Origin of the sequence: Bifidobacterium sp. RTP21102st3_E2_RTP21102_210122, assembly GCF_040916945.1 — a bacterium.
Taxonomy (GTDB): domain Bacteria; phylum Actinomycetota; class Actinomycetes; order Actinomycetales; family Bifidobacteriaceae; genus Bifidobacterium; species Bifidobacterium longum.
Map to the genome: position 1 here is coordinate 115,344 of NZ_JBCPAN010000006.1, position 57,671 is coordinate 173,014.

At 57.6% G+C, this 57,671-nt stretch carries 38 protein-coding genes, 1 tRNA gene and 1 pseudogene (1 of these 40 only partly in view); 16 read left to right on the plus strand and 24 right to left on the minus strand.

The window, feature by feature from the left end; translation table 11 throughout:
- Both AB5287_RS08175 and AB5287_RS08180 read right to left on the minus strand, forming a co-directional pair.
- Positions 1-636, minus strand: partial view of an AraC family transcriptional regulator gene (locus AB5287_RS08175; RefSeq protein ID WP_050496022.1) — the 5' portion only. It extends 330 nt beyond the left edge of the window; 636 of the gene's 966 nt are visible here — the first part of the coding sequence; it begins with the start codon at positions 634-636; its stop codon lies beyond the left edge, outside the window.
- 27 nt (positions 637-663) lie between these two features.
- Positions 664-2,892 carry a glycoside hydrolase family 127 protein gene (locus AB5287_RS08180; protein ID WP_368221020.1) on the minus strand — a complete coding sequence of 743 codons (2,229 nt, stop codon included), beginning with the start codon at positions 2,890-2,892 and terminating at the stop codon, positions 664-666.
- Between the two features lie 224 nt (positions 2,893-3,116).
- Here AB5287_RS08180 and AB5287_RS08185 point away from each other — a divergent pair, with 224 nt between their 5' ends.
- Together AB5287_RS08185 and AB5287_RS08190 are read left to right on the plus strand one after the other, a co-directional pair.
- Positions 3,117-4,643 (plus strand): C1 family peptidase, encoded by a 1,527-nt coding sequence (locus AB5287_RS08185; RefSeq protein ID WP_013410552.1) that lies wholly within the window; start codon positions 3,117-3,119, stop codon positions 4,641-4,643.
- Between the two features lie 177 nt (positions 4,644-4,820).
- The gene (locus AB5287_RS08190) at positions 4,821-5,897 is read left to right on the plus strand and encodes a hypothetical protein (protein WP_116464022.1); all 1,077 of its coding nucleotides are present in this window, start codon (positions 4,821-4,823) and stop codon (positions 5,895-5,897) included.
- A gap of 1,022 nt (positions 5,898-6,919) precedes the next feature.
- Here AB5287_RS08190 and metG read toward each other — a convergent pair.
- Positions 6,920-8,785, minus strand: a complete 1,866-nt coding sequence (gene metG, locus AB5287_RS08195; RefSeq protein ID WP_368221022.1) for a methionine--tRNA ligase — start codon at positions 8,783-8,785, stop codon at positions 6,920-6,922.
- A 316-nt stretch (positions 8,786-9,101) separates the two neighbouring features.
- On the opposite strand from metG, the gene AB5287_RS08200 reads away from it, so the two are divergent.
- Both AB5287_RS08200 and AB5287_RS08205 read left to right on the plus strand, forming a co-directional pair.
- Complete coding sequence (locus tag AB5287_RS08200) at positions 9,102-9,749, plus strand: hypothetical protein (protein ID WP_007052934.1); 648 nt, start codon at positions 9,102-9,104, stop codon at positions 9,747-9,749.
- The gene (locus AB5287_RS08205; protein ID WP_007052935.1) at positions 9,740-10,117 is read left to right on the plus strand and encodes a hypothetical protein; all 378 of its coding nucleotides are present in this window, start codon (positions 9,740-9,742) and stop codon (positions 10,115-10,117) included. The genes AB5287_RS08200 and AB5287_RS08205 overlap by 10 nt, the downstream gene beginning before the upstream one ends.
- Before the next feature lie 26 nt (positions 10,118-10,143).
- On the opposite strand, the gene rsmI is transcribed toward AB5287_RS08205, so the two are convergent.
- On the minus strand, positions 10,144-11,154 hold the full coding sequence (gene rsmI / locus AB5287_RS08210) for a 16S rRNA (cytidine(1402)-2'-O)-methyltransferase (RefSeq protein ID WP_008783206.1): 1,011 nt from the start codon (positions 11,152-11,154) through the stop codon (positions 10,144-10,146).
- Between the two features lie 487 nt (positions 11,155-11,641).
- Here rsmI and AB5287_RS08215 point away from each other — a divergent pair, with 487 nt between their 5' ends.
- The 3 genes from AB5287_RS08215 (at position 11,642) to AB5287_RS08225 (ending at position 14,550) form a co-directional block, all read left to right on the plus strand.
- The gene (locus AB5287_RS08215) at positions 11,642-12,130 is read left to right on the plus strand and encodes a hypothetical protein (RefSeq protein ID WP_174768952.1); all 489 of its coding nucleotides are present in this window, start codon (positions 11,642-11,644) and stop codon (positions 12,128-12,130) included.
- Positions 12,131-12,217: 87 nt separating this feature from the next.
- A complete protein-coding gene (locus tag AB5287_RS08220; protein WP_174768951.1) occupies positions 12,218-13,621 on the plus strand; it encodes an Eco57I restriction-modification methylase domain-containing protein in 1,404 nt (467 codons plus the stop codon).
- On the plus strand, positions 13,603-14,550 hold the full coding sequence (locus AB5287_RS08225) for a BsuBI/PstI family type II restriction endonuclease (RefSeq protein ID WP_174768950.1): 948 nt from the start codon (positions 13,603-13,605) through the stop codon (positions 14,548-14,550). The genes AB5287_RS08220 and AB5287_RS08225 overlap by 19 nt, the downstream gene beginning before the upstream one ends.
- Positions 14,551-14,593: 43 nt before the next feature.
- On the opposite strand, the gene AB5287_RS08230 is transcribed toward AB5287_RS08225, so the two are convergent.
- Positions 14,594-15,541: a hypothetical protein gene (locus AB5287_RS08230; protein ID WP_174768949.1), complete on the minus strand. Its 948-nt coding sequence runs from the start codon at positions 15,539-15,541 to the stop codon at positions 14,594-14,596.
- Positions 15,542-15,745: 204 nt separating this feature from the next.
- Here AB5287_RS08230 and AB5287_RS08235 point away from each other — a divergent pair, with 204 nt between their 5' ends.
- From AB5287_RS08235 to AB5287_RS08250, 4 genes are all read left to right on the plus strand, one after another.
- A complete protein-coding gene (locus AB5287_RS08235; protein WP_174768948.1) occupies positions 15,746-16,012 on the plus strand; it encodes a hypothetical protein in 267 nt (88 codons plus the stop codon).
- A 462-nt stretch (positions 16,013-16,474) separates the two neighbouring features.
- The gene (locus tag AB5287_RS08240) at positions 16,475-17,176 is read left to right on the plus strand and encodes an FtsK/SpoIIIE domain-containing protein (RefSeq protein WP_174768946.1); all 702 of its coding nucleotides are present in this window, start codon (positions 16,475-16,477) and stop codon (positions 17,174-17,176) included.
- A gap of 91 nt (positions 17,177-17,267) precedes the next feature.
- Positions 17,268-18,194: a hypothetical protein gene (locus AB5287_RS08245; protein WP_174768945.1), complete on the plus strand. Its 927-nt coding sequence runs from the start codon at positions 17,268-17,270 to the stop codon at positions 18,192-18,194.
- Between the two features lie 22 nt (positions 18,195-18,216).
- Complete coding sequence (locus AB5287_RS08250) at positions 18,217-18,342, plus strand: excisionase family DNA-binding protein (RefSeq protein WP_367646273.1); 126 nt, start codon at positions 18,217-18,219, stop codon at positions 18,340-18,342.
- Here the strand turns inward: AB5287_RS08250 and AB5287_RS08255 are convergent.
- The 3 genes from AB5287_RS08255 to AB5287_RS08265 form a co-directional block, all read right to left on the minus strand.
- Positions 18,305-19,582, minus strand: a complete 1,278-nt coding sequence (locus AB5287_RS08255) for a tyrosine-type recombinase/integrase (RefSeq protein ID WP_368221026.1) — start codon at positions 19,580-19,582, stop codon at positions 18,305-18,307. The two genes, AB5287_RS08250 and AB5287_RS08255, sit on opposite strands and share 38 nt — an antisense overlap.
- Before the next feature lie 166 nt (positions 19,583-19,748).
- A tRNA-Ala gene (locus AB5287_RS08260) sits at positions 19,749-19,821 on the minus strand.
- A 295-nt stretch (positions 19,822-20,116) separates the two neighbouring features.
- Positions 20,117-21,535 (minus strand): MFS transporter, encoded by a 1,419-nt coding sequence (locus AB5287_RS08265; RefSeq protein WP_011068650.1) that lies wholly within the window; start codon positions 21,533-21,535, stop codon positions 20,117-20,119.
- An 81-nt stretch (positions 21,536-21,616) separates the two neighbouring features.
- On the opposite strand from AB5287_RS08265, the gene AB5287_RS08270 reads away from it, so the two are divergent.
- Entirely contained in the window at positions 21,617-22,663 is a 1,047-nt protein-coding gene (locus AB5287_RS08270) for an FAD:protein FMN transferase (protein WP_347010196.1), read from the plus strand.
- Positions 22,664-22,814: 151 nt separating this feature from the next.
- On the opposite strand, the gene AB5287_RS08275 is transcribed toward AB5287_RS08270, so the two are convergent.
- The 3 genes from AB5287_RS08275 to AB5287_RS08285 all read right to left on the minus strand — a co-directional run bounded on the left by AB5287_RS08275 (position 22,815) and on the right by AB5287_RS08285 (position 27,448).
- A complete protein-coding gene (locus tag AB5287_RS08275) occupies positions 22,815-24,653 on the minus strand; it encodes an ABC transporter ATP-binding protein (RefSeq protein ID WP_077387415.1) in 1,839 nt (612 codons plus the stop codon).
- A 215-nt stretch (positions 24,654-24,868) separates the two neighbouring features.
- Positions 24,869-26,740, minus strand: coding sequence for an ABC transporter ATP-binding protein (locus tag AB5287_RS08280; protein ID WP_100970039.1), 1,872 nt, complete (start codon positions 26,738-26,740; stop codon positions 24,869-24,871).
- A 186-nt stretch (positions 26,741-26,926) separates the two neighbouring features.
- A complete protein-coding gene (locus AB5287_RS08285) occupies positions 26,927-27,448 on the minus strand; it encodes a MarR family winged helix-turn-helix transcriptional regulator (RefSeq protein WP_032737608.1) in 522 nt (173 codons plus the stop codon).
- A gap of 361 nt (positions 27,449-27,809) precedes the next feature.
- On the opposite strand from AB5287_RS08285, the gene AB5287_RS08290 reads away from it, so the two are divergent.
- Positions 27,810-28,373: a BRO family protein gene (locus AB5287_RS08290; protein ID WP_021975086.1), complete on the plus strand. Its 564-nt coding sequence runs from the start codon at positions 27,810-27,812 to the stop codon at positions 28,371-28,373.
- A gap of 495 nt (positions 28,374-28,868) precedes the next feature.
- Here the strand turns inward: AB5287_RS08290 and AB5287_RS08295 are convergent, their stop codons facing one another.
- The 7 genes from AB5287_RS08295 to AB5287_RS08325 all read right to left on the minus strand — a co-directional run bounded on the left by AB5287_RS08295 (position 28,869) and on the right by AB5287_RS08325 (position 45,806).
- On the minus strand, positions 28,869-31,973 hold the full coding sequence (locus tag AB5287_RS08295; protein ID WP_368221045.1) for a bacterial Ig-like domain-containing protein: 3,105 nt from the start codon (positions 31,971-31,973) through the stop codon (positions 28,869-28,871).
- Positions 31,974-32,277: 304 nt separating this feature from the next.
- Positions 32,278-32,343 (minus strand): hypothetical protein, encoded by a 66-nt coding sequence (locus AB5287_RS08300; protein WP_349816200.1) that lies wholly within the window; start codon positions 32,341-32,343, stop codon positions 32,278-32,280.
- A gap of 573 nt (positions 32,344-32,916) precedes the next feature.
- The gene (locus AB5287_RS08305) at positions 32,917-37,458 is read right to left on the minus strand and encodes an exo-beta-1,6-galactobiohydrolase (protein ID WP_368221029.1); all 4,542 of its coding nucleotides are present in this window, start codon (positions 37,456-37,458) and stop codon (positions 32,917-32,919) included.
- A 303-nt stretch (positions 37,459-37,761) separates the two neighbouring features.
- Positions 37,762-39,258 carry an RNA-binding domain-containing protein gene (locus tag AB5287_RS08310; RefSeq protein WP_347013501.1) on the minus strand — a complete coding sequence of 499 codons (1,497 nt, stop codon included), beginning with the start codon at positions 39,256-39,258 and terminating at the stop codon, positions 37,762-37,764.
- Between the two features lie 339 nt (positions 39,259-39,597).
- On the minus strand, positions 39,598-41,121 hold the full coding sequence (locus AB5287_RS08315) for an amino acid permease (RefSeq protein ID WP_115768798.1): 1,524 nt from the start codon (positions 41,119-41,121) through the stop codon (positions 39,598-39,600).
- 187 nt (positions 41,122-41,308) lie between these two features.
- The gene (locus AB5287_RS08320) at positions 41,309-45,016 is read right to left on the minus strand and encodes an FtsX-like permease family protein (protein WP_368221031.1); all 3,708 of its coding nucleotides are present in this window, start codon (positions 45,014-45,016) and stop codon (positions 41,309-41,311) included.
- A gap of 88 nt (positions 45,017-45,104) precedes the next feature.
- Positions 45,105-45,806: an ABC transporter ATP-binding protein gene (locus AB5287_RS08325; protein WP_077389474.1), complete on the minus strand. Its 702-nt coding sequence runs from the start codon at positions 45,804-45,806 to the stop codon at positions 45,105-45,107.
- Between the two features lie 143 nt (positions 45,807-45,949).
- Here AB5287_RS08325 and AB5287_RS08330 point away from each other — a divergent pair, with 143 nt between their 5' ends.
- Complete coding sequence (locus AB5287_RS08330) at positions 45,950-46,519, plus strand: TetR/AcrR family transcriptional regulator (protein WP_032734948.1); 570 nt, start codon at positions 45,950-45,952, stop codon at positions 46,517-46,519.
- Positions 46,520-46,741: 222 nt separating this feature from the next.
- Positions 46,742-48,223, plus strand: coding sequence for an amino acid permease (locus tag AB5287_RS08335; protein WP_347013503.1), 1,482 nt, complete (start codon positions 46,742-46,744; stop codon positions 48,221-48,223).
- Positions 48,224-48,285: 62 nt separating this feature from the next.
- Here the strand turns inward: AB5287_RS08335 and AB5287_RS08340 are convergent, their stop codons facing one another.
- Both AB5287_RS08340 and AB5287_RS08345 read right to left on the minus strand, forming a co-directional pair.
- On the minus strand, positions 48,286-49,698 hold the full coding sequence (locus tag AB5287_RS08340) for an ATP-binding protein (protein ID WP_008783193.1): 1,413 nt from the start codon (positions 49,696-49,698) through the stop codon (positions 48,286-48,288).
- 141 nt (positions 49,699-49,839) lie between these two features.
- A pseudogene (locus AB5287_RS08345) lies at positions 49,840-50,115 on the minus strand (transposase); the annotation flags it as partial.
- Here AB5287_RS08345 and AB5287_RS08350 point away from each other — a divergent pair.
- Complete coding sequence (locus AB5287_RS08350; RefSeq protein ID WP_368221046.1) at positions 50,096-51,157, plus strand: ISL3 family transposase; 1,062 nt, start codon at positions 50,096-50,098, stop codon at positions 51,155-51,157. The pseudogene AB5287_RS08345 and the gene AB5287_RS08350 sit on opposite strands and share 20 nt — an antisense overlap.
- A 125-nt stretch (positions 51,158-51,282) precedes the next feature.
- Here AB5287_RS08350 and AB5287_RS08355 read toward each other — a convergent pair whose 3' ends face one another.
- From AB5287_RS08355 to AB5287_RS08370, 4 genes are all read right to left on the minus strand, one after another.
- A complete protein-coding gene (locus tag AB5287_RS08355) occupies positions 51,283-54,480 on the minus strand; it encodes an alpha-L-arabinofuranosidase (protein WP_065438706.1) in 3,198 nt (1,065 codons plus the stop codon).
- 336 nt (positions 54,481-54,816) lie between these two features.
- Positions 54,817-55,422, minus strand: a complete 606-nt coding sequence (locus AB5287_RS08360; RefSeq protein ID WP_368221035.1) for a DUF624 domain-containing protein — start codon at positions 55,420-55,422, stop codon at positions 54,817-54,819.
- A 205-nt stretch (positions 55,423-55,627) separates the two neighbouring features.
- Complete coding sequence (locus tag AB5287_RS08365) at positions 55,628-56,470, minus strand: carbohydrate ABC transporter permease (RefSeq protein ID WP_195554189.1); 843 nt, start codon at positions 56,468-56,470, stop codon at positions 55,628-55,630.
- The gene (locus AB5287_RS08370) at positions 56,470-57,324 is read right to left on the minus strand and encodes a carbohydrate ABC transporter permease (RefSeq protein ID WP_007052964.1); all 855 of its coding nucleotides are present in this window, start codon (positions 57,322-57,324) and stop codon (positions 56,470-56,472) included. The genes AB5287_RS08365 and AB5287_RS08370 overlap by 1 nt, the downstream gene beginning before the upstream one ends.
- Between the last annotated feature and the right edge of the window lie 347 nt (positions 57,325-57,671).

The following is a 57,671-nucleotide window of genomic DNA, read 5'->3' on the forward strand; positions in this document are numbered from 1 at the left end:
CGGCGCCAGGCCGGACGAATCGCCAGCGGCACCGGCCGAATCGACATGCATGGCCCATTCCTGTTGCTGCCGGACGCGGTCGGCACTGGTGATGGGCTTGCCGTCGCCCCGGTAGCCGGCGAGCGTACGATGGGTGGCGAAGTCCGCCTTCAGCCGCTCCTGCGCGCTGACCTCCAGCAGCAGGCCGGTGGCGAAGTAATCGCAGTAAGCGTTGGAATACGGGCCGAATCGCGCATAGATGTCGATGAGCTGCCCACACATCACCGCCAGCCGGTCGGGGTCGGGCAGGGTGCGTTCATCGGGCAGCAGCAGGCAATGGTCGTCCTGCGGCAGACCCGCGTCATCGGGGAGCATGCGCGCATCCGGCAATTTGAAATGCATCCAGTAGAAGTCCACGTCGGACGTGATGATGTCGGCGCCCGCATGCTCCACATTCGGCGGCAAGAGTGCGATTTGGCCGGCCTCGATATGCAGGGTCTGCTCCCCCACCCGCATCGGCAGGACGCCCCGACGCACGAACATCAGCTCGAAGGTGTCGATGGTGCGCCGCAGATGGCGCCAGCCCGGTCCGGACACAAACTGCCCGACCGAGTAAAAGTCCACCGGCCCTTCGAGCCGACATGTCGTGATGCCCATGGCTACCAGAGTAGCCGAGAGCAAATATCAGCCGCGCAGCCAGACGGTCATTTCGTTTTCGCCGCGGTTGGCCCAGGCGAAGTACGGGATGAGCGTGGCGGTGGCGGGCTCGCGCTTGACCGGCGCGTACACGGCGTAGAGCGGTGCGAACGCCGGAACCTCGGCCGCGCCCTCACCCGCGGCGGCCACAGCAGCCGGCAACGGCTCGCGCCAAGCCGGCACCTCAAGCTTCACCATGCGGCGGGTCACGTCTTCCACCTCGCCCTGGCCCTTGTCGTCGATGCCCTTGGCGCCGGCGTGGAAGTCGAACTCCTCGACCTTGGCCGCGCTCGGGTCGGCCAGCAGTGCCTCCACATCCGCGTGCAGCAGGTGCAGGTTGGCGCCGTTGTCTTTTTCCTCGGCGCAGAAGGTGATCGGGCCGCGCACGAACGCCACCTTGCCGGCGTCCTCGCGCACCAGCGGGTTGGCGGCCAGCATACGCACCGGCATCGGGAAGTCGAACGTCACGGTGTCGCCGTCGCGCCATTCGCCGGTCAGATACAGGTAGCCGTCGCGGATTTCGCGGGTCACGCGGGAACTATCGGCCCCAGACTCAGACTCGCCCGTGGCCGTAATCGCGGCGGCAGCAGCGGACTCATCGCCCACCCAACCGGGCAGACGGAAGGCCAGCGTAAAGCGAGCAGGAGCCTGAGCCGAGGTGCCAGCAGCGTCACCGCCCAAGCGCACGACCGCCTTGCCATCGCCTTGCCACGGCAGGTTCGCCGTAACATCCAGCTCCACAGCCGTACCATTCAACTCAGCTTTGGCCACGCCGCCCATATACAAGTGCGTGAACAGCGTACCGCCATCCTCGGCAACCGTGTAGGCATATTCCTGCACCGACTCAACGATGCGGGCGATGTTCGGCGGGCAGCATGCGCAGCCGAACCACTTCTGACGCACCGGCTTGACGTGGCGCAGGCGGCTGTCTTTATGGCAGGCATACGGATTGACTTCCAGCGGGTTCACGTAGAAGAAGCTCTTGCCGTCCAGCGCCATGCCGGCCAGCGTGGTGTTGTACAGCGCCGACTCCATAACGTCCGCGTACTCGGCCTTTGGCGCGAGCTCGAGCATGCGACGGGCGAAGAACGCCAGCGAAATCGCGGCGCAGGTCTCGGAGTAGGCGGAGTCGTTGGGCAGGTCGTAGTTGTAGGAGAATGCCTCGCCGTCCACCGTGCCGCCGATGCCGCCGGTAACGTACAGTTTCTTATCGACGATATTGCGCCAGAGCCGCTCGGCCGCATCGGCGAGGTCCTGATCGTCGGTCAGTCGGGCCACGTCCGCCAGACCGGAGTAGAAGTAGCCGGCGCGCACGGCATGGCCTACGGCTTCGTCTTGTTCGGTGGCCGGCTTGTTCGCCTGGTGGTAGGCGTACCGGTTGGGGTCCGTGTTGGGTTTGTAGTTGGCGTCGGCGTCGCGCTTTGCGTTCTCGTCTGCCTGAATATCGAAGATGTACGGCTGCCGGCCTCGCTCGGTCACGAAATATTCGGCCAGATCAAGGTACCGCTGTTCGCCGGTGACCTCGTACAGCCTCACCAAAGCCATCTCGGCAATCTCGTGACCGGGGTAACCACGCAGCTGGCCCGGCTTGCGACCGAAGCGCTCGTCTACGTAATCGGCGAAACGGCAGGCGGCCTTGAGCAACTTGTCTTTGCCGGTGCCCTGGTAGTAGGCCACCGCACCTTCAACGAGGTGGCCGAGGCAGTACAGTTCGTGATGGTCACGCAGATTGGTGAACGCGCGATCCATGTCGTTCAGAATGTAGCAGGTGTCCAGATAGCCGTTGTCGAGTTGGGCGGCACACACGACGTCGATGGCTTGGTCGGTGGTCTGTTCCAGTGCGGGGTCCGGGTAATGGGCGAGGGAATAGCCGACTGCCTCCACCCACTTGGAGAAGTCGGTGTCTTGGAACACGAAGCCGTAGAACTTGTCTGGGTCGGGATTGGCCGGGTCTTCGGGGAGCGCCTCAAATCCGCGGAACGTGTACTTCGGCGGCACGAACGCCTTGCCCTGGGTATCCTTACGCTTGTTTTGCGCGGCAGCGGCCTTGAAGTTGTGCATGCAGTAGCTGGGGGCCGCGCCGGGGACGTTATCGTTCAGGGCGTTCCACTGATAGGGAATCACAGCCGTGCGCACGAGTTCCTGCTCGGTGCGCCAGAACGAATCGGTGACGGTGACGTTTTTCAGGGCCAGCGGCTTGCTATGCAGCGAAGTCATGACGTACTCCTTTGGACTATGCGACATTCGTCAACAATATGTATCGGTACATATGATACGTGCGCCCGCGCGAGCAGCAAGGTGGACAAATCGTTGGCGGGGTGGAATCGCCGGCGCATATCCGCCCGTACGATTTCGCCCGGTGAATCGCCCGACGAATACACGGCGACTTATACTACCGACGGACCACAAACGTCGCCTACATGAATGGAAGATCAATCATCATGACAGCAAACGCCAGCGCACGGGCCATCAAACCCGAACTTCTGCGTACGTACACCGAAGACTTCAACAAAGACCGCGCCAACCTGATCGCGGCGGACGCGGCGGTTTCGGCCGGCGTGCTCAAGGCGGCCACCGACTATCGCGGCGTACGTGCGCTGCCGCGCGACTTCTCCATCGAACTCAAGCAGGGTTCGATCACCAATCAGGAGCGTTCCGGCCGTTGCTGGATGTTCGCCTCCCTGAACACGCTGCGTTACGAACTCATGCATCGCTGGAATCTTGAGGATTTCGAGTTCTCCGAGACCTACCTGTTCTTCTGGGACGCGATGGAGAAGTCGAACACTTATCTGGAGAACGTGCTGCGCACGCTCGACGAGGCGACCGATTCGCGTCTGTTCGAGGCCATCAATGAGTCGCCTGCAGACGATGGTGGCTGGTGGCAGATGTTCGCCGCACTGGTGAACAAGTACGGCCTAGTGCCCAAGAGCGCCTATCCGGAGTCCGAGAACTCCCGCAATTCCGACGATTTCAAGCAGTACCTCAACTCCAAGCTGCGCGAGTTCGCGGCCGAGCTGCGCCGCCGTTCGGCTGCCGGGGCGTCTGAGGACGAGCTGCGTGCGTTGAAGGACGAGTACATGGGCACCGTGTACCGCATCTGCGCCGTGGCGCTCGGCGAACCGCCGGAGAAGTTCGACTTCTTCGCGCGCCCCAAGGATGATGATGAGGATAAGAAGGGCGAGGCTCGCAAGTGCAAGGCCGAGGCCGACGCAGACGGCAAGGCCGAATCCTGCAAGTGCGGCGAATCCTGCAAGTGCGAGGGCAAATCCGACGCCAAGGCCTGCAAGTGCGATAAGGACAAGTCCGACAAGCCGAAAACCGGCAAGGACGAGCGCCCGCAGATTCGCGAGATCGGCATCACCCCGCTTGAGTTCTACAAGAAGTACGTGCCGGTGGACGTCAACGATTTCGTGACGCTGGCCAACGCCCCGCTCAAGAACCGCCCGTTCAACCAGCGCTACCGCATCCGCTTCAGCGCGAACGTGGCCGAGGCTGGCGATATGGAATTCGTCAACGTGCCGCTGGACGTGTTCAAGAAGGCCGCGCTTGACCAGCTCACCGCCGGCCACCCGATCTGGTTCGCCTGCGACTGCACGCAGTTCGCCCTGCGCAAGGACGGTTTCTTCGACCAGTCCGTGGTGCGCGTCGACCAGCTGTTCGGCACCGAATTCACCGGCGACAAGGCCCACGGCCTCGAATACGGCGACAGCCCGAGCAACCACGCTATGACCTTCACCGGCGTGAACCTCGGCGAGGACGGCAAGCCGAACCGCTGGAAGGTGGAGAACAGCTGGGGCAAGGACGCCGGCAAGGACGGCTACTACGTCATGTCCGACGCCTGGTTCGACCGCTACGTTACCGAGCTCATCATCCGCAAGGAATACCTCGACGACGCCACCCGCGCCCTGCTCACCACCGAACCAGTCGAGCTCGATCCCTGGCAGCCCCTCACCCGTCGCTGCCGCTGACATATTCCGCCCATTGGCCGCGGCTGAAGTGCTCCTATGTTTTGCCGACTTCTCACAGAGTGAGCAAAACATAGGAGCACTTTAGTTATCCACAGAGTTATCCACATCCTCAGCAAGCTAGAACCACATACCCCGTTTTTCATGGCGAACAAGCGACCGCTACGCTACGGTGGCGTTATGAACAGCGGATTTCCCACCCCGCCACCCGGCGTATTCGACGATGAACCACCCGGCTGGACCAACAATGCCGCGGCACCGAGTGCTGCGTCCACGCACGCCGTCAAGCCCGAGCCATACTCACCACCGCGTATGGCAACCCCCACTGCGCCCGCTATGAGCGAAACCCTCACCCAACGTAAGCGGGAAATTCTTAAACGATGCACGGACGCCGCGCAACAGCTCGGAAAGCCTGTGCTCTTCGGCATGACCACATCGCTGATACTGCAATCCGTGCCACTTCCCAAGGATTGCGATCTCAATGCCACCGAGCTCCATACCGTCTCCGACTCGCATCGCACCCGGATACGCGCCGTCGTTCCGCCAACAACACCGCACATCTGGAAACCGCTAAGCGCCGCGCACAATGCACGTATCAACAAGCATGTGCACGCGCTGGATCTGGTACATACTTGGGCGCAGCTCGCCGCTCACATGTCATTGGAATCATTGGTCATACTTGGCGACGCAACCCTTACGGCAATAGCGCGCAAGCCGAGCCTATCGGGCGGCCGCACCGCCGACGAAATTTATCAGGACTTTGTGCGGCAGGTCAGCGAACTTCCGAAATTCAACGCGAAAGCCACATGCATGATCGCACTTGAATTTATTGCACCGCGCGTGGATTCTCCGATGGAATCAGAGACCCGTATCACAACCACGCAATACGGGCTTCCACGAGCCGTGACAAATTACACAGTGCCCGGCGCGACGTTCAGCAATGGTGCGCCGATAACACTCGATCTCGCTTGGCCCGAATTCCGCGTCGCCATCGAATATGACGGCGATCATCATCGCACAGACAAGGCCCAGTGGCGGCGAGACAACGACAAGCGCGAACTGTTACGGCATCATCATTGGATCGTCCTCATCGCCACCGCCGCGAATATGGCTGATGAACCGTCTCAAGCCGAACTCGCCTACCGAGCCGGGCGACAGCTGGCGTTGCGAGGCGCCATATTCGATTTCACCTTGACAGCGACGCCGCTCAATGAACTTGCCCGGCGGAAACGACGGAAATCCACCGGGGCGCACTGAGCTGACATCGATACGATTGCGCGCGCTTGCTGCAACGCATATGCCATTCATCGCACCCCATTTGGTCGCGTGGCCCCGACCGCATGGCACTGTTGTGTGTCACACGCCATGTTACGTCCGGCGAATCCGCACATCATCTGCGTTGCGTACTGCCATATTATGCGGTTCGCGATATACGTCACGGTGTCCGATGTCCTGGTAACGACGTCAATCGATTTATGTGTGTACCGGGCCAGATTTCGTTGTCCCGGTTCTCCATTTCGCCTCTTTTTGAGCAACCGGGACAGAAACACCCTCGAAAAATCGCCAATTCGGCCCTACCGCACAATATCCGCCATCACACATCGGCGGAATTCCGGGCTTCTGGATTTGCATACATTGAGCGCTCGCGGGATGGTCTGTCCCGGTTCCCAAAAGGAGGCCAAAATCACGAACCGGGACAACGAAATCTGGCCCGGTTCGCACGTCAATCGGTTGCCGTCACCACCGGGACACCGACTGCGCATAGATAAGATGCTTCAATGCTTAACAGGCATGCGACCATACCGCGATAGCAACGTTTCGCTGGAAGTAGAGGAATCAAGCAGCACCCCCCAAACCGGAAGCAATGCTCCGAATCACCGCGCCCCGTGCTTGGTGTGGCGGATCACGGCTTCGAGCGGCGTGGATGTAGCTGGACAGCAGCGTAACTTGCGTTGCATGATGCGGCCCAAAACGAAGAAACCCGGCGGAGGGGGCCGCCGGGTGAGAGAGAAGAGAGAAGAAGGGTTCAGTTATGGGGTTCGGAAGAACCTCGCCACCGGTATGAACTTCATTCCGTTGACATCTTCTATATAACCGTCTCTTTCTTGGGGATTCGATGTGCTTGTCTGAGAAAAGTCTTGGCAAACTGTGACGGGTTTGTAACGCCGCCCGACAACCGGCCTCGCATTGTCGGGGCTAGGCCGCACATACGGCAACGGGCCACCTCGCAACACTTCATGTGCGAGGTGGCCCGTCAGCTACGAGCTAGCAATGCCGAATCACTCGGCGGCGAGTTTGGCCTTCTCGGCGGCCAGACGCTCGGCTTCGGCGGCACGGCGAGCAGCCAGCGCTTCATCGAAGCGAGCCAGCTCCTCTTCCACGGCCTCGGTCGGAATCTTGGCGAAGATCGGTGCGGGCTTAGGCACCACGGCGCCGACCTCGATTGCCTCGCTCTTCCACGGGTGCACGTTCACACCGAGCTCGTAATCGCCGGTGATAATCGGATACGTGAAGCCGGGCTTGTCGAGATCCTCGACTTCCTTGAGCTCAGGCAGCGGCGAGAAGGTGCCGGTGCCGCCGAGCGCCTCCCACACCTTCTGTGCGGAGTGCGGCAGGAACGGCGCGAGCAGGTGGTTCGCGTCAGACACGGCCTGAGCGGCCACGTGCAGCACGGTGCCGAGACGAGCCTGGTCGTCCTTAATCTTCCACGGTTCGGTGGCGGAAATGTACTTGTTGATGTCGCCGACCACACGCATCGCCTCGGACAGGGCGTGCTTCTGGTGGTGGGTTTCGATGGAGGAGCCGACCACGTCGAACGCGGCGGAAGCCTCTTCCAGAAGGCCACGGTCTTCGTTGGTCATCGAATCCTCGTCCAGCGGCGGAATCTCGCCGAAGTTCTTGTTGATGAGGTTGGTCACGCGGTTCACCAGGTTGCCCCACGAGGAGGCGAGCTCCTCGTTGTTGTGGCGCACGAACTCGGCCCACGTGAAGTCGGAATCCGAGGATTCGGGGCCGGCCACGGAAATGTAGTAGCGCACGGCATCCACGGGGTAGCGGGCGAGGATGTCCTTGACGTAGATCACGATGCCGCGGGAGGAGCTGAACTTCTTGCCTTCCATGGTCATGAACTCGCTGGCCACCACCTGCTCAGGCAGGTTGAGCGGACCCATCGGGCCGGTTTCGCCGCCCTTGGAGCCCTTGCCGTTGTACGCCAGCATTTCGGACGGCCAGATCTGGGAGTGGAAGGTGATGTTGTCCTTTCCCATGAAGTAGTAGGCCGGGCAGCTCGGGTCGTTCCACCATTCGCGCCACTTCTCCGGGTCGCCCTGACGGCGGGCCCATTCGATGGAAGCCGACAGGTAGCCGATCACGGCGTCGAACCACACGTACAGCTTCTTGTTCGGGTTGTCAATCCAGTCCTTCACCGGCACCGGGATACCCCAGTCGATGTCACGGGTGATGGCGCGCGGCTTAACTTCCTTGAACAGGCCGAGCGAGAAGTTGATGACGTTGGTACGCCAGCCCTTGCGGGTCTCCAGCCACGCCTTGTTGGCTTCGGCGAGCGCCGGCAGGTCGAGGAAGTAGTGCTCGGTCTGCTCGAAGCGCGGGGTTTCGCCGTTAATCTTGGAGACGGGGTTGATGAGCTCGTCCGGGTCGAGCTCGTTGCCGCAGGCGTCGCACTGGTCGCCACGCGCACCTTCGGCGTGGCAAATCGGGCACTCGCCCTCGATGTAGCGGTCGGGCAGAGTGCGGCCGGTGGACGGGCTAATCGCCACCTGCTGGGTGCCCTTGTAGATGTAGCCGTTCTCCAAGCACTGCTTGAACATCTCCTGCACCACGTGCTCGTGGTTACCGGTGGTGGTGCGGGTGAACAGGTCGTAGCTCAGGCCGAGGTCGCACAGATCCTTGGCGATCACGCGGTTGTAACGGTTGGCCAGTTCCTGGGCAGTGAGACCTTCCTTCTCCGCCTCGACGAGAATCGGGGTGCCGTGCTCGTCGGTGCCGGACACCATGAGCACATCATTGCCCTTCATGCGCTCGTAGCGCGCGTAGACGTCGGAGGGCACACCAAATCCCGCGACGTGGCCGATATGACGGGGGCCGTTTGCATACGGCCAAGCAACATTCACCAAAACATGACTCATAAGGCTTGATTATCCGGCGCGGCGGGGACACGCCCGGATAGCTGCCGCGCCGCCATCCTCATCCCACTCACCTATCCACCCGCAACTTCCCCACATACTTATCTGTACACCTCTTGCGCGCTTATCCACATACGCATTCGCACACGTATCCGCGCACCCATCCGTACGCACGCCCACGCACATCCGCACACACTTCCGCCTGCCAATATCCACCGAGTTATCCACATCATTTGCGTACCTAGTAAAGTTATGCACTTATCCACCGTTTTCGCCTATCCGGTGGCGCGCAAGCCGCATTTCTGCATATTGTTCGGTCATGGATATCACAGCAGGTCCGATGACGGACATCACAACAGTCGCCTCGCCGGCAACCGCGCAACCTGCGGTGCCGCCGATACTGTTTACCAAGGATCTGCCGGGACCGCTCAGCCTTAACCGTCTGGCCGCCTTCGGCACGTTACATAAGCTCGACGATTCCGCCGGCTACTGGATCGAGCATTCGGGCACACTGTATGGTCGCGCGAAAATCGTCGCGGAGGTCGCCCCGTTTGGCACTGTGGTGTGTTCGATGACCGCCGCTTGGGTATGGCTGGGAGGCCCCGACTTTCCGAGTACCATAGACGTGATTTCCACATCGCACTTCCGCTCGGCATCCGTCAGCCGCCGTATCCGCGTATTCAAAAGATTGACGTTGCCGGAGCAAATCATCAAGCTCGGCGGGCTGCCTGTCACCACGCCAGCCCGTACGGCTTGCGACCTGGTGATGAGTCCTGAAGACATCCCCGATCCTTCCACCGTCAACGCACTGGTGTGCCAGCTGATGTCCGCGTACCAGTTTCGGCCAAACGACTGTCTGCAAATCGTCAAGGAGCATCGGCATCACAAGTACGCCGGACGCGCACGCATGTTTTTTGAATCGGTGCAGCAGGAGATGGACGAACCGGCTTTGGAGCAATGCGCATGACGAGGGGGTTCATTGTCAGAGGCCATCGCAGAGGCCGCCATGCCGCTCACCGTTTACGGCATTTGCGGCAGGCGCAACGGTTGCCTCGCCACGCGGCGGCGGCACACTCATCCGAATCCGCATCGCGCGCAATCTCGGATATGACCGCGCCGCCTGAACCGCCCATCAGACTTACGCCCGCGGTGGCATGTTCGCCCGATACGGATGTTGCCGTGCTCTGGCACATCGCATATCACGTGCCCGAACTGCGTAAATGGCTGGTTGCCAATCCCAAAGCCGACGCGCCTTTGCTGGAATTGGTCTCGCAGCGTGGTGGGCCCGGGGTCCGGCAGGCGTTGGAAATATTGTTCGAGTCGATGGAAGCGTAACGGGGAGATAATCGCCGGCTGCTGCGCTATCCCTTGATTTTCAGCACAGCCGCATACACCTGCTTGCGATTGGCCAACGATCCGTCAGCCAGTGGATGCTCCTGCACCACTTGCGCGATGGCGTCCTTGATACGCAGGCCGTCCTCCAAAGCACGGTCGATGGAGAGCACGGCCATGTCATCCACGCTCAACGTGCTGGGCGCGGCCGCTTCGGCCTCCTCGTTGGACGCGCCGCCGATGACCAGCACCATCTCGCCACGGGGCGGATCATCAATCACACTTTGGCGAATCTCGTCAATCGGGCCGCGACGAATCTGCTCATAATCCTTGGTGAGTTCGCGGCACAGGGCCATCGGGCGATTCGGGCCGAACGCGTCCAGCAGATCGTCCATCGAATCGGCAATGCGATGAGGCGTCTCGTAGAACACGATGGTGCGGCGTTCGGGCAACAGCGTGCGCAGATACTGCACGCGCTCGGAATGCTTTCGCGGTAGGAAGCCTTCGTAGCAGAAGCGGTCGGTGGGCAGGCCGGAGAGGGCGAGCGCGTCGAGCACAGCGGAGGGGCCGGGCGCGCAGGTGACGGGCAGACCGCGTTCGATGGCACGGCGCACGATGGCCAAGCCGGGGTCGTTGATGGTGGGCATGCCGGCATCGGACACGACGAGCACGGTGGCGCCGGTTTCGACCTGGTCGAGCAGGCCGTCGGCCTTGTCGCGCTCGTTGTGGTCGTGATAGGCGATGACGCGACCGTTCACATAGACGCCGAGGCGACGGGCGAGATCGTAGAGGCGGCGCGTGTCTTCGGCGGCCACGATATCGGCCCGTTCCAAGAGGGCCACCAGACGGGCTGAAGCGTCGCCGACATTGCCGATCGGGGTGGCGGCGAGCACCACGGTGCCGGCGGGGATGGTCACGGCCGATTCGCGGGATTGGGCGACGGCGGATTCGCCGGCATGAACTTCATCATTGCGTTCAGGCACTTGCGTCACGCTACCGTCAGCGTCATACTGCTCATTCAACTCATCTGCGCTTGTCATACTCCCAGTATTGCCCATGCCACAGAGCAATCCACGACAATCCATGGCGAAATCGAGGCATTCTCCCTTTGCAGGGGCTGATTTCACATGTTCCGGAGGTCTACTTCCGTTTCAAGGGGCTCCTCATCCGGTGAAGCACCAGTACAAACGGCTTTGACGCAACGCTATTCCGCCATTTTGGCGGCGTATCTACTTGACCATCAGCCCCTCGAAACGCAAGTAGACCTCCGGCAAACCCCAAATCAGCCCCTTGAAACGCGAGATGGCAGAATTTCAACGAAAACAAAATGAAAAGACCCTCTGCGGTGGAATGAATGCAGAGGGTCTCGTGGAGCTGACGGTAGTCGAAATAAAGACTGATATTTCACCATTATTTTACACTTTTACTATCTGTGTACTTAAATGTGTACTCAATTTACAGCCCGTTGAAAATATGTGACGCCCAACTGTATACTTATAGAACAAATGTTCGAACGAAAGGATTTGATTGAATAAAGAACATCAACTGCTTGAGGTGGTCCAATTTTCCGCGTTGAGCTGTCTGTCCGTCGGATTAATCGCTTGCACGTCAGATGCAACCGCCTTTGATCTCGCATTCATAAAAGCATTTCGCGAATGCAGCCTGACCGAAGATTACCCCCTCAGCAAATTGACATTGACACCTAGCAAACCCGGGGAGCGCTCCCCTAGCAACGTGATTGAGCGCGCCGCCAATGGCCGTGCTTACACTTATGCACGGCCATCCTGGGGATACACAAGGGTCAAGAACGGCCGCATTTGGCTTACACCCACTGAATTCCATGATGATGATTGGCTGAAGAGCTATATGCAATCCAACGATAGCCGGCTTTGGGTGGAAGAATGGATCTCCTCTGGCTCCAACGGAAACGAGTTAGAAACCTTTTACCGATGGCAAAGCTTCGGGACCTGCTTCAGCAACTACCTTGACGAGGAAGATCGAATAAGGCGAAGCTGACTCCGCTACTAAACTTCGTACATGGATAAGGGCGCTCACAGAATCACTAGTGGAATCTGTTCGCAGCGCCCGACTATCCTAATGACTATGACAAAGACCATCGCGGAAATTCGCAACGAGGCTGCGGCGTCGCTTTCGCCGGAGCGGCAGCAGCAGTGGGAACAGTTTTTGACTCCCATGCCCGTTGCCGAGCAAGCAATGAGTCTGTTTACTTCGACTGATAAGCCGGTGCGGATTCTTGATCTTGGTTCCGGCTCAGGCATTCTGAGCGCGGTAACGGCCAAGCAGTCCGCACGTGGCAGCAGCGTTGTCGCCATCGAACAGGATGCCGATCTTGCTCGGGCTTCTGAGGCGTCGTTACGTCAGGTTTGTGACAACGTTGAGGTCATCAACAAGTCAGTCTTTGACGTGCTGCTGGATGCCCAGTTTGATCGCGTGATTCTTAACCCGCCGTATAAGAAGATCAGCCCGACCGTGATCGCCACAAGCAGCGGCGGCGTGAAAGTCACGAACCTGTACACGGCGTTTCTGGCGACGGCCATTCAAGCATTGGATGAGGGCGGCGAATGCGTTGCCATCATCCCGCGCTCGTGGATGAACGGCGACTATTTCAAGGACTTCCGCAAGTGGATGCTCAACGAGTGCAGTCTTGACGCGCTGGCCGTGTACGGGTCGCGGCAGGAACATTTCAAAGACATGAACATTCTGCAGGAAATCATGCTGGTGAAGGTGTCCAAGCGTTCGCAAGTCAAAAAGGTCACAGTGTATGCTGATGCCTCGCCGGTTGAGCCGCTGGAACAGCAGCCGCATGAATCGGTGGCGCTTAAGGCGCTGCTGATGGGGCGTGACCGTATCGTGCGTATTCAGCAGCAGGACCCACGTTTGTCGGGCTTTAAGACGATGGCCGATCAGGGGTTGTGGGTGTCCACTGGCAAGCTGGTGTGGTTCCGCAATCGTGACGTGCTGTCAAACGTCGAGAAGCCGGACGGACACCCGTTGTACTGGTCTGACAACCAGAACGGTATGGTGACGGTGCACCCGGTCAAGTGCGACCGTGAACAATGGGTGATCGATAAGGCCGACACACGTAATGTTGTGCTCCCGGCTGGCAGTTACTGCTTGGTGAACCGTTTCTCTGCTAAAGAGCAGCATCACCGTATCTACGCGTCGTACCTGCATAGTGGTGTGGAATTTGTAGCCGACAACAAACTGAACTATGTTCATCAAGGAACATCGCGGCAAACGATACCTTTGGACGATAAAGCTGCACGTGGTCTAACGCTGTGGTTGTCGTCTTCGATCGTTGATGAATGGTACCGGCAGGTGTCCGGCAGTACGCAGGTCAACGCGACCGATTTGCGACAGATGCCATGCCCGTCCAAAACCCAGCTGAGCGCGTTGGCTGATAGTCTGCCTGTGAGCAACGACGTGAGCCAGAGCCGCATTGATGAGACTATTGGAAGGCTATTTTCATGGGTGCAAGCAAGCTGATTGATGAAGCGCTTGAAGCGCTGCGTGATTTCGAGGTCGGCAAAGATCAATTGAACGAGCGCAGCGCCATGATCTTGTTGGCTTTGCTGCAGCTCAAAGATGGCGATTCATGGGAACAGGCCACGAACCCGATGCTGGGCACCCGCGCCATCATGGACTGGATTCGTGACCAGTTTGACGTGCCTTATAAGCCAAACACACGTGAGACGATTCGTCGATTTTCGTTACATCAATTTATCATTGCTGGATTTGTCGAAGAAAATGCAGATAAGCCAGACCGCGCAACCAATTCCCCGAAATGGAATTATCGCGTTACAAATGAAGCTCTTAAAGTATTCCAAAATCGCGGAAAATCCGTTTTTGAACCCTTATTGGAAAAGTTCTTGCGCAAGCATCCCTCTTATGCCTCTTTGAGCGAAGAACGTAGGAATATGCCCAAAACTCCGGTCACATTGCCATCAGGCGTAGCTCTTAATTTATCGCCCAGTGGTCAATCTGTGCTTATTAAAGCAATGGTCGAAGAAATGCTGCCACGGTTTGCACCAGGCTGTCAGGTTGCTTATATCGATGACACCGACCATAAGCACGGCACGATAGATGCCGAGCTTATGAACAAACTTGGCATTAGTCTTAAAGCCCGTGAGAAGGCTCCCGACGTGATTGCATGGGACGCAAGGCGCGGCTGGCTGTTCCTCATGGAAGCAGCCAGCACCCACGGCCCGGTTGATGTAACTCGCAAAGTTGAATTGCATGACCTATTTACTGATCAGTGGGACAAAGTCGTGCTTGTCTCCTGCTTCCCAGACCGTAAAACCATGCAGAAGTATCTTGCCCTGCTCGCGTGGGAAACGGAAGCATGGTGTGCCGATACTCCCGACCACATGATGCACTTCAACGGCTCCCGCTTCATGGGGCCATACGATAGTTGATGTGTGAGGTACAAGTTCTATTGGAATTTCTATTTCAATAAGTTTAAGAGTTGTCTGAGCGTTCCGGTTCTAGTAAAAGTGACTTATCCCATTTATTTTCAATAATCATTAAATTGATTGTTTCTTCATCAACTCCTATATTCCATAGGTACTGCACTTGTTTTTCTTGAAGTTCTATCTCTAGATAATGTGCTGTTTGTTTTGAAAAATCGTCTTCTCGTTTTGAGAATATTGCTATTGCTTGTTGCAAATCTTCACAGTCGATTTCAAAAGCTTTTTCTTCTTCGTTTTCACGTTGCTTTTCTTTATTGTCTTTTATGAACCAAGGCTCGGTTTCAAGATCATCGCCCAAAATAAAGTCTATATCAACTCCGGCGGTGGCGAGGATCTCTTTGGCTTCCGCGTAATATGCGTAGGTTTTGGGGCTTGCAGTAAGCCCGTCTGCTGATAAAGACATTATTTCTGAATAGAGATGAGGCCAGAATCTTGCGTTAATGAAGTTATTGCGCGTTAGGTCTTCTTTGATTTTTTCTTGAGATAATTTGGCGAGTTTTTTACAATGTCGGACAAATTTACGAGCTTGTTTTTCGGCTTTTCTAACTTCATTAAATCCTCTGAATTCTTGTGTTGCAGTTCCTTCGTATTGTGCTATTTCAAAAATAGTTTTTGAAGAATCAAACGGTGAGGTGGCATGTGGGGTGTCGTAGTCCATGATTAACGCTAAAAGGGGGACTTCTAAAACTTCCGCGATTTGATAGAGCTCTACCGCAGTGGGTTCGGTGTGATGGCTCCCTTGAGATTCAAGATTTTTGAATGTTTCCTTCTTTAATAAGCGTGGCGATGCCGCTTCGCCAAACCGTTCTTTTATCACTTGTAAAATGCTGGTCCCTCTTTTTGGGTTTTCGGTAATTGTCCAGCCTCTTTCTTTGCGATATTTATGAATCAATGCCCCGGTAGGGTAATAGTAGGTTGTTTTCGTCAAATCATTCATGGTGCAAATTTTACACCATAAAAAAGAAGCGAAGCGTTGAGATGAGCCGCATTATGTCTGTCAGCGGCGCTTGAGATACGAGTTGCTTAGCTAAGGAGGTTGCCCATGAGGCTTCCCTACATGCGTGGTTTGTTGGAAATACAGACCACACGAGATTTAACGCCGGATATGGAACCGGCTACGGATCGGGAAGGAGTGGTTCGTATGGACGAACACAACAACCCGCTACATCGCGCTAAGGTCATCGCCAACGAACCGGGTAATGATTTCGACGTGACTGTGTCACTATGGATTCGCAAGCCACCGTCTCGAGCCATTCCTCGTGGCGCTATGGTGCAGCCGGAGGGCAATGTCACCATTACGCCGTGGGTGGATGATCGTACGCATCGCCTCGCGTACAGCATCACTGCCGACACCATCGTGCCGGTTCAGACGATGGCTGGCCGTCATCAGGAGGGTACAGATGAGTGATGACATCATGCTGACGCTCCGTCTCGTCCCGGGTTGGTGTTGGCTGACGCTGATCGTGGTTATCATCACTGCTCTTTATGCAGTGCACTGGGCGTCGGTTCGAGAAAGCCGGCGCAAAGCGGTCCCGCCAATCGTGCAGGGCACGAACCGCATCCAGCGATCTGATGACGATGATTGGCAGCGCATACGTGTGTTTCGCTGGTGGGGTCACGTATGGGTGTGGGTACCGCTCGACGCTTGCACGGGCCTTACAGACCGAACTGTAGATGGGGGCGATGCAGCTGACGCGATTGCGTCACTCTGGCGCGGACGCGCCGCCGGTGAACCCACGCGACATGACCTTTTCGGCGGGTGGCGGGTGTTTCATATCCTGCGAGGCGGCCGACGATGACACCACCGTCTGAGTCGGTATGTCTAGGGAGAGCGCTCAAGCGACGCTCTCCCGTCCTCTTGCGGAGCGGTGTGCACACGCTCATTACCGGTCTGACTGGATCGGGTAAAGGCTCCATTACTGCAAACTGGTTGAAAGCAACTGTTCCGTTTGTTCGCGATGGCATTGTTGAGAACGATGCAATCGACCTCAAAGGCGGCATGGAGTTCGGCATAGTTGATCCGGCTCTAATCAGTCGTCACGCGTGGTGCATATCGGACGCACTCACGCTGCTCAAAGAACTAGATCAAGAGGTTCACGATCGCACCGAATGGGCGAGAGGGAAAACCCGACGAATTGACCCGAGTAAGGAGTTTCCTCGAATCAATCTGTTCATTGATGAAGCGGCCGAACTCTGTACGGCACCGACTCGTGAACTGCGCAAGATGACGGATGAAGCGACCGGTTATCTCGATTCCATCATGCGGTTGAGCCGTGCGGTTGGCGTGGTAGTGATTGCAGCCACACAAGACCCAAGACAACAGTCGATGCCACTTCGCCCACGGTTTCCTCAGCGAATTGCGCTTCGGCTCAACACTGAGAGTGAATCCGAGATGGCGCTTGGCGAAGAGGCACTGAAGCTCGGTGCTCGCCCTCACCGTATTTCAGTTGATCGGCCGGGTGAAGCCTACTTCTATGACTCGGAGCTGCGACTTGTCCAGCATTTCCGCGCCCCCTATGTAACCGATGACGAACTCAGACATTTGTCTACGATCGTCGCCGCAAAGCGCTAAGCGGCGCGGCGAAACGATCGTAGTCGCCGCGAATGCGGCGGGGTGGGCGGTAGTGTTACCGCCCACCTCTGTAGCAGAAAGGAGGAAAACCATGGCAGAAGATCAGGAAAGCCGAGATTGGATGTTGACTATACGGGCCGAAGGTCATACGTCAGACGACGTGAAAGACCTGTTTGAGCAAATCGGAAGTGGCGCAGTCTTTCAGAAGGAAAGGGGCGGTAAGACCGACTACGAGCATTATCAGTGTTTCCTCCAAATGGAAACGCCTATGCGGTGGTCAACGCTGAAGAATCATCTATCTAAGGCTGGTTTCAACGATGCGCATATTGAGACCAGAAAGGGGACCGTCTCTGATTGTCTCAAGTACTGCACGAAAGATGAAAGCCGGATCAGCGATCCTGTCTATGTCGGCAAGATTAAGTTGAAGGACCAGAAAGGTGCTCGTAACGATCTTGCCGAACTGCGTGAGAAGATTCTTGGCGGGGCGTCGGTCGCTGACGTTCTGCTCGATGACGAAGAGTCCAAGGCCGCGCGTTACACGAAATGGCTCGGTGAACTCGCAGCAGCTCGTGATCAGCGTGAGTATGGGCAGAAGATGCGCGATATTGAAGTGCATTATTTGTATGGTCGTCCGGGCGTAGGCAAGACTCGATATGTCTATGATCGCTATCCAGTCAGAGACATCTACCGGGTGACGGATTACCGTCACCCATTCGATGAGTACGACCGTCAATCGGTGCTTGTTCTGGATGAATATGACAGTCAGTTCGACTGGGAGAAGTTGCTTTGCTATCTCGATCGGTATCCGCTTATGCTACCGGCAAGGTATCACAATCATCAGGCTTGTTATACCGTCGTTTGGATACTCAGCAATCGCCCTCTTGCAGATCAGTACCCCTTTGTCCAAGGCGATCGTCGTAACGCACTCATGCGTCGAATCGTAGAGATTCTACGCATGGATGAAAGTGGAAAGCTCATTTACGAGAAAGGACACGAGAACGATGAACAGGATACCTGAGACGTTGACCGTGCCCGAAGCCATGCAAAAGTTGCATTGCTCTAAAAGCTTCCTCTACGGTCTGATTCGCGAGGGGAGGCTAAGAAGTTACGTGATAGGCAACAAGAGGCTTATCGACGCCGATTCTCTGGCTCGCCTGTTTCGCTGAACGAGGCTAGCTCTGCTTCGAGCTGGGCTAGCCTTTCCCGCGTCCGGGCAAGCTCACGCTCCACATCCCCACGGGTACGGTGCTGTGGCAGCAAAGATGCTGCCACACTGTTCGACAATTCTCGCAGTCGCTCCGAACTGGCTCGTTGATACCGCTCTACGGACGTCTTTTCATCATCATGCCGCCCCAACGCCATCGTCTCGCGCAACGTCGCGCCCTGATGCATCGCTGCATCAATGGCCGTGGCCCGCAGCGTGTGAAAGTGCAGGTCGGAGCGTCCCGCGTTGGCTGCGGCGCGGTTGAATAAGCGTCTAAGCGCCGGGTCGCTCATTATGCCGCCACTTACAGGTGACGCAATTAGCATGCTGTCGCCGTCCCGTTTGTTAATCTGCTTCTTAATCATGGGAATCAGCGCATCAGGAATGTTCAAATCGGCCGTGCTGGAAGCTGTCTTTGTATCCTTCAGCCGCCTGTAACCCTTATCGCCTTCGCCCTTGCCGACGCTATGACGGACATGCAGCACCTTGTGTCTGAGATCGAAGTCTTTCACCTGCAATGCGCACACTTCATTGATGCGCAAATCGAAGCACGCGCCCAGATATACGGCGATACGGCAATATTCCGGCATGCCGTTATAGATGGCTTCCAGCTCTTGCCATGTTGCCACAGGAATCTGAGCCTGTTTACTTTTTGGCAGCTTGGGATTGCACATAGTTACCGGCGATTTCTCGATAAGCCCGTTTTGCTGAGCCTTTTTCATCACGTCTTTAAGCAACTGGAATGCGCGTAACCTTGGATGTGGAGGCATTGGCGATTCAAGCCACTTGTGGATATCCGCCTCTGTAATTGAAGCAACAGCCTTGTTGACAAAATCTGCTTTGAGCAGATAAGCTAAATATTCCCGATGCTTGCGCTTGGTCGCTTCTTCAAATGGTCGCCCATCTTTGCGTCGCCAATTCTCCACGTACTCTATTGCGTAGTCTTTGAATACTATGTTTGCACGTTCATTTTTTGCACGTTGCTCAGCCTCTCGCTCGCTTGGATGCGTCCAAGTATCTAAACCAGCCTTGTCTGCTTCCACGAGTTGTTTTTCTTTGGCAAGCCATCCTTGCGCTGTCAATTTGTCGGAGAACACCCTTTGCACGACATTTCCGGGTTTATGAGGGTTCTGGTAACGCGCCCTGTAAGCGTGTCGCGTTTTGTCGTAAATGACGCTTCCCCAGCTGTTCTTCGTTCGCATACCTCCATCATGCCACTTCTGTGTACCCGCTGGTGTACCTATAACGTGTACTTAGACGTACCCCAGCTTACGCAAACGCACATTAAACCAATACGGGAAAACGGCACAATACCAACGAAGATAAAGAAAAAGACCCTCTGCGGTGGAATGAATGCAGAGGGTCTCGTGGAGCTGACGGTAGTCGAAACCGCGACCTCTTCGATGCGAACGAAGCGCTCTACCAACTGAGCTACAGCCCCTTGGATGTTACTTTGCTCCGCAAAGCAACTCGCAACAATATAGTACGGAGTGCGGTCAAACGCAATTTGACGCCGAAGTGTCGCACGCGTGTCGACACGGTAACGTTTCGGTGTCGCCGGTTGGGCCGCCGCAAGCGCAGCATCGTCCCAGCCGTCTGCCGGCGCAATAGCTCGAACTAAGATCACCACTCCGCCTGGATACCAGGGATACCGCGGCGGCTTGTTCAGTGTCGCAGACGGGGCAAGTCACCCACACCGCTCCGTATGGATACCGCGGCGGCACCCGGCAACGTCATCACGTCTCCAGCACGCCCAACACCTTCTTTTCGTTGTAGAACGCGAACACGATGCCGCCCAGACCGCACAGCACGGCCGCGCACACGGCGGCGATGCGGTAGCCCGCGCCGGACGCCATGCCGATGGTGGAGACGCCGGTGAACAGCAGCATGGCCACGGACTGGCCCATCTTCATCGCAAAGGTGCGGGCCGCGTAGAACATGCCCTGACGGTCCTGGCCGGTGGTCTTGGAACTGGCGTCGGCGATATTCGCCACGATGGCCTGCGGCAGGATGCCGAACGCGGCCATCGGAATCGCGCCGACCACCGAGAGCACCAAACCCTGGGCCATCGCCGGAATGAAGCCGAGCACGGCCGAACCAAGGGCGCCGGCAAATGCGAACGCACAGGTGAAGATCACGAAGGCAACCAGCAGCAGCCTCTTCTTGCCGACCTTATTGGCCAGAATATTGACCGGCAGATAGAACAGCACAGAGACGCCGGTCATGAGCACGAAGTAGATGGTCGTGGTGGTTTCCGGCAGCTTGAGCAGGCTGGTCACGAAGAACGGCAGACCGGTCTGGAAGGTGGTGATGGCCACCCAGTAGACCACGTCGGAGCATACGAACTTGCGGAATTCGCCGTCGCCGAACGTCTGCTTCAGGGATTCGATGGTCGATTCGGAGGTGGGATGGGAGTTGACGTAGTCCTTCTCGCGGATGGCCAGCGGCGGCACCAGCATGCACACGAACGCCACGGCGGCCATGATGGTGAAGGTCACGCGGATGGCGGTGATGCGGCCCATCATCGGCACGAACGCGCCCCAAATCACCGGCGCCACGTACGCGATGGCCGTGCCGGCCACCCAAGTGAAGGAGATGGCGGTGGAGATGGTGAGTTGCTGCTTGGAGTCGTGGCCGAGTTCGGCGATGAGCGCGTTGTACGGCGTGCAGTAGAACGTGAGGGCGATGTAGTAGCCGATCACGGTGACGAACAGGAACGCCGCGTTCACCCAGCTGGTGCCGTTGATCGGGCTCCAGAACACGAGCACGGTGACCACCGCGAGCGGCAGGGCGGCGAATTTCAGGAACGGCATACGGCGGCCGGATTTGGCGTCGCAACGGTCGGAGAGAGACGCCACGGCCGGGTCCACGAACGCGTCGAAGAATCGGGCGAAGGCGGTGATGCCGCCCACCACGGTCACGATGCCGAGAACGACCAGGCCCTGCGGCACGAATACGGTCTGACCTTGGGAGATGGTCTCCTGGTCAGGTTGGTAGAAATACACGAGCCAGTTGGAGATGATGCCGGAAAGCAGCGCCCACCCGAACTGGCCGACCGCAAACGCCCACACTTTGGCGATGGGGAGATCTCTGATGGCTGACTTCGCCGGTGCAACTTGCACACCCGTTACACTTGCTGTAGTCGCATTGCCCATTCTCACAACCTCCGAATCAACATTGACACAGTGTCAAAATCCAGTATACACCGGCACACCATGCGCTCTACGATAGTGGGCATGACAAGTCTGACCGAGCAACTGCCATACGTATACGCTTTTCCTGATGCGTTGGGGACCGGATTACTGGTGCACACCGAGAGCGTATTGGACGATGAGATACGCGATCGTATTGGCTCGTTCATCCATGAATATGAGGTTGTATTATCTCGATTCCGCGATGATTCCATCGTCGGCCGGATGCGCACGGCCGCACATGGCGGCACGTTCGATTTTCCCGACTGGGCATCGGGTCTGTTTGGCCTGTACGACCGCCTGTTTGCGGCAACCGATGGGGCGACCGACCCGTGCGTGGGCGAGGATTTGATTCGGCTTGGCTATGACGAGTCGTATTCGTTTACGCCTGCGCCAGATGCCGCTGAACATGCAGGCGCGATCCACGGACGAGCCATTTGGTCAGCCGACGTTGAGCGGCATGGCACAACACTGGTGACGCGCGGACCGGTCGCGCTCGATTTCGGCGCGTGCGGTAAGGGGTATTTGGTGGATTTGCTTGCGGGGATGTTGGGTGATGGCGCGGGTCACCCTCAACCCATTCAATACGTCATCGACGCCGGGGGTGATTTGCTAGTGCACACGGACGAACCAATCACCATCGCCCTTGAAGATCCTGCCGATCCGGCCAACGCCGTAGGTACGGTCGAAATCAGCCAAGGTGCATTCTGCGCGAGCTCCCCCAGCCGCCGCCACTGGTCTGACGCCGCAGGTCACCAACTTCACCATCTGCTCAACGCCATCGACGGACTACCGGTTGACGATGTAGCCGCCACATGGGTGGCCGTCACGCCGCCATCGAGCGCCATAACCACGAAGACATCGACGCATGGCAGCAATGCCTCGACAACGGCAAACCGCGATACCGACGATTCGTCGAACACCGTTGCGGCACACGTCCCTGTCACACTGGCCGACGGCCTCGCCACCGCCCTGTTCACCACCCCGGCCACCCAGCTGCGCGCTCACTTCCCCTTCGAATGCGCCATTCTCAACGCCAACCGCACCGCCGCCCAATCCCCCAATTTTCCCGGCGGCTTTTTCACACACTAATGTACGAAATCATCAGTATCACATCCAGTGGAGCATTCCCTCGGGTGGACCGATGGGTTGCTCCCCTCAGTCAGCTACGCTGACAGCTCCCCTCGGAGAGGGGAGCCGAGTATAGCTAATCCGCTAATCCGCTAACGCAGGAAACAATCCGTCAGTCAGCGAGCGCGAACTGGCTGTTGTAGAGGTCGGCGTAAAAACCGCCCGCCGCCAGCAGTTCGTCGTGCGTGCCGCGCTCGATCACGTCGCCGTGGTTCATGACGAGGATCATGTCGGCGTCGCGAATCGTGGAGAGGCGATGCGCGATCACAAAGCTCGTACGGCCCACGGTCAGCGCATCCATGGCCTTCTGAATCAGCTCTTCAGTACGGGTATCGACCGAGGAGGTGGCCTCGTCGAGAATCAGAATCGGCGCGTCCTGCACCATCGCGCGGGCGATGGTCAGCAGCTGCTTCTGGCCCTGGGAGAGCGACGACTTGTCGTCGAGCACGGTGTCATAGCCGTCCGGCAGCGAGCGGATGAAGTGGTCGAGGCCCACGGCCTTGCACGCATCCTCGATTTGCTTGTTGGTCACGCCAGGCTTGGAGTAGGCGATGTTCTCGCGCACAGTGCCACGGAACACCCACGTATCCTGCAGCACCATGGAGAACTGGTCGTGCACGTTCCAGCGCGGCACGGACTTGGTGTCCACGCCGTCAATCGAAATCGAACCGCCGGAAATCTCGTAGAAGCGCATCAGCAGGTTGACCATGGTGGTCTTGCCGGCACCGGTCGGGCCGACGATGGCGACCTTCTGACCGGCCGAGACTGAAGCGGAGAAGTCGTTGATAATCGGCTTGCCCGGCTCGTAGCCGAACTGCACGTGGCTGAATTCCACGTCGCCCTTCACTTCGTGGCCGCCCATGTAGTTCTTGCCGAGTAGGGCCTGCTTGCCGGATTCGTCTTCCATCTCCGGCTCTTCAAGGAAGCCGAACACGCGCTCGGCGGCGGCCGCGCAGCGCTGCAGGTTCTGGAAGGCCTGCGCAAACTGCGAAAGCGGCTGAGTGAACAGGCGGATGTACATCATGAACGCCACAATCACGCCGAACTCGATCTGCCCGTCGAGCGCGAGCGCCGCGCCCACCACGCACACCACCACGTAGCCGAAGTTGCCCACGAAATTCATGAGCGGCATCATCAGGCCGGAGAGGAACTGCGACTTCCAGCCGGACTCGTAGAGGTCCGAGTTGTACTTCTCGAAGCGGCGGATCGAATCGGCCTCGCCGTTGTATGCCTTGACGATGAGGTGGCCGGCGTACATCTCCTCCACGTGGCCGTTGACGTCACCTAGCGCCATCTGCTGCCGGGCGAAGTACTTCTGGGAGGACTTCATGATGGCCATCATGATGATCAGGCCGATGAGGCTGGCACCGATGGCGCACAGGGTCATGATCACGTTGTTGTAGAACATCATCACCAGCGCGCCCACGAACAGCGTCACCGAGGTAATCAGCGAGCCGAGCGACTGCCCCAGCGTCTGGCCGATGGCGTCCACATCGTTGGTGATGCGCGACAGCACGTCGCCGTAGCTAACCTTGTCGAAGTATTTGAGCGGCAGTTTGTTGATTTTGACCGAGATCGACTCGCGCAGTCGCTGGGCGGTGCGCTGGGTGACGTTGGCCATCATCCAGCTTTGCACGTAGCCGAGCACGGCGTAGCCCACGTACAGGGCCACCAAAGTCCAGGCGATGTGGCCCACCGTGCCGAAATCTACCGAGTTCATCACCGGTCTGCCGTTAACGATGGCGGGCAGACCTTTGACGATCTCGTTGGTCATGTCCTTGAGCTTGTCCGGGCCGACGATCTGGCAGACGGTGCCGGCCGCGCCCAGGATGAGCGCGATGATGATGACGGGAAGATAGTTGCGGCAATAGTTCACGAGCTTGCCCATGACTTTGCCGAAATCATGGGGCTCTTCGACGGCACGCCTGCCGCCCATTGGTCCTCTTGGCATTTGTTTTACTCCTTAAAAGTCCGTATTGACCTCCCTCTGATGAAGGAGGTGGCGCGAAGCGCCGGAGGGAGAGAAGCCGTACGCGACTACCCCTCAGTCAGCTGTGCTGTTTTATTCGCTCGCTTATCAGCTCGTCTTCGCCTGGGAACAGCCCACTGGGCTGTTCCCTTTACGGCTCAGCCCCTGACATGGGGAGCTACCGCTGCCGCCCCCCCCTACGCCGTAAGCTCCGACTGGCTGAGCTGGGATTCGGCGATCTGGCGGTATACGTCGCAGTTGTCGAGCAGTTCCTTGTGCGTGCCCTGACCCACGACCTTGCCGTCGTCGAGCACGACGATGCGGTCGGCGTTCATGATGGTGCCGATGCGCTGGGCCACGATGAGCTTGGTGGAATCCTTGGCCTCGCGGGCGAGCGCGTCGCGCACTTCGCGGTCGGTCTTGAAGTCGAGCGCGGAGAACGAGTCGTCGAAAATCAGGATTTCCGGGTGACGGTACACCGCGCGCGCAATCGACAGGCGCTGCTTCTGGCCGCCGGACACGTTCGATCCGCCTTGGGCGATCGCGGCGGAATACCCGCCGTCCATGCGCGCCACGAACTCGCTGGCCTGCGCCACGTCGGCGGCGGCCCTGACGCGATTCAGCTGCTCGGCCGGTATATCGGCACCTTCCGCGGCCTCGCCAGCGGCGATCAACGCGGCCTCGCGCTTGCGCCCGGCCGGGGTGGAGGTATCGGCCATCTCGACCTCCGCCGGGTCGCCCGGCTGATCGCCGTAGCTCACGTTGGAGGCCACGGTGCCCTTGAACAGCACGGACTGCTGCGGCACGTAGCCGATCTTGTCGCGCAGGGCCTTCAGGTCGTAGTCGCGCACGTCCACGCCGTCGACCAACACCTGGCCTTGGCTGGTGTCATAGAAGCGCGGCACGAGATTGATAAGAGACGACTTGCCGGAGCCGGTGGAGCCGATGAACGCCACCGTCTGGCCCTGCTCGGCGGTGAAGTTGATGCCTTCCAGCATCGCCTCGCGCGAATCCGGGTAGGTGAAGCTGACGTTGCGGAATTCCACGGTGCCCCTCTGGCCGGTTTTGGCCACGTCGGCGGCGGTTTTGGTGCCGTTCTCGACGATTGGCTCAGTGTCGAGCACCTCCATGATGCGCTGCGCGGACACGTCGGCGCGCGGCCAGAGCACGAACACCATGCTCATGAGCAGGAAGCTCATGATGACCTGCACGGAGTAGTTGGAGAACACGACCATGTTGGAGAACACGGTGAGCTTGTCCTTGAGCCCGGCGGCATCGATCAGGTAGGTACCGATCCAGTAGACGGCAAGCATCAGACCGTTCATGATGGTGTTCATCAGCGGCATCATGAACGCCATGACGCGGTTGGTGAACAGCTGGGTGTCGGTGAGGTCCTTGTTGGCCTTGGTGAATTTGGCTTCCTGGTAGTCCTCGGCGTTGTAGGCGCGCACCACACGCAGGCCGGTGAGGTTCTCGCGGGCCACGAGGTTGATGTTGTCGGTCAGGGCCTGCATGGCCTTGAATTTCGGCATGACCATGGCCATCATGATGACGATGGCCGCCAGCAGAATCACTACGGCGATTCCGGTGGCGAGCGTCCATTCGAAGCCTTCGCCGGCGATCTTGCACACGGCCCATACTGCCATAATCGGCGATTTGACGATGAGCTGCAGACCCATGGTGATGAACATCTGCACCTGCGTGACGTCGTTGGTGGAGCGGGTGATGAGGCTGGCGGTGGAGAACTTGCTCATTTCGGCCGGGCCGAAGGACTCGACCTTGCGGAATTCGAGCGAGCGCAGACGCTGGGTGAACGAGGCCGCCACGCGCGCAGCGATGTAGCCGGTGATGATGGCACACGCCGCGGATCCGAGCGAGATGAGCAGCATCTTGCCGCCGGCAATCCAAATGTCCTTCATGTGGCTGCCCGGCGTTTCGACCAGCGTGGTGATGTCTGACATATAGTCGGGCAGTTTCAGGTCGAAGTAGACCTGCCCGACGATGGTCACCAGAGCGATGAGCATCTGACCGATCTCCGCTTTGGAGAGGTATTTCATGATGCGAAGCATTGGTTTCCCCTTGTGTTGGTTGGGTTGGTTATTGGTTATTGACGATTGGTTCTTAAGTTGGCTGGGTTATCGGCGATTATCGGTTCACGATGTCTTAATAGTTTCTATTGTTTGATTACTTACACTGTGAGATATTACGCGCACTTCTGCATGTTCGCTGTGAGCGTCCTCAATTAGCCTTGCCGATTAGTTCTCCGCGCGCTTAGCTGCCATGTGTTCAGCCACGCGCTTGCCCCGCTCCACGAATGCCTCACGCACCTGTTCAGCAGTCGGCCGAGGCCGCCCCGGATGGCAAATCGACATATATGTGGTGAACTCAGACACCAGGTCAACGAATTCGCGCGTGCGCCGCTCCCCCATTTGCGAGAAAATCCAGCAAATCGCGGAACGCATTTCCTCTATCATCCGATGAGACTGCTCGCGCCCGGAATCAGTGAGATTCACGCGAATAATGCGCCGATCCTTGGAATCAATGTCACGCGTGACCCAGCCTTTTTTCTCCAGAGACGACAGCACAGTGGAGATGCGGCCGGAACTGGCCTGCAGCGCCGATGCCAATTGCGATGGCGTTTGCGTCCCCTTCATGGACAGCTCCCGGAGCACGAACTGCTCACCATGGGCTCCACGAGTGAATTCCCTCTGCATTGTCGAACGATTGCCCCACACGCTGGCATACAGTTCACTAACTGCTTCCTGCTCAAATCCCATAAGAGCACCATCCATTTCCATTCGCTACACGGCAGAGCGCCGCAAACATCCCAAGAATATCTCACACCGTAAACAATTCGCTACTAGAAACTATTTTTGGAACGCATAATGCACACACTCCACGCTCTTTGATATTCTGAAAGCCGCATAGATATTCACTTCGGGGCGTCGTCTAAGAATATTTGCTGGGCCAACGGTAGCGACGTTGGCATTGTGCTCCATGAGGTATCTGGTCGAAAAGGCGGACGAAGACAGACCAGTTGGGCGGAGCGCGCCCATACCTCAAAACCATTGCAATTATTCGCTTTGACCATTTTCGTGGAGTCACGAAAATGGTCATGAAAAACATAAGGACACACCCATGAACCGCGACGAAATCACACGCAAAACCAGCGAACTCAGCACTATCGCACACACCACCGAGGACTCCAAAGTTGAGTATTGGTATGCACGCGAGCTAATGACCTATATGGGGTACGACAGATGGGAAAACTTCAGCAAAGCTATTACACGAGCCAAGCAAGCTTGCGACAATTCCGGCGTATCCGTTGAATCCCATTTCCGTGACACTACGCGAGACGTGACTCTCGGCAGCGGTGCCACCAGCTCCATCGCGGACGTCAAGCTCACCCGATACGCCTGCTATCTCATTGCTCAAAACGGTGATCCGAAGAAAGAAGAAGTGGCACTTCTCCAGAGCTACTTTGCCGTTCAGACTCGCAAAACGGAAATCATTGAGCAACGCATGGGAGAAATCAGCCGGCTCGCCGGCCGAGAGGCCCTTGCCACTGCAGAGAAGAAACTCTATCCGTATACCCAAATCACACACAACAAAACCGCACAAGTGCACATGTACACGCCCAACCACGCCGCAGAACGCCGGCAAGGATGTGATACAGGCCACAGAAAGCGTTGTACCGCCTAGGCAATGCAACAATTGTCCGCTATGCTCTGAAGGCAGATGGCGGCACGGATGCCATCCCAAAGAGGGGGTATGACCATGATTCGGGGTATGAACCTATGCAGCATCGCCGGCTGCACGCACGAAGCAGAAGAAGCGGGCATGTGCAACATGCATTTCACATCGGCGCTGGTTCACGGAGCGCTGCACTACACTGCGGGCGGACGTCCGTCGCACTGCTGAGCGCAACAACAAAGCAAAACAACCAGTAACGCTCAACGGCTTCCACATGTTCATGCTCTAATTGCATGTACTTGCAGACACAATGGCCGGTCTGAGCCAACTGCCCTCGCATGGAGCAGCTGGCTCAGACCGGCCATTATTGTTGCTTTGTACTGTTTGCACTGTATTGCGCCTGCATTGCGCAAGCTCGAGCGCACTCGGGTGCACTCGCTGAGTGGCGTGAATCGCAGATTGCTCAATAGCAACGCAATCCACGCTACTCAGCAGTTGCCATGGTTATGCGCGGCGTTTGCGGATGACGAGCAAGGCACCAGCCGCAGCTGCCAGCACCACAACCACGACCGCAATGGCAGCCACGGCAGCACCCGTATTCGAAAGGGGCGCAGCGCCATTAGCAGCCGGCTTATTCGTGGCAGTGCTACCGGGCTTAGCAGTGTTGCCAGGATTGTTGGTATCGCCGGGCTTCTGCTCTCCAGGGCCGGGAGTGACCTCCGTGGCCGTGACCGTGACTTCGAACGTCGCGTTCACGCCACGATAAGAGACGGTGATGGTCCTCGTGCCTGCGGTGGCAGAATCAAAGCCAGTGAACTTCAGATCACCATCAGTTGGATCAATCAGCTTGCGCAGCGTTTCAGTATCGCCGACTTTGTAAATGGCGGATACCTTCACATCGGCAGCGTTGAACTTATCGCCTACCTGATAGGAATCCTTGGTCACTTCCACAGCAAGCTCAGCCAACTGAGGCAGTTCGCCGAATGTCACTGTGTAGGTTTTCGCCGTGCCATCCTCAGCAGTTACAGTCACCGTGGCCACGCCGTTGTTCTCGGCCGAAGCCTGCTCCACTTGCACCGTAGCCTTTGCGTCAGCAGCAGTCGCCTCCACCGTCGGGTAGGAAGCAGCATCTCCAGCCAGCGCACCGGCATATTTAGTGGTATCCGCGGAGAATCCGTCAACCGTCTTGCCATCCACAGTCAGATCAGCAAGATTGGCGTTACTAGACGGCTGCGGCTCTGGTGTCGCTTCACCTTCGGCGATGCGTACTTCAGCGATCTTGGCATAGTCATTGCCATCGGCGTAGGTGAAGTTGAGGCGAATGCCCTTGGTGGCGGACAGAGCGCTCACATCGGCTTCCGTCACGGCTCCAGCAGCACCATTCACAGTGACTGCCGGCAGCGTGGCATCAGTCCACGTGGCGCTGTCTTCAGCTAGGTACGATACAGTGAAGCTCTTCGGAGCGGCCTCGCCCTTGGCCTTATCCACCGCAACGCTGAGCTTGCCCAGCTGATATGCCTTATCGAAGGTGTAGCTGAGCCACGGCGAGGTGTCGCCGGTGCCCCAGTTCGACCAGTTGGTGCTCAGGTTGTTGTCGCAAGTCAGGTCGGCCGTAGAAGCGGAGGCCCAGCTACTGGCCGGCTCATACTTCGAGGCCGCAGCGGACGAGCAGAACAACCGGGCAAGGTTGCTTTCCACAGTCACGGTGAACGTGGCGGTTACTGAAGAATCAGCGACAAGACGCACCGTCACGGTTTGCTCGCCCAATTTGGTGGTGTCGAAGCCTTCCAGCGTGTATTCGCTTGGCTCCAGCACACGCGTTTTGCCATTGGTGAGCGTGGCGGTAACCGTCACGTCCCGAAGCGCGAGCATCTGCCCCTTGGCGATAGTGGCTTCAGGGTCCTTAGCCGCGATGGACTCCACAGCAGCAGTCTGCGAACCGAACGCAGTGCCGTTGAAGGCCACGGTGAATGCGCCGGCATTGCTGTTCGACGTGGCGAAGACACCGGCATCGAGCCCGGTTGCGTCCGCACCGGTCAGCGTTACCGTAGCGACATCCTGCCATTCATCGTTCGCGGAAGCACGCCAGTAGCCTTTCAGGGTATCGGTTGCGGCGCGCTCCAGCTTGAGTTGCACTTGGTCGCCGAAGCCGGCACCAACATGCGATGTTTCCTTATCGATGTAGCCATCGGCATTGGAATCGTACTGCATGTAAATGCCGCTTGGGCTGGCAAGTAACGTGGCATATCCCTTGCCGCCGTTAGCGTCAGCAAGACCGTTACGAACCACCAGGCCGGCACGCGGATCGCCATTACCGCCCAAGTCGAGCGGCTTGACCGTGGTTTCCAACGTTTCGTTCACGTCCAGAGCATCAGGCTGGTACACCGCGCTGCCCTCGTTGCGATCCGTCCAGACACCACGATTGGCGTTGTCCGTAACGGTGAAGTCATAGGTACCGCCGGATGCGGCGACCTGGCACGCGCTGCCGCCCTTCCAATGGGCTTCCTTCCAACTTCCGGAAATCGGGTTGGAGCAGGAAACGTCGATGGTTCTGCGGAATGTGCGGCCCGGGTTGAAGTTGCTGCTCTCGGCAAGAGTGCCTGTAATGGTGTAGGTTCCCGGCACATTGAATGCGTAGGTGCTGCCGGCAGCCTTGGTCGACTTGCTGACTGCCGTACCGCCTTCCACATTCCATGTCACCTTGGTAGCAATGGTATCGTCGCCTTCCTTGACGTTGACGGTGTCCGGCAGAGTAACGGTTCCGCCCGTGTTCACGGTCTTCGGGAGATCATCGCCGGTTTCCACAGTCCAGTTGACCAGCTTGCCCTTGGCGCTACCATGGTTGTCCCAATAGTTCAGATCCCAGCCGTCGGGCTCGCCTTCTTGAGCAGGATTATGCATTTCGATGGTGCCGTTCTCACCGATGGTCAGCGGCAGCCAAACATAGGTGGAATCGGCTTTACCGGAATCCCAACGGTCACCAAGGTAGATGAAGTGACCTTTCTCCTGGTCTACTGCGAGCACACTAGCCGACTGCGAACCGAATGTGGTGCCGCGGGTATCGCCCACAGACAACAGACCATCCGCGCCTTCCGGCATGTTGTTGTACCACGTGTTCTCGTTGGCATCGTCCTTTTCCACGCCACGGGTCCAGCTTCCCAGCATGGAGTCGGCGGTGTAGTAGGTCTGCTTGTTCGGGTCCCAGCCGGTTGCACCAGATGCGATGATGTTGTAACGCCCGTCATATTGGAATACGGCAGGAGCTTCCAGCGAACCATTTTGTTTGACGATTTGGAAATCTTCGCCACGCACCGGGGCATCCGTAGTACCGTCTGCAAGAATGTATGGGTACTGCCCGTCAGCAGAGTACTGCTTTTGTCCCTCGGACTGGTCCACATTCGTGGTCTTGACTACATTGGTGTAATCATCGTTGAGCTTGGCGATATACAGCGTGGCATTGGCTTCGGAAGAATACAGTACATAGGCACTGTCGTCCTTCGGATCCACGAACACAGTCATATCGCGGCTGTCACCGTTCTCACCCCAGCTGGGGTTACCTGCGGCTTCTTTCCAATTGTTCTGGTTAGGCAAACGATAGGCACCCACCATAGTGAACGGGCCCGCCGGATTGTCGGAAACAGCCACGCCCGCAAGTGCACGTGCATAGTTGGAACCGCCCGGCGTGGTGCTTCCATCGGAATGCCACCACAGCACGTATTGCTTGTTCTTCTTGTTGTAGATGATCTTCGGACGCTCGAAAATGCCCTGTACGGAATCAACCGCGCCATCACCATCCTGATCGGGGTTGGTGTTGAGGTACGGGAAGATTGCGTCGGCCTTGGCAGCGTCCACACTGCCGTCGGACTTGGTCAGGTTGTAGGCCTTGTCGAAGTAGGCGTAATCGGCATTGCTCTTATCCGTCAACTGAGATTTGCTGGTCACCGCACGCAGCGCCACACCAAGATCGGTCCAGTTGTATAGATCTGTCGACATATAAGCATGAACACCGGGGCTGTTGTCGTAACCGTTAGAACGGTCTTCGCCATACCAGTAGTAGGCGTCGCCAACCTTGACCACTTGGCCACCGTGCGCTTGGATGTGTGTGCCGCCATTATCATTGGCGTTCTTGGCATACCAATATGGCTGGAAGTAATCGCTAGCGTTCTTGCCCGGATCGGCTGTGGGCTGGAACTTGGTGTATGTCGGCACTTGGCCGATGGTAGGCAGGTAATCCACACCTGCCGCACTGGCACTTGCAGCGGCCAGCCCGCATGACAATAGCGTTGCCGCGGCGGTAATTGCCGCGATAAGAGCGCCCTTGCCCTTATTGTTTATCTTCATTGATTTGGTTCCTTGATTGATGATAACGGTTTTTTGAACAAACAGTTATGTCGCTATCCGCGAAGTCAGAAAAGGGCCGACAAATCAATATACCGATACTGAAAACTCAGTATTCAACTTGTCGGACCAATTATGCTCAAAGAGCGGAGGAACCGGCCGGCAATAGTCAATATTGCCGGCTTGTTCCTTCCCCCATTACTGTGCGAGGGTGCTATGCACGCTTGCGCAGCATGAACAATGCACCCGCGGCAGCGGCCAGCAGAGCGACAGCGCCAGCGATGGCGGCAACACTGGAACCGGTGTTGGCCACCGTGTTCTTGTTGCCGTTGCCGGTGGCACCGGGCTTGTTGGTGTTGCCGGGCTTCTGTTCTTCAGGGCCAGGGGCGACTGCGTTGGCCTTGACCGTGACGTTGAAGGTCGCGGTCACACCACGGTAGGAGACGGTAATCGCCTTCTTGCCTGCGGTGGTGGAGTCGAACGAGCCAATCGCAAGCTGCGGGTCGTCAAGAGCGACCGGCACTTCCTTGGTCTTGTCGACACTCTGGTAGACGGCAGTCACCTTCAGACCGGCGGTATCGAGCTTGTCGCCGATGGCGTACTCGGTCTTCGTGGGTCCGATCACCTTGAGCGAAGCCAAAGTGAAGGCGTTGAAGGTCACCGTGTAGGTCTTCGTCTCAGACTCGTCGGCTGAGGTCACCGTAATGGCGGCCTTGCCGCCAAGCTTGCCGTTCTCAACCGCGTCGCCAGTCACCTTGACGGCGGCGGCATTGTCGGTGGCGAAGGCCTGCAGCACCGGGTTTGCCTCGGCGTCGACCGGCAGATCAACCGTGTAGTCGGTCTTGGACGGGTCGAAGCCTTCAACGGTTTCGCCGTCAAGACGCAGGTCGCCCAGCGTGGCATCGGATGCTGGCTGCGGGGTGAGTACCGTGCTGTCTTGTGCGAACACCTGGATCTCAGCCACGTTGATGTACACCTTGGTGTCCTGCAATGTGTTAGTCAGGCGGATGGCCTTGGCCTTTACCGGGGTGCCGAGCACGAAGTCAACGGTCGGGGTGTCGGCGGCGGTGATGCCGTCGGAGCCAGAGCCGGCATCGCCGGCCTGTATCTTCCAGCCATCCTTGGTACCGACTCCATGCCATTCGCCAGCCTCATTCTGGTATTCCAGCGTCTGGCTCTTCGGCCAAGACGCACGACCATCGTAGTAGAAGAAGGTCTTCACTTCGGTGATGGTCTGAGCTTCGTCGAAGGTGAACGTGGCGACCGGGTCCACCGTCGAGGCGGTGGAAGCCCAAGTGGACCAACCCTTTGACGTAGTGTCACCATCGATGGCCTTGGAAGCGGAGGCACCCTCCTGGAAGTTCACCGAGAAGTTCGTGCCAAAGGCCGCGGCGATGTTCTTCGCAGCACCCTGAACCGGCGTCACGAATGCCTGAATTTCGGTGGCGTTCATGTAGTCGTTGTTCACGGTGTTCACAATGCGCACCTTCGTGGCATTCACTGTGCCCTTATCGGCCTTGAACGTCACCGTCTGGCCTGCGGCAGGCTTAACATCGCTACCGAGTTGCATCCACGTCTCGCCATCAGTGGCGTACTCGGCCTTGGCGGAAGCCGGAGCCTTGTCACCATACGTGATGGTCACGCTGCTAAGCTCACACTCAGAGCCGAAGTCAATCGTGGCGGTCGGGCTGGCGGAATAGTCACCAGCAGAGTTCCACGTCACCCAGGATTCAGCTGACGTGTCACCATCGGTGAGCTTCTTCCACTGATCGCCCTTGCTGTATTCCGTCTGCTGGTTGGTCACGGTCAGGTTGGAAGCAGTGTCGGCCACATTCTCAGGCGTGGCGGCGGTGACATAGATCGCGCCCTTCAGCGCAATCGTGGTCGCGTCGTCCAGCTGGTAAGTACCGGTCACGGCAATGTTGTCGCCAGCCTTGGCATCGGCGAGCTTGGTATCAAGCCCATCGAAGTTCCACGTAACCTTAGCCGCATCGCCCTCGAATGCAGGCGATGCCTTGACGTGTAGGTACACCGGCGCAGCCTCAAGCGCGGCCTTCGCCTCGCTCGCACTGGTGCCGGCCAGCACTGTAGCCGATACCGGATCGGAAACGGTGAGCGCGCCAACGTAGACCGTAGCGGCGACATTGAACTCGTTGCCGTACACATCGGTGGCGGTAGCGGTGGCTTCGTAGGCGCCTTCCTTGGCCACATCGACCTTGGAAGTATCCCAGTTGGCAACCGTGGCCTTGCCTTCGCCCCAGGTGTAGTAGAGCGTGACTTCGACCGGAAGCACGGCCTTCTCGTTAACGGCGGTCTGCACGTTCACGGTCTTCTGGCTGGTCGGCGTTACATTGCGCAGAGTCCATGTCTGGTTGGCGGACGGCGAAGTGCCGCTCGGTGACTGCCACAAGCCAACCTTCGTGCCGACTGTGGTACCAGAGTTATCCACATCGAGGTTCGTCTTAGTCGCGGCATTGAGCAGCTGGTAGGTCGAACCATCGGAAGTGTTGAGAATCCACTTGGCAGCCGGGTCGGACTTAGCGGCCTCAACCGTTTCGTTGGAAAGCGCGTTCGTGCCATCCTTGGACACCAGCACCTTGCCTTCGGCGTTAGTAATCACATAAGCCTTGAGATCAGGGCGCTCGGAGTCGGCGGGCTGCTCGATCTGGGTAAAGGTCCAAGTCTGCTTCTTGGCGTTCTCGGCATCGGAAGCGACGTTGGCCAGGGACAGCGCGGAATCACCAGAAGTGGTATCAGCCACGGCCTTGCCGGACTGCTTACCAACGAGCTGGTAAGTGTCGCCGGTCTCGACGGCAGCATCCTTAGCGTAGCCGGTCACGCCAGTGAGCTGGATGGAGGCGATAGAACGGGCGGGCACAGTGACCGTAGCGGTCTTGGCAGCCTTGTCAATCATCACAGAGCCTTCAGCTTGCTTGACGTTGCTGGTCTTGGCGAAGACTTCCGGAGTGGCGGAATCGACACCCGCGTTCTTGTCTTCGGCAGAGGTTTCGGTGGTCAGGTAGAGCTCACCGTAAGCGTTGTCGGCAATCTCGCCGTACTTCGACAGGTCGATGACGAAGGTCTGGTCAGAGGTGCCGGAGTTGCGGTGGATGACGGTCTGTGTCTTGCCATCGTCGGAGGTGGCAGTCATGTTGTTGTCCTCATCGTTGTTGGCGATGACCTTGTCGCCCGCGTGGATGAAGTGGGTGATGGCCTTGACGCCGTTGTACTTGGCGTTTGCAATAACCGTGCACGGTTCAAGTCCATCGGTGGTACCGCCGTTGTTGTTCACGCGGCGCTCGGAGTAGAGCTTGCCGTCCATGCCAGCCACGGTGCAGTCGAAGTCGATGAGCACGGTGCCCCAGTTGGTGTTCTCACCGGCCGGATTCACATTCGAGCCCATCTGCATGTTGTAGAGGTCCTCGACCACCTGCCAGAAGGTGAAGTCCTTGGACTGCAGGCGGGTGACGTTGGAGCTGATCTTGCTCATCATGCCCAGCGCGTTGTCGAAACCGTACGGGTTGTAGGAGCCGGACTGCCAGGAGCCGTCCACCTCGCTCATCGACAGCTTCTTGCCGTCTGCCTGAGCGATATCGCGCGATTGCATCTGGCTGCCGTCGGAGTAGGCGTGAACATTGTACTGATCGATAAGGTCCTTGATCGCCTGCGGGTACTGGTTGTACGACTTGACAAAGTCAGCGGAGTTTGTAGCATCAGTGGCTGCGATGATGGTGTCATCATTGTCCTTGAGCGCCTCAGCGAGTGCGGTAATCGTCTGCTGCTGCTGGGCGTTATTGACATGCATACCCTCCTGCGGCTTCTTCAGCGCGTTGGAGTATGGGGTGACGGACTTATCTTTGTCGGAGTAGTACTTATCCCAGTAGTTGTTAATGAGCTTGGTGTTGTCATCGCTCTCATCGGTGTACTTCGAAGCCATGTCGCCCGGAGTGCCCCAGTAACTGGTCTCGGACTCGTTGAACGGCTCGACCGTGTCAACGTTTGCGCCAAGGCTTTCGAGGTGCTCGACGTTCTTGGTCATGTACTGAGCGAATTTCTCAGGGTTTGCAAGATTATTGCTACCGGAGTTGTATCCACCAGTGGCGTAACCGCTGTTGGTCAGGAACCACGGAGCGGAGTTGGCGAAGGCCTCTACATCGGTGATGTCGGGGTTATCGCCGGTGGCACCGCGCTCAATCCACCAGTCTTGGGCGGCGGACTTGGAGAAGTCATACTGGTTGTCGTCAGTCGGGTCGAATGCCGCAGCCAGCTTGTCTTTGTCGGCCTGCTTGGTGGTTACGCCATTGCCATACGTGCCGGAGCCGGTGGCGTCATCTTTCCACGTGCCAGGCACGGCAGCGCCTTGGCGCATGAATGGGTAGCCGTAGGCAACATCGGAGGCATTGCCGCCGCCCACGTTGTAGCGGGCCATGTTCAGGTCCAGTCCTTCATCACCGAAGATGGACTGGTAGAACTGTTCGCGCAGCTGTTTGCCGTATTCCACAGCCTTAGCCTTGGAAGCGTCATCGCCGAGATTGGTGGTGATGGCCGATTCCTCGCCGAGGCTGCCGGTGGCGTTGGCGAACCAAGCCAGCGAGGTGCCCCAGCCATCGAAACTGTTGGCATACCATGGGTTCGGGGTCACGGTAATGGCATCGTTATCAGCCGCATACGCAGTGCCGGCAACCGCAAACGCCCCTCCTCCCACTAGTGTTGCCGCCGCAACCATTGCAGCAAGCGATTTGCTCAGTACCTTCATTGGTCTCCTTAGTGTTCCTGCTGTCCGCCTTATACCGGAAAAATCGGCCTTTGCTTCACTGAGCCAGCCTCTTTGCCTGATACATGACCTACGTCGACTCCTTCTTTCGGCGCAGCCAAAATGTTTACGCAAACATTTTGATATGAGCGATTTTATCACAAAACCGTCACCCAGCAAACAACTTCAGAGACCACAAACGACGCACAAAGTCATGAGCCATTCGAATTGCGCTGGCCCAATCGCTACGAATCATATTTGCCGTAGCCCTTAAGTGAATCCCACTGCATCGAGATATCGCGCCCGCTATCCCTTCCGATAACGCCGACCACGCGTGTTGCCTTCAGCAATCAGCTTTCCTTGCGCAACTAAACCGTTTAGGAATTTGCGGACTGTTCTGTTATCGAGCTCTGTTATCTTGGCGAGTTCAGGTACAGTCACATAGTCAACCTCTGTCAAGCGTCGATTCATCGCCGACAGCATCGCTGCCCGCGAATCAATTTCACCCGATGCGGTTGCATCTGCTTTCTTACCATCCACACGTTCCCCGCCAATGAGCCTCGCACCCTCTTCGGCATCTTTCTCAACTACAGATCTCACGCTAGCAAAACCAGAACCATCCACGGTCTTCAGCGCAGGAACAATAGGAATCGTCGCCTCGAATATGTCACCATCGCGGAACTCAGGCTCTCGCTCAGTATATTGCCGGGACGCTCTTATCAGATTCCGCAGTCCGCTACCCAGCTGCTCGGCCATGCCGGTCTGCACAAACACATTAGCGATAATCGGATTCTTTGGCATTGGCGTGAACTCGCCCAGCTTCATTCGACCTTCAAAGAATGAGCGCGAAGCATTAACCGTCCGGATGGATTCATTATCAATGGTGACACGCGCCACCACCGGACTGGAATACTCCCGATGCATGAGGCTGTTTGCCACCAATTCACGGGCGATCATCGTACGCGGGCTCACTCGCTTATCGCCCTTTAACACAAAGCGGTCAGGCAGATTCCGCTCAGTAAATTCACGGAGTTGCTCGTACGAATCGAACAAGTTGGTCCGCACCATAAGTCGGTCATCGTATCGGTCAATATTGTCTCGCCGAACCACGGCATCAGTAATATACGCTGGGCAAACCGAGGAAATGACTTCATCCTTGCCCAAGAGCAGCACTGCAGCAAGATTAAAGCCCTCTTCGCCGGTCGTGTAATCACGATCGTATAGCTTGGCGCTGCGGAACAGTTCTTCGTCAGACATAGTTCCCCAAGGGTGCCCAGCTCGCTGAGCGACCGCCAGCTGCCGCATTCGCGCAATCAGCTCAGGACGCAAATCAAACGGAGTCACGTAACGGAAAATTCGCCGTTCGGAATAGTAGTTCTGCTTGCGAATATACATTTGACTAATCTGGATATCGCTTTCGATGTGTGTATCCACATCAGCAATGCGATCAAACACTGCGCCCTTGAACCGCACAACCGAAGAACTCGGAGCTACCCAAATACGAACAATAATCCGTTCGTCGTACTCGATATGTTCCGTTTCCACCATTGGAGCCGGTTCGAACATCTTACGATTAGACACTACGTTGACAACGTTGCGCTCTATCTCACTAACGCGCTTAGAATCGACGCCGAGCACTTGACCGTCATCGTCAACGCCAAGATAAATGCTGCCACCAGAACGATTGGCGAATGAGCATACAGTCTCAAAAGTATCCGTATGAGGCAATTCGCTGCAGCGCTTGAACTCGACCATAGATGATTCACCGGCCTGCAGCACTTGCATAAGTTCATCCTGCGTCATCGCATTCCGCCCTTCATAGCGATAATTCATACATTAGGACATGGCACTTATCGTATTTTAGCATCTAATTAGTACATTAGGACATTGTTTTATGTCCTAATGTACTAATTAGGCGGCTAATTGTACTAATAATTGCACACTGATGTACTAATCCGATGATCGAATGCACTAATTGTCCGCGCAAATGCACTAATCGGATGACCGAATGTATCAATGAGACCTATAGGCAGCCGATTGGCTGACGATCAGCCCAGTCATTGGCTATCGGCCGCTAGCCAGTCAGCCGCCAACAGCCAACAGCCACCCAACTAATAGCCGCCAGCCAATCAGCCCGTCCAATCACTCCTTGTGTTCCAGTGCGGCCTTTAAATCGCGGCTACGGTAGCGTTCGCGCAGCATAGAGAATCCACCGAAGCCCACAAGCCACACCAGGCCGGCAATCGCGGAATTGCGCGTATCGTCCGCAAGGAACAACGTCAGGTAGATGAACACGAAGAACACGATTGCCACCGTATTGAGCACCTTCCAAGCGGGCATGACGAACCCGTCCGGAATGAAATCAGCGGAGCGACGGTACTTGCGGTGTGCCATCAGCGTCAGGATGTAGATGAACAGGAACACCGCGGAGCTGGCGGACGAGAACAGCACGAACGCTCCGGACACACCGGGGATGGCGTTGACGATCGGCGACAGCAGTATCAGCGCCGCGGACACCAGGATGGCGCGGGCCGGCACCTTGCGATCGGACACCTTGCCGAGCTTGTTCAGCATCGGGTTCGGCGACACCTCGGACAGCTGGTACAGGTGGCGGCCAGCCGAGTACAGCAGCGAGTTCAGCGCGGAAGATGCGGCGGTAATCACCACGAAGAACACCAGCGCAGACGCCCAATTCAGCCCGGCATACTGGAACACCATAATGAACGGGGATGCGAAGGAGCCGTCCTTGTTCGGCTTGAACGAGGTCCACGGCACAATGCACATGATGGCCACGAGCGCGCCCACATAGAAGATGAGCACACGCACGATAATCTCGTTGACGGCCTTGGGCAGCACCTTGCGCGGATTCTTGGTCTCGGAGACGGTGACGCCCACGAATTCAATCATCTCGTAGGCGAAGAACACCATCTGGAAGCTCATGAGGAAGGCCATCCAACCGTTCGGCGCGAACGAGAAGTTGGCGAACAGGTTGTCGAATCCGGCGTGGCCGGCCGGGCTCACGTGGTCCACGCCGTGAATCTGCACGGCTGGGTAATGGTAGCCGATCACGATCATGACCACGGCGGTGGCGATCATCGCGCAAATCAGCGTGATCTTGATCATCGAGAACCAGAATTCCACCTCGCCGAACACCTTGACGGCAATCAGGTTGATGGAGACCAGCGACACCAGGAAACACAGCTCGATCAGCCATTTCCAATGGGTCAGGTCGATGCCGAACGTGTCGAAGAAGGTGATGAAGTACGTGGAGACGGCCGTGATCTCGGTCATGCCCAGCAGCACGAGCGCGGCCCAATACGTCCAGCCGGCGAAATGCCCCCACCCGTTGCCAAGGTAACGGGTGATGAAATTGATGAAGGTGTGCTGGCTGGGGTCACGGTACATCATTTCGCCGATGGCGCGCATCAGGAAGAACATGATGACACCGACCAGAATGTACACGAAGATGATCGAGGGGCCGGTTAGCGAGATTGACTTGCCCGAGCCCAGGAACAGGCCGGTGCCGATGGTGCCGCCAATGGCGATGAACTGTACGTGGCGATTGCTCAGGCCACGCTCCATCTCGTTGGTCTGGTCCAGGCTTTCGACAGACTTGAGTTTGCCCGTAGCCTGCTGTGTACCACCATTCACATTCGTATCGGCCATACTGATTTCATTTCTCTTCTCTGCCGCCCGATTGTTACGCACCAGACGCGATACTCGTTCAAAACAAGTTCAAACTGTATCACCGAAATATGTCACGAAAACCGCTCAGCTCAAGAATACATGCGATGATACTGTAAATATTCCGCCAAAAAGTTCAATTCATCAACACCAAATTGAACTTCTACCTCTATTCCACGGACTTGAGCGAGCTGACCGGGTCTACGCGATCGAGCACTGGGTTGGTGAACAGCTGCACCAGCAGCGCGAACGCCAGCGTCGCCACCACGGCAATCGCATAGCTGTACCAGTGCACTTCCACTTCGAAATACAGCGACGGCATATTCAACGCAGCAGTCAGTAATCCGCCTATCCACCTGCCAAGCGGCAGACCAACCACCACACCCATACCGGTCAATATCATCATCTCGCGGTTCACGTAGTTGTGCACCTCGCGGTCATAGAAGCCCAGCACCTTCAGTGTGGCCATCTCGCGGATGCGTTCGGACACGTTCGTATTGGCCAACGTAAACAGCACCACCAGCGCCAGGCCGCCGGCGAGCCCCACAATCAGCGCCACCACGGCACCCATCAAATCGAACTTAAACGTGGCGGCCAGATGCGCACAGCTCACGGCCTTGAGCACCGACGATTCCTCGCCCAACCGATCCGCATATTCGGCCTGTTCGGTCTCGGAACCTTTCAGCTTGGCGAGCATCGCGTTCCACGTCAAGGTCGAGGCAGTGCCATCTCCCGAAGCCGAAGACGTCACACCGTCGGCCGCAAACTTCTGGTCGTACAGTCGCTCACTGATGTACACATCAGAGCCAATAAGATTGCGCGTCACGGCCGTGACCTGCACCTTGGCCCGGCTGCTACCGCCATTGCCCAGCGTGACGGTGTCGCCGGCATGAATATTCAGCGAGTTGGCGGCGGACTGCGATACAATCACGCCACTATCGTCCAGCGCTACAGTGCCGCCACCCGCTTTGCCGAAGATATTGGGCAGCCCAAACCATCCATCATCGCCAGCTTGTTCCAGCGTGACCATATCGTTCAAGATATTCAGCGAATCGTTGGGCACGGTCATCAGCTGCACGGTTTCGCTTTCCTGCGCCGCATTGCTCATCTCGCCACTATCCACGCGCAGATTCAGCGTTTCGGTGGTTTGGCCATCTTGTGCCACCTGCTTGCGCATCGCGGTGGCGTCATCGTCATTGGCCACGACCATCAGGTCGTACTGGTAGATCTGCTCGTATTGTTTGACGCCAATCGTGTCGACGGTGTCATTAATCGCAAATCCGCAGATAATCAACGCTGTGCAACCGGCCACGCCACCCACGGTCATAATCAAGCGCGACTTGAATCGGAAGATATTGCGCGCGGTGACTTTGCCGAGGAAGTTCAGCCGGCTCCATACCGGGCGAATCCGCTCCAGCAATATGCGAGCGCCCGCTTTCGGTGCCTTCGGCCGCATCAACGCGGCGGGCGTGTGCCGTATCTCCTCGCGACAGGCGAGCGCGGTGGCCACGCCCACGCCGACCACGAACAGCACGATGCCGGCCGAACCGTACAACCAGTCGTATTCGAGTCGCACACCGGGCAATATATACAGTCCCTCAATCACCACCAGCAGGAATGCCGGGATGCCAAGGAATCCGACCAGCAGACCGATGCCGCCGCCGACCAAGCAGGCGAGCAACGCGAACAGCAGATACCGGCTGGACACGGCGAGTCCGCCATAGCCGAGTCCAAGGTAGGTGCCGATAAGTCCGCGGTCTTCCTCGACCATGCGGGTCATGGTGGTCAGGCTCATGAGCACGGCGACCAGCAGGAACACAATCGGGAATGCGCGGCCGATGGATTCGATGGAACTGACGTCTGATTTGAGCGAGCTGAATCCGTCGATCGAAGCGCGTGTCTGCACATACCAACGTGCGTTGGCCACATCGTCGATGCGCCGTTGCTGCTTGGCGAATTCGCTTTCCGCTTCGCTTCGCTTCGCATCGAGTTCAGACTGCGCATCATCCAGTTTCGCCTTGCCGTCCGCGAGCTGTTGTTCGCCTTCTTCCAGCTGCCGCTCGCCTTCTTCGAGCTGCTGCTTGCCGCTGGCCAGTTGGGCGGCCTGCGCTTCAAGTTGCGCCGACTGGGTTTCGAGGGTTGCGGCATTCGCTTCGAGTTCCGCGGATTTGGTATTGAGCTGTGCCTCTCCTGCAGCCGCTTCCTGTTCCTTGGCGGTCAGTTGCGCGTTCTGCTGGTCCAAGGTGGATTGTGCGGGGGCAATGGTTTCGTTTAATGTGCGCTGCAAATCGGCTTTCTGCTGGGTCAGACTGTCTCGCTGCGTTTGCAGTTCCGTTTGCTTGGCGGCCAGCTGTTGCCGCAGCTCACTGATTGACGGCACTTCAGGCAGGGTAATGCCAAGGCGCGCGAGCAGTTGCTTGATGGCCTGCCATGTGGGTGAGTTGAAGTCGATATTCGGGTCAAGTTGCGCCAGTAGATTGTCGGCCTGTTGAATCATGGACAGCATCTGATCAATTTGTGCCACGCCTTGGTCGATTTGGGTAATGCCCTGTTCGATTTTCGTGCGATTGGCGGTCAGTTCCGTTTGCGCCGCATCGAGCTGTTTGTGAGCCGAGGTGAGCTGCGTTTTGCCTGATTCGAGCTGGGTGCGCGCTTCGGCTATCTGCTGGCGACCTTGCGCGATCTGTTGACGGGCCGTTGCAATCTGCGCACGTCCATCGGCGAGCTGCCGTTCGCCATCGGTAATGGTTGTCCTGTTGTTCTCCAATTCGGTACGGCTATCTTGCAATGTCGTTTCGTTGGCTTCCAGCTCGGCCCAGTTGTCGTCGATCTGCTTCTGGGCTTCGTCCAGCTGCTCGTTGGCCTCGTCTTGGGCATCGTCCAGTTTGCGCTGCGCGCTGGAGACGATCTGTTGACGACGGGCTTTCTGGCGTGTGGTCTGTATCTGATGTTCGATACGGTCGGCCACGGTTTTGACGGCTTCATCGTAGGCATCGGAAAACGTGTCAAAATCGGACGCACCAGTGACGGCAACCGATATCGCAGTGTATATATTGCCGGTCACGCCGTCGCTGGGTGCAAAGAACGTATAGTCCTCGGATGAGGTGGACCGGAAGGAGGTCATGCCCGAATAGCCGTCTGGATTGTTGAGGTCGCGCGGGTCAAGTACGACGCCGGTGATGGTGAGTTTCGTGGGGAACTGCGGGGATTGCTCGGCGTCGGCGTCCGTATTGGCGGCGGACTTCGCATCGGATGCCGAGGCATTGGCGGCGACACCTACCGTATCGGCATTATTGGAATCGTCATTGGAATCATTATTGGAATCGTCAGTCTCCGTGGCCGCTACCGATATGACGGATGAAGAAGTGTCTTGTGGCGTCACAGTAATGGTGCCGCCAATCTTGAGTCCGCTATCGTTCAGGAACTGCTGAGTCACCGCCACTTCGCCGGCCTTGTTCGGCAGTTTGCCTTGTTGCAGGTACGGCTGATCAAGCCCTTCGGTACCGATTTCCTGCATGGTCACGGTTTTCTTGGTGCCGTCCACCAACGTGGTCACCGTCTGAGAACGTTCGGGCTGCACGGTTTGCACACCGTCGATTCGGCGCAGTGCCGTTGCATCATCATCGGTCAGGCCGTATGTGGATAGCACCTGCAGGTCATGCAGTCCCTGCTGATCGTAAAAACGACCGGCCGCCAGAAAAGCATCGCGGCATCCGGCGTAGATGCCGGTCAGCACGGCCACGCCAAGCAGCGTGATGACGGCGATCGAGACGAACCTCTTCCAGCTGCGCAGCCAGCAACGCAACGTATCTTTGGCAAATACCGCAGAAACGCCCGCTCCTCGACCGCCGCTATCGTCGAGGTTCCGCCGTTTCACAGAATGTTTCACAGGTTGTTTCACGAATCGCCTCGCTTGTTTCACGGGGCGTTTCACAGAGTGTCTTGCAGTGAGCATCGCCAATCACCTACCATTCGATATCGGCGATGGGCCGCGGCGTTGCGTTGACCTCCTCGCTGGTCACCTTGCCGGAGCGGAAGCGAATCACTTTGTGAGCCATCGGTGCAAGCGCGGAATTATGCGTGATGATCATCACGGTCATGCCTTGCGTTTGGCAAATATCCTGCAGCAGCTGCAGTACTTCCTTACCGGTCTCGTAATCGAGCGCACCGGTCGGCTCATCACACAACAGCAGCTTCGGCTTTTTGGCAATCGCGCGGGCGATGGATACACGCTGTTGTTCGCCGCCGGACAGTTGCGCGGGGAAGTTGTCCATCCTCTCCCCCAGTCCGACTTTGCGCAGCGTTTCCCCTGGATCGAAATGGTCAGGGCAGATTTGCGAGGCGAGCTCCACGTTTTCGAGCGCGGTAAGGTTAGGCACCAGATTGTAGAACTGGAAAACGAAGCCGATGTCGTTGCGCCGGTAGGTCACCAGTCCCTTTTTCCGCAGGCCCGTAATATCGCGCCCGCCGACCACTACGCGGCCGGTTGTGGCGGTATCCATGCCGCCCAGAATGTTCAATGCCGTGGTTTTGCCGGCACCGGACTGTCCCAGAATCACGCTTAATTCGCCTTGTTCGGCGGTAAAGCTGGCCTCGTCGAGCGCGCGAATCACACTGCTACCAGAAGGATATTCCTTGACCACATGGTCGAATTCGATATACGCCATCGCACACCTCCAACGCGCTCGTGGCAGCCACCTAGCCCCATAGGCCCCGCCAAAACTTCCTGCTATACTCAAGTAAAACAACACTGTGTCGGTTCTGCAACCAACAGTTGGATTGTGGGTTGTCGGAATTTGGGGAGAAGGCCATGGCCAAAGAATTGACGGAAAGCCGCCGCACCCGCTACACGAGACGTGCCATGCAGGACGCGCTTATCGAGTTGCTGCGCAATCAGCCGCTCGGCTCCATCACCGTTAAAGCGTTGTGCGAGCGGGCCGATGTGAATCGTTCCACGTTTTACGCGCATTATGCGAGCATCGAGGAACTGCTGCACGACATTGAAGACGAAACCATGGCCTGGGTCACCACCGCACTCGAACAGCTACTCGCCCAGCCAGATCCTGCCGGCATCGAGCATGTTATTGAGCGCATCTGCCAGTACATTGCCGACAATCGCAATCATCTCCAAGTGCTGATGAGCCCGAAAGCGGATATCGGTTTCCAGCAGCAGCTGCTGGGATTGATTTACAGCCAGCGCGGTGTAGGCGAACAGTTGCAATCTTCGGCGGGTTACCCAGCCGAGGCGCAGATGCGTATGCGATTCGCCGTGTCCGGCAGCATTGGGCTTTTGCAATACTGGCTCGCCACCGATCTCGCGGCCTCTCCCGAATCGGTGTCCCACACCATCTTCACCATGTGTACGCCTGCCACGCAGTGAGCACAGTGAATTCAGTGAACTCAGTGAAGCGTGCGGTTTCATAAGCATCGCTCGCTATAGCTTCGCCTGCTCACCGGCCGCGCCCACGCCCGCGCTTGCAATAGCGCACAAATAGACGATTGACCATTTCTGAGACGATACGGCGGCATAGAATAACGAACGTTGCGCATCACGGCAAGCCCCGCGTGCGCCAAAACCCAAGAAATGTGAGAGAAGGGCACAATGAGTACTGCTGATGCGCCTAAGAAGCCGCGCGAAACCGACGACGTGCCGGTGCCGGCCACGCTGCGCAAGTCACTGAAGAACCGCCACATCCAGCTGATTGCGCTGGGCGGCGCCATCGGAACCGGCCTGTTCTATGGTTCCAGTGAATCCATCGCGCTGGCCGGACCCTCGATTCTGCTCGCCTACTTGGTTGGCGGCCTCGCGATTTTCGCGATTGTGCGTGCACTGTCTGAAATGTCCGTTGAGGATCCGAAGGCGGGCGCGTTCAGCTACTATGCCACCCGCTACTGGTCCAAGCGCGCCGGCTTTATTTCCGGCTGGAACTACTGGTTCAACTACATCCTCGTCTCGATGGTGGAGCTATCAGTGGTGGGTTCGTTTGTGAACTACTGGTTCCCGGCGATTCCGACATGGGTGTCGGCGGCCGTGTTCTTGGTGATCATCTGCGCCGCCAACCTGCTGGGCGTCTCTAAATTCGGTGAGTTCGAGTTCTGGTTCGCCATCATCAAGATTGTGGCCGTGATCGCCATGATTATCGGCGGCCTGGCCGTCATCATCTTTGTCCTGCCCACCGCATCCGGCGTGCGCGCAAGCTTCGCGAACTGGTTCACCGTGGGTAACGGCTTCTTCCCGAACGGCCTGATGGGGCAGAATTCCGACGGTTCCTGGACCGGCCTGCTGATGGCACTGGTTGTGGTGATGTTCAGCTTCGGCGGCACCGAGCTCATCGGCATCACCGCCGGCGAAACCGAGGATCCGAAGACCACGATTCCGCGCGCCACCAATGATATTATTTGGCGAATCCTCGTGTTCTACATCGGCGCGCTCGGCGTAATCATGGCCGTCATACCGTGGAACACCATCGGCGGAGACGATGTTCCCAGCCCGTTCGTGCAAATCTTCGATTCCGTGGGCATTCACGCGGCTGCCGGTATTTTGAACTTCGTGTGCCTGACCGCTGTGATGAGCGTCTACAACTCCGGCCTGTACGCCAACTCCCGCATGTTGTACTCGCTGGCCAAGCAGGGCAATGCGCCCGCTTACTTGGGCAAGCTCAACTCGCGCGGCGTGCCAGTGGCCGGCGTGCTGACGTCCGCCGCGATCACCGCCATCGCCGTGGTCGTGGTGTTCGTGTGGCCTGAGTTCGCGTTCAACTACCTGATGTCGATTGCCACCATTGCCGGCATCATCAACTGGACGATGATCATGCTCACCGAAATGAAGTTCCGTAAGGTGGTCGCCGCGGGCGGCGCTCCCGAGGATTCCGAGCTGGCCGGTCTGAGCGGCCAGGAGGCACTGGACGCGATTCACTTCAAACTGCCGTTTGCCAAGGTGACCCCGTGGGTGGTGCTGGCGTTCCTGGCGCTGGTCGTGGTGCTGATGTGCTTCTCCACCAGCTACCGCATCGCCGTCATCGCCGGCGTGATCTGGCTGGCCATCCTCTTCGCCGCCTACCAGCTCACTCAGGCGAAGAAGTAAGGCTCCATTTGCGAATAGCTCTCACTGATGAGCACTCAGTGAGAGCTATTCGCAAATGGGATTTATTCATGAAACAGCTCATCGATGCCGACGAGCTGAACGTCGGATTGAGACGCCGCAGCATCGTCGACCAGTGATTGATCGAAACCGCCGAGCGAAAACAGCAGGTATGTTCGCTGGCCGATACCGGTTCGCGCAGCACGGTCTCGCAGTAGATTCAGCACGGAACGGTCCACCGGCGCATTGCGGAATTTGCACTCGCCCACAATGGCAGCATCAGACGCATTGTCAACGGCCATCACGTCTATCTCATCCTGACGATCCCACCAACGGCCAACCGCACGCGCACGGAAGGGCAACCGTCCAGCAGCACTCTCACGCCACATCCATTCACGGCACAGACCCTCGAACGGTTTGCCGGCAAAATCATGTAATACCGGCTTGATATGACGCTCGTATACGCCTTCCACATCGCCCCGCTCCAATTCCGAACGATACGGAAAGACAAACGAATACCAGAATCGGAAGAAATTGTCGCTCAGCTGATACAGCCCACGCGAACCTTTCGCCCGCTCCTTAGGCTTCGCCGTGACTGGGAACTCACGTTCCACAATCCCCAGTTCCATAAGATTGGCGAGATACGACGATACTGTTGCGTTTGCCATCATCGTGTGTGTCGCGATCTCATTCAGCGAAGTTGCGCCGAGCGCGATCGCCCGTATCACGCTGTTATATTTCGCAGTTTCCCGCAGTTCTTCGTGCAACAAAAATTCAACCTCGCTGTATAGCGGAGCAATGCGTCTCAGAATATGCCGCTTGACATTTGCGTCTATGGTCTCATCTGGGTCAAATTCCTCTAGGTAACGCGGGATACCGCCCAGTATTGCGTAGGCCAGCGCCTTATCCTCGCCACTATAGTTGGGGAAGAATTGCGCTGCATCCCAATATGGCATCGGCAGCATCTTCAGGATGCCGGTCGCACGACCATATAGCGGCGATTTTTCTCCCAACAGCTCCTTTTCGATGAAGCTCATGGCACTGCCGCAAATCACAATCATCAGATTTGCATGACGCAACGTGTGGTCCCAAAGATTCTGTAGCACTGACGGCAATGACGGATCAGATTTGACCAGATAAGGAAACTCATCGAATATCACAAGCCTGCGGCCGCCATCGCTCGGCTCTGGCAGCCGGGTTAACTCGGTTAACGCCCTTTCCCAAGAAGGATATTGACTCAGATAATCCTTGCCCGGGGCACCCGCCTCGAACATGAGACGGGAGAACGATGCCAGCTGTTCATCTTTAGTGGCATTCTGCGCCGCGAAGAATAAGGTTTCCTTGTCTTTTGCGAGTTGAATAAGCGTCTCTGTTTTTCCCACGCGCCTGCGGCCGTAGACGAACACAAGCTGTGCCCTACGCTCAGTGAAACATTCCTGCAGTTGCTTGAGGTCATCGTCTCGTCCGATGAATGCCATGCTGCCCGCCTCCTTTATGCCATACGCCGGCGTATTTCTATCGCATCACGATTTATTGTATCACGATTAGTATAATCGTGATTATACAAGCTGTGACGAGGTGCAGGTACGGGCCAATTTGCAAAAAACTCTCACTGAGGGGGAGGTGGTGACGGCTTTGAGGTCGAGCTTGCCGCAGGTCAGGTAGACCATGGTGGCGAAGTAGTCCATGTCACGGAAGCCGCAGGCCCGTCTCTTCACGTTCCGGACGACGCTGTCGGCGCCCTCGAGGACGGCGTTGGCGTACGGGTGCTCGAAGTACGCGACGACCTCGGCGAAGCGGCGGCGGACCAGACGGGCGGGTTCCTTCACGGGTTCGAGCCTCGAGTGTATCATCCACGAGCACAGGCGGTATAGCCTGACCCATGCCCCGGCGGGCGGTGTTTTTAGTCAAGTCGGTGTTTCGTGTTTCGTCACTAATTTTTGGCCTTTCGCTGTTTGTGGTGGGTGGTTTGGGTGCGGGGTGATGCCGGTGCCCGCCCCGTGGGCCAGGCCCGGCAGCGGGTTCACGCTCCTGTTCGAGGCGTGGGCCGTGGAGATGGCCCGCCACCTGCCCGTCAGCACGCTCGCCGAGCAATTGGACGAGACCGACACCCGTTTGTGGCGGTCCGTCGCCCATTACGTCGACGAGGCGAGGAGGCTGGAGGACTACATGGGTGTGGAGGCCATCGGCATCGACGAGACCAGCCGCAGGGGCCGCAATTGCATCACCGTGGTCGCCGATCTCGTGGAGCACGATGTCATCAACGTGACGCCGGGCAAGGACCCGGCCACGGTCGAACGGTTCTCGCGTGATTTCATGGACCACAACGGGGTCCCGGAATATGTGCGTCTGGTCGCCTGCGACATGAGCCTGGGCTTCCGGAAGGGCATCCGTGAGCATCTGCCCCATGCGCGGCGGATCGTCGACAGGTTCCACGTGGCCAGGCACGCCAACGAGGCCGTCGACAAGGCCGGGAAGACGGAAGGCCGCTCCAACCCGCTGCTCAAACGGACCAAGTACCTGTGGCTGCGCAACGAGGAAAGCCTGACCGAACTGCAGGTGGAGACCAAGCGCAACCTGACGAGGCAACGGTTGAAGACCGGCCGCGCCTGCCGGATGCGCGAGATCCTGCAGGACATCTACACGGACAGCCGCACCCCGTCCGAGGCATGGGTGCGCCTGCATCGCCTGTGCTCGTGGATGATGCACTCGAGGCTCGAGCCCATGAAGGACTTCGCCCGCATGATCCGACGCCACTTCGCCGAGATCGTCGCCTACTTCGAGCACCCGTACACCAACGCCGTGCTCGAGGGCGCCGACAGCGTCATCCAGAACGTCAAACGACGGGCGAGAGGCTTCCGCAACATGGACTACTTCGCCACCATGATCTACCTGACCTGCGGCAGACTCGACCTCAAAGCCGTCACCACCACTTGACCATCACCCACCACAAACAGCGAATAGCCAAAAAAATGACGCATGTGCTGTTATACATTAAAACGCACAGAAAATCACACATATACTGTGCGATTTTCTGTGCGTTGCAGTGAGCAGCTACTCAGTTATGCGCGGCGCTTGCGCCAGATGGACAGCGCAATGCCGGCAGCGGCGAGCAGCACCATGGCACCGCTCACGCCATATACGGCGGCACCGGTGGCCGGCAACTTGCCGTCAGACTTGGTGTCATCGGTCTTGTTGTCGGTCTTGTCGCCTGCGTTATCGCCCTTGTTGTCACCATCGCCGGTATCCGGCTTGGTGGGCGTTTCCGCCTTCTGCAATGCTGCGATGGCGGCGCTCAGATCAGCGGCGGCCTTGTCAACCACAGCCTGGTCGGAGGAAGCGAGCGCAGCCTTGGCGACCTGCAGTGCCTTGGCGAGCGCAGCCCAGGAATCAGCCGTGTAGTCGGATTCCTTGAGCGCTTCGGCGGCGGCGATCTGCTTGTTGAGCTCAGCCAAATCGACCTTGCCCTGTTCAATGCCGTCAACCGTAGTATCGGATGGATTGACCAAACCATCGGTGTAGCCGTCGTAAGCAACCGCAACAGTGCCAGAGACGCTGGCCGGGAGGGTCACAGTGGCCTTGCCTTCGGCGTCGAGCTTCACGGTCTTGGACCAGTCGCCAGCAGAGAACTTCACCGAACCGGCGAGCGTGCCCTTATCGGCGGCGGTCACCGTGGCGGTGAGCTCGCGGGTGCCGGCGTTGTACACGGCCTTGGTGGTGGAGTCAACAGCCTCGATGTGCGTCGGGTTGGCAGCGGTCCAGGACTTCGTTACCTTGAGCACAGACTCAGGCACGTTCACGAACGCACCGTGACGCACCTTGTCCGGCAGACCGCCGTTAGCACCCTGAGTGATGTAGCCCTGAGCGCCCGGCTCGGCTTTGACCGGCTTCTTTTCGTTGTTGAAGTCCGGGTAACGCTTGGTCATCGGGTTGTCCCACGTGGTCTTGGAAAGCTCGGCACCCGTGGTCATAAATGCACGGTAGGCGAAGTTGTCGGACAGCAGAATGTAGCCGTCGTCGTCCTTCGTGTTGAGTTCGTCATCCTTGTTGAGCTTGATGGTCTCTGGTCCTTCGAACGGCAGCAACGCCTGCTCGAGCAGCTGCCAACCGGTGTTCGGGTCCTGACCCGGAGATGCCTCGGTGGTCGGTGCAGTCAGCACCTTGGAACGCTCAAGGAAGATGCTCTTACCAGTGGTGATGTAATCGCCAGCGGCACCGCCCTGCTCATTCTTGGTGAATCGGTAGTAGTAGCCACCGATCTTACGCACGGTGGAATCAATGCGCGAGTAGCCGGTGTCCTGCCACATCTGCGGCTCGGTGAAGTTCACGAAGTCGCGGGTGATGGCGTAACGCACCTGAGCATAGGAGCTATTGCCGGTTTTGTCGTTCTTGACCGGAGTGGTACGGGTGTCATCAGTGAACATGCGGGAAGAGAAGAACACCACGTAAGCGTTCAGGTCATCATCCCAGTAAGCTTCCGGCGCCCAGGTCATACCGGCGTTCGGCGTGTTGATGGTGATGCCGCCGTTGCCGTCGCCGTTGGTACGGGTCCAGTTCATCATATCGGTGGACTCGTAGACCTCAACTTTCCGAGAACCGTTAACCTGGTTCTGGCTCCAGCCCATTGACGAGACCTTGAGATCAGTGGCAATCAGGTAGTACTTGTCGCCTTCGTGGGAACGCAGCACGAACATGTCACGCAAGCCACCCGTGTCTGCATCATTGGTAAGTACCGCCTGGCCATTGTTGCGAGTCTTAAACGTGAAGAAATCGTTCTTCTCAGTGGAAGCCACCCAGGCCTTTTCTCCACCGTTGCTGTCGCTCTCAAAAGTGACGGCCGCATAGCCGGTGTCAGGCGCGATGCGGGTCTTCTCCTTGACAGTGACCTCGATGGTCTTGGTGACCTTCTCACCGCCGTTGTAGGAAGCGGTGGCGGTCAGCGTAACCGGCTTGGAATCACCGTCGCCGTAGGCCGGACGATTGATGATGCCAGCACCACGATACGGGTCATCGGCACCAGTGGTCTTGTTTTCGTACTTCTCGTTAGTGGACGTAATGAGCTTCTCGTCCGAGGACTTCCACGTAATCGCCGAGCCGTTCTTGGTGCCCTTGGCGACTAGCGGCAGATTCTCGGCCGCCGGAACTTTCAGCGCAGCAATCGCGGCATCGAGGTCGGCTGCGGCGGCGTTCTGGGCGTTCATCGGCTCAACGGTGACGGGCAGTTCGGCCTTCACACCACCCAGCTCAGTGGTGGCGGTGATGGTGGCAGTACCAGCCTTGACGCCGGTTACAGTACCGTCTGCGGCGACCTTGGCCACGGACTCATCGGAGGAGGACCAGGTGACGTTCTTGCTCACAGCGTCGTCCGGGGTGACGGTGGCGGTGAGCTTGGTGGAGTCCTTCTCAATCAGGGTGAGCTTGTTGTTCACCACACCGGTGCCGGAAATCGCAACGGCGGTCGGCATGGTCAGGTCAGCGCCCCTGTAGACCTTGATGTCATCCATTGCACCATTCCAGTACTCATCGACGGAGTAGAACGACTTGCCGATGTAGGCGGTGGTCGCGCCGAGATCGCTCATCTTGATGCCGGTGTTGGCCTTGAAAATGATCAGGGCATTGTTGCGGAACACGGCAAGGTTGGTGCCGTCCACGACAATCTTGTAATCGGCCCAGCTGTTGTCGTTGCCGGAAACGGTGACCTTGGATCCCTGTTCGTTACCCCAGTTGTTGTTGGAGATAACGCCCTTGATGGCGGTCTTGCTGTTGTAGAACATCAGGTACTTGTTGGCGTTGGCCTGATCGGTGGTGTTGGCGTCGTTCGAGCCGTCCTTGCCGACGATGAACGAGAAGAACTTGCCGCTGTCGTCGTGACGAGTCTTGGACGCGAACTCCAGAGTGAAGGAGTCGCCCGCATCCTTGAACAGCTGGTCATCGATCTGGGCGTACTGGCCATCGCCGCGCAGTGAGAGCGCCTCGTTGTTGCTGCGGTCACCGTACTGTTCGATCTTGGCGCCGTCCTTCAGCGTCAGGTTGTACTTGCCGGTCGAATCGGCAATCGCGCTGTTCGTGGTGCCGTTTTTGCCCGTGAAGTCCCAGCTGGCGAGCAGCGTCGGTTCAGCAGCCTTAGTAGTCTGCACTGTCGCGGTATCGGTTGTCTGTGGTTGGGAATCTTCCGATTCCATGGCATACGTCGTCGGAACTACTGCCACCATCGTTGATATTGCAATCAACGATGCTGCCATCTTCTTCCAATGCTTCACCGCATCTCTCCTTGTCCTTTGCCTCGACCCACTTGTCGGGTGTCTCGTTCGCCTCTACGTGAACGCAAACATTATTTGCGATGATACCATTACGGCACTGAGACTCAGTGTGCCAGATTCCTTATGTATATAAGCACTTACGGGGGCAACCGCCCAGTCCGAACACCCCCCGTATGTCAAAAGCCCCCTTCCAAGCCAATCACTAATACCCCCTCAATCGGCACCCCGCTCCGCCAGCCGCCCCAAACTGTTATCAATTTGTTATCTTTACCGCGCTTGCGTGGACAGAGAGCGCTCAGACCTCGAAGATCGCCGCATATTCGCGAGAGAACCCGCCTAGTCAATGAGATATGGATTGAAAACACGCTCGGTAACGGGGATATGGAGCATCAGCATGGTGCCGTAACCAAGGATCACCAGCAGGAACAGTCCACCGGGCATGTAGAACCAGCTGGCCACCAGCAGCGCCACGAACACGGCATCCACGAGGACTAGGGCCACGGTCATCGCGATGTGGGAGATGCCGAAGATGAAGGCGTTCTTCAAGGTGCCGGCCACGGTGTTCTCGAAGCGTGCCTGAAGCGCGAACACCCATTCGAAACCGATAAGCCAGAGGATGGTCAGCGCGAATTTGATGATGAGCAGCGGCGTGATCTGCAGGACGATCCATGACCAGACCAGTGCAATCAGCGCCACCAAGAACGGCAGCCACAGCAGTGTGGCTTTGATGAAGTTGGCTTTGAATGACTTGAAGTAGTTGGCGGTTACGCCTTTGCCCTCGCCCTCGATGGAGCGGCGACAAGCATCATGACCGGCGGTCAGGGCCGCACCGATGGTGATGAGCGGAATAGAGGTGACCAGCATCAGAATGTTGATCCACACGCCGTCAGCAAGATTGCTCCACGCGCGCATGAATTTCGAGTCCGGTGCCAGCCAGTTCATCAACTACTCCTCGTACAGCTTTTGGCTCCCCTCAGGGAGGGGAGCCAAATTGTCGGGCTCAACCCTTGACCGCTCCGCCTTCGGCCCTGCAATTACGGACTCGCCTACGACGAGGCTCATCATTAGCTTCGCCGCTGTCGCGGCTCAGCCTGGAGCCTGCTGGAAGCCCACTGGGCTTCCAGCCATGGGCTGACGACGCGAGTCGTCAGCCCTTGACGGCTCCCGCCATGACACCAGAGACTATATACTTCTGGCATACCAAGTAGAAGACGATGATGGGGATGATGGCCAGCATCAGGCAGGCCATCATGGCGCCCATATCCACGGAACCGTAGCCGCCCTTGAGGTATTGCACGGCGACCGAGACGGTCTTGTACTTGCCGAGGTCGAGCGTCAGGTACGGCAGCAGGTAGTCGTTCCAGATCCACATGGCTTCGAGGATGGCCACCGAGACGATCGACGGCTTCATAATCGGCACCACGATCTGGAAGAAGATGCGCGGCACTGACGCGCCGTCGATCATGGCGGACTCCTCAAGCTCCTGCGGGATGCCCTTGATCACGCCAGTGAAGATGAACACGGCCAGACCGGCACCGAAACCGAGGTACACGATGCACAGGCCCCACGGGGTATTGAGCTTCAGCATGTCGGCGATCTTGGAGAGGGTGAACATCACCATCTGGAACGGCACGATCATATTGAACAGGAACAGGGTGTAGAGCAGCTTCGCGGCCCAGTTGTTCACGCGCACGATCCACCATGCGCACATCGAGGTGCACACCAGAATCAGCGCCACCGAGCCGACGGTGATAAGCAACGTCCAGCCGAAGGAGGCGAAGAACTGCGTGGTCTCGATGCCGCGCACATAGTTCTCAAGTCCCACGAACGCCTTGCCGGCAGGCAGGGAGAACGCGTTCTTGGAGATGTACGCCTTCTGCTTGAAGGAGTTGATCAGCACCAGGACGATCGGGAAAATCCAGAACAGGGAGACAACGGCAAACAGCACGGTCCATAATGCGCCATGCTTCACAGGCTTGTTCTCGTTCATCAGGCTGCCACCTCCTTGCTCGTGGTGAGCTTGTTCTGAATCAGGGCGATGACCGCGACCAGGATGAAGAACAGCACGGCCTTCGCCTGGCCGACGCCTTCCCAGCCCATACGGCCGTAGAAGGTGCGGGTGATGTTCAGCGCCAGACCTTCAGACATGTTGCTCGGCGCACCGTTGGTCAATGCGAGGTTCTGATCGTAGAGCTTGAAACCGTTGGTCACGGTCAGGAAGGAGCACACGGTGATGGACGGCATCATCAGCGGGATGATGATGCGGAACATGGTCTGCCGTCCGTTGGCGCCGTCCACGGCCGCGGCCTCCAGCACATCGGTGGGCAGGGCTTGCAGGCCGGCGATGTAGATGATCATCATGTAGCCGATCTGCTGCCAGCACACCAGGATGACCAAGCCCCAGAACCCGTAGGACGCCTTATAGGTCAGGGCGCGGCCCCAGTGGGCTAGTACGCCGTTCAGGAGCAGCAGCCAGATGTAGCCCAGGATGATGCCGCCGATAAGGTTCGGCATGAAGAATACCGAGCGGAACAGCGTGGAGCCCTTGATCGCCTTGGTCAGCATGTAGGCGATGGCGAAGGCGATCACGTTGATCACGATGGTGGTCACGATGGTGAACGCGGTGGAGAAGCCGAGCGCGTGCAGGAATTCCTTGTCTTTCAACGCTTTGCCATAGTTCTTAAGCCCCACCCATTCACCGTCGGTAACGGTGGTGAATTCGCAGAAGCTTAAGTAGACGCCCATGATGAAGGGCACCAGGAACCCGATGATGAATGCGGCGAATGTGGGGAGCGCGAACAGCGCCCACCATCTGCGTATCGCCTTGCCAGCCATGCTGATCATGACTTTTCCTCCTCCTTGAGTCCGCTGCGTTGTGACACTGCATCGTGCGCCGGCTGCGGAGTTCAACTCAATGCGAGCTTGCCGATCGAGAACCGCATGCACGGCCTGTTCTCGTTCAAGCCTATGTTCATAGTAAACGTCGAATCATTATATGTCAAACGTTGTCATTTTAGGCGTTTCAAGTTCGAGCACACTCCGGCTCCAGCAATCTTCTTTCACCTAAGATAATGGCTATATAAAGCCAATCTAACGCCGACATAGACACTTTGCAAACGTTTGTAATACAATCGTTGTCATCGCCGCAGATCAATCAATCAGCATGTACACTGGAGTCAGTTGTGCATGTG

Coding starts and splice junctions, on each gene's coding strand:
- AB5287_RS08180 (WP_368221020.1), bottom strand. CDS start 2,892: ATGACTTCGCTGCATAGCAAGCCGCTGGCCCTGAAAAACGTCACCGTC.
- AB5287_RS08185 (WP_013410552.1), top strand. CDS start 3,117: ATGACAGCAAACGCCAGCGCACGGGCCATCAAACCCGAACTTCTGCGT.
- AB5287_RS08190 (WP_116464022.1), top strand. CDS start 4,821: ATGAACAGCGGATTTCCCACCCCGCCACCCGGCGTATTCGACGATGAA.
- metG (WP_368221022.1), bottom strand. CDS start 8,785: ATGAGTCATGTTTTGGTGAATGTTGCTTGGCCGTATGCAAACGGCCCC.
- AB5287_RS08200 (WP_007052934.1), top strand. CDS start 9,102: ATGGATATCACAGCAGGTCCGATGACGGACATCACAACAGTCGCCTCG.
- AB5287_RS08205 (WP_007052935.1), top strand. CDS start 9,740: ATGCGCATGACGAGGGGGTTCATTGTCAGAGGCCATCGCAGAGGCCGC.
- rsmI (WP_008783206.1), bottom strand. CDS start 11,154: ATGACAAGCGCAGATGAGTTGAATGAGCAGTATGACGCTGACGGTAGC.
- AB5287_RS08220 (WP_174768951.1), top strand. CDS start 12,218: ATGACAAAGACCATCGCGGAAATTCGCAACGAGGCTGCGGCGTCGCTT.
- AB5287_RS08225 (WP_174768950.1), top strand. CDS start 13,603: ATGGGTGCAAGCAAGCTGATTGATGAAGCGCTTGAAGCGCTGCGTGAT.
- AB5287_RS08230 (WP_174768949.1), bottom strand. CDS start 15,541: ATGAATGATTTGACGAAAACAACCTACTATTACCCTACCGGGGCATTG.
- AB5287_RS08235 (WP_174768948.1), top strand. CDS start 15,746: ATGGACGAACACAACAACCCGCTACATCGCGCTAAGGTCATCGCCAAC.
- AB5287_RS08245 (WP_174768945.1), top strand. CDS start 17,268: ATGGCAGAAGATCAGGAAAGCCGAGATTGGATGTTGACTATACGGGCC.
- AB5287_RS08250 (WP_367646273.1), top strand. CDS start 18,217: ATGCAAAAGTTGCATTGCTCTAAAAGCTTCCTCTACGGTCTGATTCGC.
- AB5287_RS08255 (WP_368221026.1), bottom strand. CDS start 19,582: ATGCGAACGAAGAACAGCTGGGGAAGCGTCATTTACGACAAAACGCGA.
- AB5287_RS08265 (WP_011068650.1), bottom strand. CDS start 21,535: ATGGGCAATGCGACTACAGCAAGTGTAACGGGTGTGCAAGTTGCACCG.
- AB5287_RS08270 (WP_347010196.1), top strand. CDS start 21,617: ATGACAAGTCTGACCGAGCAACTGCCATACGTATACGCTTTTCCTGAT.
- AB5287_RS08275 (WP_077387415.1), bottom strand. CDS start 24,653: ATGCCAAGAGGACCAATGGGCGGCAGGCGTGCCGTCGAAGAGCCCCAT.
- AB5287_RS08280 (WP_100970039.1), bottom strand. CDS start 26,740: ATGCTTCGCATCATGAAATACCTCTCCAAAGCGGAGATCGGTCAGATG.
- AB5287_RS08285 (WP_032737608.1), bottom strand. CDS start 27,448: ATGGGATTTGAGCAGGAAGCAGTTAGTGAACTGTATGCCAGCGTGTGG.
- AB5287_RS08290 (WP_021975086.1), top strand. CDS start 27,810: ATGAACCGCGACGAAATCACACGCAAAACCAGCGAACTCAGCACTATC.
- AB5287_RS08295 (WP_368221045.1), bottom strand. CDS start 31,973: ATGGTGGGTGCCTATCGTTTGCCTAACCAGAACAATTGGAAAGAAGCC.
- AB5287_RS08305 (WP_368221029.1), bottom strand. CDS start 37,458: ATGAAGGTACTGAGCAAATCGCTTGCTGCAATGGTTGCGGCGGCAACA.
- AB5287_RS08310 (WP_347013501.1), bottom strand. CDS start 39,258: ATGACGCAGGATGAACTTATGCAAGTGCTGCAGGCCGGTGAATCATCT.
- AB5287_RS08315 (WP_115768798.1), bottom strand. CDS start 41,121: ATGGCCGATACGAATGTGAATGGTGGTACACAGCAGGCTACGGGCAAA.
- AB5287_RS08325 (WP_077389474.1), bottom strand. CDS start 45,806: ATGGCGTATATCGAATTCGACCATGTGGTCAAGGAATATCCTTCTGGT.
- AB5287_RS08330 (WP_032734948.1), top strand. CDS start 45,950: ATGGCCAAAGAATTGACGGAAAGCCGCCGCACCCGCTACACGAGACGT.
- AB5287_RS08335 (WP_347013503.1), top strand. CDS start 46,742: ATGAGTACTGCTGATGCGCCTAAGAAGCCGCGCGAAACCGACGACGTG.
- AB5287_RS08340 (WP_008783193.1), bottom strand. CDS start 49,698: ATGGCATTCATCGGACGAGACGATGACCTCAAGCAACTGCAGGAATGT.
- AB5287_RS08360 (WP_368221035.1), bottom strand. CDS start 55,422: ATGAACTGGCTGGCACCGGACTCGAAATTCATGCGCGCGTGGAGCAAT.
- AB5287_RS08365 (WP_195554189.1), bottom strand. CDS start 56,470: ATGAACGAGAACAAGCCTGTGAAGCATGGCGCATTATGGACCGTGCTG.
- AB5287_RS08370 (WP_007052964.1), bottom strand. CDS start 57,324: ATGATCAGCATGGCTGGCAAGGCGATACGCAGATGGTGGGCGCTGTTC.